Origin of the sequence: Actinospineispora eucalypti (genome assembly GCF_039543365.1) — a bacterium.
In the GTDB taxonomy this organism is placed as follows: domain Bacteria; phylum Actinomycetota; class Actinomycetes; order Mycobacteriales; family Pseudonocardiaceae; genus Pseudonocardia; species Pseudonocardia eucalypti.
Genome location: NZ_BAABJP010000015.1, coordinates 395461 through 451859 on the forward strand (window position 1 = coordinate 395461; position 56399 = coordinate 451859).

The 56399-nt window shown below is 72.0% G+C and carries 53 protein-coding genes (2 of these 53 only partly in view); 28 read left to right on the forward strand and 25 right to left on the reverse strand.

The annotated features are described in order from the left end of the window. Both ABEB12_RS17950 and ABEB12_RS17955 read left to right on the forward strand, forming a co-directional pair. Positions 1-121, forward strand: partial view of an MFS transporter gene (locus ABEB12_RS17950; protein ID WP_185059281.1) — the final stretch only. Its footprint begins 1145 nt before the window's first position; only the last 121 of its 1266 coding nucleotides appear in the window; its start codon lies beyond the left edge, outside the window; the stop codon is at positions 119-121. Next, positions 122-985 carry a fumarylacetoacetate hydrolase family protein gene (locus tag ABEB12_RS17955; protein ID WP_185059280.1) on the forward strand — a complete coding sequence of 288 codons (864 nt, stop codon included), beginning with the start codon at positions 122-124 and terminating at the stop codon, positions 983-985. 323 nt (positions 986-1308) lie between these two features. Here the strand turns inward: ABEB12_RS17955 and ABEB12_RS17960 are convergent, their stop codons facing one another. Continuing rightward, positions 1309-2445, reverse strand: a complete 1137-nt coding sequence (locus ABEB12_RS17960; protein ID WP_185059279.1) for an SRPBCC family protein — start codon at positions 2443-2445, stop codon at positions 1309-1311. A gap of 50 nt (positions 2446-2495) precedes the next feature. Next, a complete protein-coding gene (locus ABEB12_RS17965) occupies positions 2496-3104 on the reverse strand; it encodes a TetR family transcriptional regulator (RefSeq protein ID WP_185059278.1) in 609 nt (202 codons plus the stop codon). Between the two features lie 60 nt (positions 3105-3164). Here ABEB12_RS17965 and ABEB12_RS17970 point away from each other — a divergent pair, with 60 nt between their 5' ends. Beyond that, the gene (locus ABEB12_RS17970) at positions 3165-4613 is read left to right on the forward strand and encodes an AMP-binding protein (RefSeq protein ID WP_185059277.1); all 1449 of its coding nucleotides are present in this window, start codon (positions 3165-3167) and stop codon (positions 4611-4613) included. On the opposite strand, the gene ABEB12_RS17975 is transcribed toward ABEB12_RS17970, so the two are convergent. Further along, on the reverse strand, positions 4600-5145 hold the full coding sequence (locus ABEB12_RS17975; protein WP_185059276.1) for an NAD(P)H-dependent oxidoreductase: 546 nt from the start codon (positions 5143-5145) through the stop codon (positions 4600-4602). The genes ABEB12_RS17970 and ABEB12_RS17975 overlap by 14 nt on opposite strands. A 6-nt stretch (positions 5146-5151) precedes the next feature. Continuing rightward, on the reverse strand, positions 5152-5697 hold the full coding sequence (locus tag ABEB12_RS17980; protein ID WP_185059275.1) for a YceI family protein: 546 nt from the start codon (positions 5695-5697) through the stop codon (positions 5152-5154). A 143-nt stretch (positions 5698-5840) separates the two neighbouring features. On the opposite strand from ABEB12_RS17980, the gene ABEB12_RS17985 reads away from it, so the two are divergent. Further along, positions 5841-6452 carry a TetR family transcriptional regulator gene (locus tag ABEB12_RS17985; protein ID WP_185059274.1) on the forward strand — a complete coding sequence of 204 codons (612 nt, stop codon included), beginning with the start codon at positions 5841-5843 and terminating at the stop codon, positions 6450-6452. Here the strand turns inward: ABEB12_RS17985 and ABEB12_RS17990 are convergent. The 3 genes from ABEB12_RS17990 to ABEB12_RS18000 form a co-directional block, all read right to left on the reverse strand. Further along, complete coding sequence (locus tag ABEB12_RS17990; protein WP_185059273.1) at positions 6431-6610, reverse strand: hypothetical protein; 180 nt, start codon at positions 6608-6610, stop codon at positions 6431-6433. The two genes, ABEB12_RS17985 and ABEB12_RS17990, sit on opposite strands and share 22 nt — an antisense overlap. A 171-nt stretch (positions 6611-6781) precedes the next feature. Further along, positions 6782-8188, reverse strand: a complete 1407-nt coding sequence (locus tag ABEB12_RS17995) for an amino acid permease (RefSeq protein ID WP_185059272.1) — start codon at positions 8186-8188, stop codon at positions 6782-6784. A gap of 130 nt (positions 8189-8318) precedes the next feature. Continuing rightward, a complete protein-coding gene (locus tag ABEB12_RS18000; RefSeq protein WP_185059271.1) occupies positions 8319-10274 on the reverse strand; it encodes a primary-amine oxidase in 1956 nt (651 codons plus the stop codon). Positions 10275-10491: 217 nt separating this feature from the next. Between ABEB12_RS18000 and ABEB12_RS18005 the strand changes: the two genes are divergently transcribed. Beyond that, positions 10492-11955 (forward strand): APC family permease, encoded by a 1464-nt coding sequence (locus ABEB12_RS18005; protein WP_345702908.1) that lies wholly within the window; start codon positions 10492-10494, stop codon positions 11953-11955. Next, the gene (locus tag ABEB12_RS18010) at positions 11952-12698 is read left to right on the forward strand and encodes an IclR family transcriptional regulator domain-containing protein (protein ID WP_185059270.1); all 747 of its coding nucleotides are present in this window, start codon (positions 11952-11954) and stop codon (positions 12696-12698) included. The genes ABEB12_RS18005 and ABEB12_RS18010 overlap by 4 nt, the downstream gene beginning before the upstream one ends. Before the next feature lie 95 nt (positions 12699-12793). Here ABEB12_RS18010 and ABEB12_RS18015 read toward each other — a convergent pair whose 3' ends face one another. Then, complete coding sequence (locus tag ABEB12_RS18015; protein WP_185059269.1) at positions 12794-14353, reverse strand: FAD-dependent monooxygenase; 1560 nt, start codon at positions 14351-14353, stop codon at positions 12794-12796. Positions 14354-14387: 34 nt separating this feature from the next. Continuing rightward, complete coding sequence (locus tag ABEB12_RS18020; protein WP_185059268.1) at positions 14388-15302, reverse strand: oxidoreductase; 915 nt, start codon at positions 15300-15302, stop codon at positions 14388-14390. 131 nt (positions 15303-15433) lie between these two features. Between ABEB12_RS18020 and ABEB12_RS18025 the strand changes: the two genes are divergently transcribed. After that, the gene (locus ABEB12_RS18025; RefSeq protein WP_185059267.1) at positions 15434-15982 is read left to right on the forward strand and encodes an SbtR family transcriptional regulator; all 549 of its coding nucleotides are present in this window, start codon (positions 15434-15436) and stop codon (positions 15980-15982) included. Between the two features lie 45 nt (positions 15983-16027). On the opposite strand, the gene ABEB12_RS18030 is transcribed toward ABEB12_RS18025, so the two are convergent. The 5 genes from ABEB12_RS18030 to ABEB12_RS18050 are packed head-to-tail and all read right to left on the reverse strand — an operon-like array spanning position 16028 to position 21388. Beyond that, entirely contained in the window at positions 16028-16825 is a 798-nt protein-coding gene (locus ABEB12_RS18030) for an ABC transporter permease subunit (RefSeq protein WP_185059266.1), read from the reverse strand. Beyond that, the gene (locus tag ABEB12_RS18035; RefSeq protein ID WP_345702909.1) at positions 16822-17685 is read right to left on the reverse strand and encodes an ABC transporter permease; all 864 of its coding nucleotides are present in this window, start codon (positions 17683-17685) and stop codon (positions 16822-16824) included. The genes ABEB12_RS18030 and ABEB12_RS18035 overlap by 4 nt, the downstream gene beginning before the upstream one ends. Further along, complete coding sequence (locus ABEB12_RS18040) at positions 17682-18875, reverse strand: extracellular solute-binding protein (RefSeq protein ID WP_185059264.1); 1194 nt, start codon at positions 18873-18875, stop codon at positions 17682-17684. Before ABEB12_RS18040 ends, ABEB12_RS18035 begins: the two co-directional genes overlap by 4 nt. 21 nt (positions 18876-18896) lie before the next feature. Then, positions 18897-19967 (reverse strand): ATP-binding cassette domain-containing protein, encoded by a 1071-nt coding sequence (locus ABEB12_RS18045; protein WP_185059263.1) that lies wholly within the window; start codon positions 19965-19967, stop codon positions 18897-18899. Then, entirely contained in the window at positions 19967-21388 is a 1422-nt protein-coding gene (locus ABEB12_RS18050) for an aminobutyraldehyde dehydrogenase (RefSeq protein ID WP_185059262.1), read from the reverse strand. The genes ABEB12_RS18045 and ABEB12_RS18050 overlap by 1 nt, the downstream gene beginning before the upstream one ends. A 95-nt stretch (positions 21389-21483) precedes the next feature. Between ABEB12_RS18050 and ABEB12_RS18055 the strand changes: the two genes are divergently transcribed. From ABEB12_RS18055 to ABEB12_RS18065, 3 genes are read left to right on the forward strand one after another with little or no spacing between them, the layout of a single operon-like run. Continuing rightward, on the forward strand, positions 21484-22236 hold the full coding sequence (locus ABEB12_RS18055) for an FCD domain-containing protein (RefSeq protein WP_185059261.1): 753 nt from the start codon (positions 21484-21486) through the stop codon (positions 22234-22236). Positions 22237-22260: 24 nt separating this feature from the next. After that, positions 22261-22989: a PDC sensor domain-containing protein gene (locus ABEB12_RS18060; RefSeq protein ID WP_185059260.1), complete on the forward strand. Its 729-nt coding sequence runs from the start codon at positions 22261-22263 to the stop codon at positions 22987-22989. Between the two features lie 40 nt (positions 22990-23029). Further along, positions 23030-23296: a GlsB/YeaQ/YmgE family stress response membrane protein gene (locus ABEB12_RS18065; RefSeq protein ID WP_185059259.1), complete on the forward strand. Its 267-nt coding sequence runs from the start codon at positions 23030-23032 to the stop codon at positions 23294-23296. An 82-nt stretch (positions 23297-23378) separates the two neighbouring features. On the opposite strand, the gene ABEB12_RS18070 is transcribed toward ABEB12_RS18065, so the two are convergent. Continuing rightward, the gene (locus ABEB12_RS18070) at positions 23379-24614 is read right to left on the reverse strand and encodes a helix-turn-helix domain-containing protein (protein WP_185059258.1); all 1236 of its coding nucleotides are present in this window, start codon (positions 24612-24614) and stop codon (positions 23379-23381) included. 74 nt (positions 24615-24688) lie between these two features. On the opposite strand from ABEB12_RS18070, the gene ABEB12_RS18075 reads away from it, so the two are divergent. The 4 genes from ABEB12_RS18075 to ABEB12_RS18090 all read left to right on the forward strand — a co-directional run bounded on the left by ABEB12_RS18075 (position 24689) and on the right by ABEB12_RS18090 (position 29933). After that, positions 24689-25264, forward strand: a complete 576-nt coding sequence (locus ABEB12_RS18075; RefSeq protein WP_185059257.1) for an urease subunit gamma — start codon at positions 24689-24691, stop codon at positions 25262-25264. Continuing rightward, complete coding sequence (locus tag ABEB12_RS18080; protein WP_185059256.1) at positions 25261-26925, forward strand: urease subunit alpha; 1665 nt, start codon at positions 25261-25263, stop codon at positions 26923-26925. The genes ABEB12_RS18075 and ABEB12_RS18080 overlap by 4 nt, the downstream gene beginning before the upstream one ends. 87 nt (positions 26926-27012) lie before the next feature. Further along, complete coding sequence (locus ABEB12_RS18085; RefSeq protein WP_185059255.1) at positions 27013-28632, forward strand: amidohydrolase family protein; 1620 nt, start codon at positions 27013-27015, stop codon at positions 28630-28632. Then, the gene (locus ABEB12_RS18090) at positions 28629-29933 is read left to right on the forward strand and encodes an MFS transporter (protein WP_185059254.1); all 1305 of its coding nucleotides are present in this window, start codon (positions 28629-28631) and stop codon (positions 29931-29933) included. Before ABEB12_RS18085 ends, ABEB12_RS18090 begins: the two co-directional genes overlap by 4 nt. Positions 29934-29939: 6 nt before the next feature. Here the strand turns inward: ABEB12_RS18090 and ABEB12_RS18095 are convergent, their stop codons facing one another. Beyond that, the gene (locus ABEB12_RS18095) at positions 29940-30515 is read right to left on the reverse strand and encodes a TMEM165/GDT1 family protein (protein ID WP_185059253.1); all 576 of its coding nucleotides are present in this window, start codon (positions 30513-30515) and stop codon (positions 29940-29942) included. A 47-nt stretch (positions 30516-30562) separates the two neighbouring features. After that, positions 30563-31162, reverse strand: a complete 600-nt coding sequence (locus tag ABEB12_RS18100; protein WP_185059252.1) for a TetR family transcriptional regulator — start codon at positions 31160-31162, stop codon at positions 30563-30565. Positions 31163-31228: 66 nt separating this feature from the next. On the opposite strand from ABEB12_RS18100, the gene ABEB12_RS18105 reads away from it, so the two are divergent. Further along, positions 31229-32413, forward strand: coding sequence for a thiolase C-terminal domain-containing protein (locus tag ABEB12_RS18105; protein ID WP_185059251.1), 1185 nt, complete (start codon positions 31229-31231; stop codon positions 32411-32413). Positions 32414-32415: 2 nt separating this feature from the next. Continuing rightward, the gene (locus tag ABEB12_RS18110) at positions 32416-33561 is read left to right on the forward strand and encodes an acyl-CoA dehydrogenase family protein (RefSeq protein ID WP_185059250.1); all 1146 of its coding nucleotides are present in this window, start codon (positions 32416-32418) and stop codon (positions 33559-33561) included. A gap of 243 nt (positions 33562-33804) precedes the next feature. On the opposite strand, the gene ABEB12_RS18115 is transcribed toward ABEB12_RS18110, so the two are convergent. Beyond that, a complete protein-coding gene (locus tag ABEB12_RS18115) occupies positions 33805-35160 on the reverse strand; it encodes an SLC13 family permease (RefSeq protein WP_185059249.1) in 1356 nt (451 codons plus the stop codon). 123 nt (positions 35161-35283) lie between these two features. Here ABEB12_RS18115 and ABEB12_RS18120 point away from each other — a divergent pair, with 123 nt between their 5' ends. Together ABEB12_RS18120 and ABEB12_RS18125 are read left to right on the forward strand one after the other, a co-directional pair. After that, on the forward strand, positions 35284-36447 hold the full coding sequence (locus ABEB12_RS18120; protein ID WP_185059248.1) for an aminotransferase class V-fold PLP-dependent enzyme: 1164 nt from the start codon (positions 35284-35286) through the stop codon (positions 36445-36447). Continuing rightward, positions 36444-39389 carry an FAD-binding and (Fe-S)-binding domain-containing protein gene (locus ABEB12_RS18125; protein WP_345702910.1) on the forward strand — a complete coding sequence of 982 codons (2946 nt, stop codon included), beginning with the start codon at positions 36444-36446 and terminating at the stop codon, positions 39387-39389. The genes ABEB12_RS18120 and ABEB12_RS18125 overlap by 4 nt, the downstream gene beginning before the upstream one ends. Before the next feature lie 135 nt (positions 39390-39524). Here the strand turns inward: ABEB12_RS18125 and ABEB12_RS18130 are convergent, their stop codons facing one another. Beyond that, entirely contained in the window at positions 39525-40460 is a 936-nt protein-coding gene (locus ABEB12_RS18130) for a LysR substrate-binding domain-containing protein (RefSeq protein ID WP_185059247.1), read from the reverse strand. A 92-nt stretch (positions 40461-40552) separates the two neighbouring features. Between ABEB12_RS18130 and ABEB12_RS18135 the strand changes: the two genes are divergently transcribed. The 6 genes from ABEB12_RS18135 (at position 40553) to ABEB12_RS18160 (ending at position 47352) form a co-directional block, all read left to right on the forward strand. After that, positions 40553-41650 (forward strand): iron-containing alcohol dehydrogenase, encoded by a 1098-nt coding sequence (locus tag ABEB12_RS18135; RefSeq protein WP_185059246.1) that lies wholly within the window; start codon positions 40553-40555, stop codon positions 41648-41650. After that, positions 41647-42504 (forward strand): dioxygenase family protein, encoded by an 858-nt coding sequence (locus tag ABEB12_RS18140; protein ID WP_185059245.1) that lies wholly within the window; start codon positions 41647-41649, stop codon positions 42502-42504. The genes ABEB12_RS18135 and ABEB12_RS18140 overlap by 4 nt, the downstream gene beginning before the upstream one ends. Next, on the forward strand, positions 42504-44273 hold the full coding sequence (locus ABEB12_RS18145; protein ID WP_221497561.1) for an FAD-dependent monooxygenase: 1770 nt from the start codon (positions 42504-42506) through the stop codon (positions 44271-44273). Before ABEB12_RS18140 ends, ABEB12_RS18145 begins: the two co-directional genes overlap by 1 nt. 61 nt (positions 44274-44334) lie before the next feature. Beyond that, positions 44335-45171 carry a mycofactocin-coupled SDR family oxidoreductase gene (locus ABEB12_RS18150; RefSeq protein ID WP_185059243.1) on the forward strand — a complete coding sequence of 279 codons (837 nt, stop codon included), beginning with the start codon at positions 44335-44337 and terminating at the stop codon, positions 45169-45171. 1 nt (position 45172) lies between these two features. Then, positions 45173-46810: an FAD-dependent oxidoreductase gene (locus ABEB12_RS18155; protein WP_185059242.1), complete on the forward strand. Its 1638-nt coding sequence runs from the start codon at positions 45173-45175 to the stop codon at positions 46808-46810. 77 nt (positions 46811-46887) lie between these two features. After that, positions 46888-47352, forward strand: a complete 465-nt coding sequence (locus ABEB12_RS18160; protein ID WP_185059241.1) for a nuclear transport factor 2 family protein — start codon at positions 46888-46890, stop codon at positions 47350-47352. 358 nt (positions 47353-47710) lie between these two features. On the opposite strand, the gene ABEB12_RS18165 is transcribed toward ABEB12_RS18160, so the two are convergent. From ABEB12_RS18165 to ABEB12_RS18185, 5 genes are read right to left on the reverse strand one after another with little or no spacing between them, the layout of a single operon-like run. Next, entirely contained in the window at positions 47711-48169 is a 459-nt protein-coding gene (locus ABEB12_RS18165) for an SRPBCC family protein (RefSeq protein ID WP_185059240.1), read from the reverse strand. Continuing rightward, on the reverse strand, positions 48166-48948 hold the full coding sequence (locus ABEB12_RS18170) for an SDR family oxidoreductase (RefSeq protein ID WP_185059239.1): 783 nt from the start codon (positions 48946-48948) through the stop codon (positions 48166-48168). Before ABEB12_RS18170 ends, ABEB12_RS18165 begins: the two co-directional genes overlap by 4 nt. Further along, positions 48945-50084, reverse strand: a complete 1140-nt coding sequence (locus ABEB12_RS18175; RefSeq protein ID WP_185059238.1) for a sulfotransferase — start codon at positions 50082-50084, stop codon at positions 48945-48947. Before ABEB12_RS18175 ends, ABEB12_RS18170 begins: the two co-directional genes overlap by 4 nt. Further along, positions 50081-51172 carry a DUF1214 domain-containing protein gene (locus tag ABEB12_RS18180; protein WP_185059237.1) on the reverse strand — a complete coding sequence of 364 codons (1092 nt, stop codon included), beginning with the start codon at positions 51170-51172 and terminating at the stop codon, positions 50081-50083. Before ABEB12_RS18180 ends, ABEB12_RS18175 begins: the two co-directional genes overlap by 4 nt. A 48-nt stretch (positions 51173-51220) precedes the next feature. After that, positions 51221-52165, reverse strand: a complete 945-nt coding sequence (locus ABEB12_RS18185) for an SIS domain-containing protein (RefSeq protein ID WP_185059236.1) — start codon at positions 52163-52165, stop codon at positions 51221-51223. Between the two features lie 205 nt (positions 52166-52370). Here ABEB12_RS18185 and ABEB12_RS18190 point away from each other — a divergent pair, with 205 nt between their 5' ends. The 3 genes from ABEB12_RS18190 to ABEB12_RS18200 are packed head-to-tail and all read left to right on the forward strand — an operon-like array spanning position 52371 to position 54258. Next, the gene (locus ABEB12_RS18190) at positions 52371-53675 is read left to right on the forward strand and encodes an MFS transporter (RefSeq protein WP_345702911.1); all 1305 of its coding nucleotides are present in this window, start codon (positions 52371-52373) and stop codon (positions 53673-53675) included. A gap of 44 nt (positions 53676-53719) precedes the next feature. Then, positions 53720-53962 carry a hypothetical protein gene (locus ABEB12_RS18195; protein ID WP_185059234.1) on the forward strand — a complete coding sequence of 81 codons (243 nt, stop codon included), beginning with the start codon at positions 53720-53722 and terminating at the stop codon, positions 53960-53962. Next, on the forward strand, positions 53959-54258 hold the full coding sequence (locus tag ABEB12_RS18200) for a ribbon-helix-helix protein, CopG family (protein ID WP_185059233.1): 300 nt from the start codon (positions 53959-53961) through the stop codon (positions 54256-54258). The genes ABEB12_RS18195 and ABEB12_RS18200 overlap by 4 nt, the downstream gene beginning before the upstream one ends. Before the next feature lie 35 nt (positions 54259-54293). Here ABEB12_RS18200 and ABEB12_RS18205 read toward each other — a convergent pair whose 3' ends face one another. After that, complete coding sequence (locus ABEB12_RS18205; RefSeq protein WP_185059232.1) at positions 54294-55511, reverse strand: helix-turn-helix domain-containing protein; 1218 nt, start codon at positions 55509-55511, stop codon at positions 54294-54296. A 103-nt stretch (positions 55512-55614) separates the two neighbouring features. On the opposite strand from ABEB12_RS18205, the gene ABEB12_RS18210 reads away from it, so the two are divergent. Next, a protein-coding gene (locus tag ABEB12_RS18210) for a hydantoinase/oxoprolinase family protein (protein WP_185059231.1) crosses the window boundary here: on the forward strand, positions 55615-56399 show its beginning. Its footprint extends 1288 nt past the window's final position; 785 of the gene's 2073 nt are visible here — the first part of the coding sequence; the start codon lies at positions 55615-55617; its stop codon lies beyond the right edge, outside the window.

Below are 56399 nucleotides of genomic sequence, written 5' to 3' on the forward strand. Positions count from 1 at the left end.
CATGGGGTTCACCGAGGAGGCCACCGGCAGCGGCGCGGGCGGGTTGTACCTGATCGCGGCCGTGGTACTGCTGGGCGGCCTGTTTGCGGCTACGTTCCGTTGGGTCGGGAGGAGAACCTAGATGCAGGTGGTGCGGTACGCCGACGCCGGCGGCGAGGTGCACATCGGGGTCCTGGACGGGGACGAACTGCGTGCGGTGCCGGGGGTCGGCCGGCTGAGTGAGCTGCTCGGCCAGGACCTGGCCGACATCGAGCACGCGCTGCGCAATGCCGCGCACCGGCCGGCCACCCACGCGCGCGCCGAGGTCACCCCGCTGCCCCCGATCGACGGGCGGACCGAGTTGTGGGCGGCCGGAGTGACCTACCGGCGGTCCCGCGAGGCGCGGGTCGAGGAGAGCACCGAGAAGACGGTGTACGAGAAGGTGTACGAGGCGCAGAGGCCGGAGCTGTTCTTCAAGGCGCCGGCCTGGCGGGTGGTCACCGACGGCGAGCCGATCACGGTGCGCGCCGACTCGGCGCTGAACGTGCCGGAGCCGGAGCTGGCCGTGGTGGCCAACGCCGCCGGGCATCCGGTCGGCTACCTGGTGGCCAACGACGTCAGCTCCCGGTCCATCGAGGGGGAGAACCCGCTGTACCTGCCCCAGGCCAAGATCTACGCCGGCAGCGCGGCGCTGTCCTGGGGCATCCGGCCGTTCTTCGAGCTGCCCGAGGTGTCCGAGAAGTCCGCGCTCGCCATCGAGATGACCATGACCAGGGCCGGCGAGACGGTGTTCGCCGGCACCACCAGCACCACCGAGCTGCGCCGCTCCCCCGCCGAGCTGCTGGACTGGCTGTACCGCGGCCTGCCCTTCCCCGAGGGCGCGGTGCTGTGCACCGGCACCGGGATCGTGCCCGGCATGGACGTCACGCTCCGCCCCGGCGACCAGGTGCGCATCACCATCGAGGAGGTCGGAACCCTGGTCAACCCGGTACGGCTGTCCGGTTGACCGGGTTCGTTGCGGTTTGTGGGTAGTGCCGGTTCAAAGACGGCTTGGACGGCGCGGCCGGTCGTCTCCCGCGGCTGGGTGCGGCCCGTTGCGTTGGTTGGTGGCCCGGTTCACCGCTGGGGACGTCATCTGACTCCGACGATGACCGTCTGCAACCATTCGCGGGTCGTCGACCGGAATGCCCGCATGGCGGTCCGAGCCGTTCATGGTCAAGTCACCCTGAGAGACCTTACTCACCAGTAGAACGTCTCTAGTGGTGAGTTGACCACGAAACTCCTCACGGGCTACCCCGTCCAAGCCATCCTTAAAACCGGCACCGCGCCTCAGCCCAAGATCGAGCCCAGCTGGCGGTGGTAGTGGGTGAGGGCGCCCTCGAAGCGGCCGAAGACGAAGTGCTCGTTGGCCCGGCTGGCCAGGCCGCGCTGGATGGCCCGGACCATCTCGCGGTCCTCCGCGACGCCCTCGTCGGCGAAGTCCAGGCCCTGCTTCAGCGCGGCCTGGCCCTCGGCGTCATCGCCGGCCACCCGGGTGAGCGTGTAGGTGATCGTGCGGGTGCGGTCCACGGCCAGCGGCTCGTGCACGATCACCGCCAGGTTCAGCGGGAACGTCGCCACCACCACGTTCGGGAACAGGTGGTAGACGAAGGTGAGCATGCCGTCCAGCGACCGGTCCTCCGCCGCCACCTCGCGCAGTTTGTTGATCCGCCGGTAGGGGAAGGCCACCCGGCTGTTGCGGCCGAACCGCTCGATCACGTTCAGGTTGTCGAACTGGATCGGGTAGAAGGTCTGCCGGTGGGTGGCGCGCAGGTGGTAGCCCTCGAGGAAGCCGTCCATCACGATCTTCCAGTTGGCCGGGATGTCGATCTGCGTGGTGCCGTGCAGGTGGGCGTCCGGCGGGATCAGCCCGGCCAGCTCGTCCAGCGCGTCGTTGTGGTGCGCGGGTTCGTCCTGGGTGAGGAACACCAGGCCGTGGCGTTCCTCGGTGCGCACCGGGACCAGCCCGTGCTCCGCCGGGTCCAGGTCCGGGAAGCCGTAGCCGTCCGGGACGTGGCGCAGCGCGCCGTCCAGCCCGTAGGTCCAGCCGTGGTAGCGGCAGACGAACGCGGTGCGCCCGCAACCGGCGCCGTCGGCGAGCGGCACGCCCCGGTGCCGGCAGGCGTTGCGGAAGGCCCGCACCACTCCGTCCCGGCCCCGGGCCACCAGGATCGGCGTGCCGGCCACGTCCCTTGCCAGGTAGTCGCCCGGCGCGGAGACCGCGGCGGACGGGCAGACCGGGGTCGGGCAGCGGCGGAAGACCTCGGCCAGCTCCCGCTCGAAGCGCTCCGTGGAGCGGTAGTTGGCCACCGGCTCGCGCCAGGTGTGCTCGCTCAGGTCGGTGGTGTGGTGGTCGATGTGGTCCAGGATGCGCTGCGCCACGGCTTGCTCGTCGGCCAGCGTCCTTGCGGGCGTAACGGCGGTCATAGCGACGACTGTGCCGCAGAAAAGAATTGAAGTCAATTCACTTCTGCGGATCAGGGCGCGATGTTCACCGAGGCGGCGACCTGTCGCCACAGCACGTCGACCACCAGCTCAGGCGGCGGCGGCTTCTCGCGGCGGACGGCCTCCACCATCACCCGCTGGATGGCGCCGAACATCGCCGCGCCGGCCAGCATCGGGTCCACCTCCGCCGGCAGCTCCCCCTTGGCCTGCGCGCGCCGGATGCTGCGCGCGGCCAGCTCGACCACCGAGGAGATCCGGGCGGCCTCGGTGCGCGCCACCTCCGCCTCCCGGCCCAGCCGCCCGTACAGCACGGCGGTGAACGGGTCCGCGTAGTGGAAGGCCACTCCGCGCTCCAGGCGCACCCGCTCGTGGGTCGCCCAGTCCCCCTCGTCGTCCATGTTCTCGTCCAGCACCTCGGCGTGGTACCGGTCGAAGTAGTCGTTGACCAGTGCGCTCACCAGGCCGGCCTTGGAACCGAAGTAGCGGTGCACCAGGCTGGGCGCCACCCCGGCCGCCTTCGCCACGGTGGCCAGCTCGAGGTGCCCGTCCCCGGCGATCGCCTCGGCCCGCGCGCAGTCCAGCAGCCGGGCGCGGGTGGCCCGGCCCTTCGCGGTCAGCTCGCCCTCGGCCAGCACGGACATGCGACGACGTTACCCCGGGACCCGGTTGCCGCCGGAGTGACCGGCCCGCAGACTGACCCCATGGTCCGGCACTATTTCGATCTGTTGCGGCACTACGCCGACGCCGAGCCGGACCGCCCGGCAGTCACCTGCGCCGGCGTCACCCTCACCCGCGCCGAACTGGTCCGCAAGGCCCGCGCGCTGGGTGCCCGGTACGCCGAGCTGGGCGTGGGCCGGGGTGACACCGTGGCCGTCTGCCTGCCCAACTCGGTGGAGTTCCCGGTGGCCGCGCTGGCGGCGTGGCTGCTCGGCGCCACGCCGGTTCCGCTGTCGGTGAAGCTGGCCCCGGCGGAGCGGCGGGGCATCCTGGAGCTGGCCGCGCCGGCCGCAACGGTCGGCCTTCAGCCGGAGGACGCGCCGGGAATCCCCGGCGTTGATGTATCCGAGCTACCCGGACTGGACGGCGGCGCCGACATCGAGCCGGTGGTCGCGCCCACCTGGAAGATCATCCCCAGCGGGGGGAGCACCGGGCGGCCCAAGCTGATCGCCGCCGACGGGGAGGCGGACGCGGACCGCCTGATCGGCTTCGGCGGGCTGCTGCGCATCCCCGTGGACGAAACGGTGCTCCTGCCCGCGCCGCTGTCCCACAACGCGCCGTTCATCATGACGCTGGCCGGCCTGGTGAACGGCAACCACGTGGTCCTCACGCCCCGCTTCGACCCGGCGGAGACGCTGCGCCTGATCGCCGAGCACCGGGCCACCTTCGTCTACCTGGTGCCCACCATGATGCAGCGCATCTGGCGGCTGCCCGCAGAGGTGCGCGACGCCGCCGACGTCTCTTCGGTGCGCACGATGTACCACATGGCCGCGCCCTGCCCGGCCTGGCTGAAGCACGCCTGGATCGACTGGCTCGGCCCGGAGAAGGTCATGGAGCTGTACGCCGGCACCGAGCTGCAGGCGGTCACGGTGATCGACGGCGTCGAGTGGTTGGCCCACCCCGGCTCGGTGGGCCGCCCGGTGCTCGGCGAGATCGAGTGCCGGGACCCGGACGGCCGGCCGTGCCGGCCCGGCGAGGTCGGCGAGCTGTGGATGCGCCGGGGCACCGGCGAGTCCAACCCGTACCGGTACATCGGCGCGCGGCCCCGCTCGGCCGGGGAGGGCTGGGAGTCGCTCGGCGACCTCGGCTACCTGGACGAGGACGGCTACGTCTTCCTCACCGACCGGGACACGGACATGATCCTGGTGGGCGGGGCGAACATCTTCCCCGCCGAGATCGAGGCCGCGCTCGACCGGCACCCCTCGGTACTGACCAGCTGCGTGATCGGGCTGCCGCACGAGGACCTGGGCAACGCGATCCACGCCATCATCCAGCCGCGCGAACCGGTGGGCGATGCCGAGCTGCTCGCCCACCTGGCTCCGCTGCTTTCCCGCAACAAGCTCCCGCGCACCTTCGAGCGGGTCGATCATCCGCTGCGCGACGACGCCGGCAAGGTTCGCCGCACAGCCCTGCGCAGCGCTAGGGTGCGGTAGGCGCGCGGACCGCGTCCACCAGCTTGCTGACCAGCGCGGACAGCGCGGCCTCGCCATCGGTGTCGGACAGTCCGCCGTCGGCCCCGAAGGCCTGGTCGGCCTGGCCGACCGGCAGCTCCTCGTCCAACACGGCCGCACCCATCAGGCCGAGCACCTTGCGCAGCTCGGCCTGCGACCAGATCGCCCCGTACAGCCCGACCGAGGCGCCGATCACGGCGGTCGGCCGGCCCTTGAAGGAGTTGTCCGGAAACGGCCGGGACGCCCAGTCCAGCGCGTTCTTCAGCTGCCCCGGAATGGAGCCGTTGTACTCCGGCGTGGCGATCAGGACCGCGTCGGACGCGCTCACCCGGTTGCGCAGGTCGGCCACCACCTCGGGCGCATCCACTGCGTCTTCCCTGTAGGGCGGGATGTCCGCGAGGCGGTCGTACACCTCGAACTCGACGCCCTCCGGCAACAGCTTGCCGGCCAGCTCCAGCAGCTGCCGGTTGTACGAACCGGCGCGCAGGCTGCCACTGATACCCAGGACCCGCATCGGCTACTACGCCTCCTTGACGAATTCGACGTTCGCGGTCAGCTTGACCGTGTTGGCCAGCGCGTCCCCGCCCTTGGGCAGCTGGGCGGCGAAGCTGAAGTCCCAGTCCCGGCGGTCCACCACGGCCTCGAACTCGACGCCGAAGCGGGACTGCCCACCCAGCGCCTCGACCACCGGGGTGTAGGTGCCGGTGGCGGTGAACGGCTTGGTGATCCCCTTGATGGTCAGCTCACCGGCCACCTCGGCGGTGCCGTCCTCGCGCAGCTTGATGTCGTTGGACCGGAAGGTCAGCTCCGGGTGGTTGGGGGCGTCGAAGAAGTCGGCGCCGTTCAGCACGTGCGCACGGAAGTCCGGCTGCTTGATGGTCAGCGACTCCACGCGGACCGAACCGTCCAGGCGAATGCCCTGCTCGTCGGCCACCACCTTGCCGCTCACGTCCTCGAACGAGGCGCGGAACGCGGAGACGCCCATGTGCTTGACGCCGAACTGGAACAGCGAGTGGATCGGGTCGATGGCGAACGTGCCGACCAGTGGCTGCGTGCTCGTGGTCATCGTGCACCTGCTCTCTCTGAGTTGAAACGGAACTTTCTCCGCTTCTGCTACCATAAACGGAGAATTCTCCGCCTGCAACCGAGGGGGCGGGAAGTTTGTTCCCGAGGCTCTAAGGTTCACGTCACAGGGGAAAGGATGCGCTGATGGCGGCCAACGACCTGGGCCTGCCGGTGCTGGGGCAGCCGCCCGCCGAGCGGGCCGACGCGGCACGCAGCCGGCGGATGGTGCTCGCGGCGGCCCGGGACATGGTCGCGGAGGGCGGCACCTGCGCGCTGAGCATGGACGCGGTGGCCGCGCGCGCCGGGGTCGGGGTCGGAACCGTGTACCGCCGGTTCGGCGACCGGGCCGGACTGGCCTTCGCGCTGCTGGACAGCGAGGAGCAGCGGTTCCAGAACGCGTTCATCCACGGCCCGCCACCACTCGGGCCGGGGGCACCGCCGGTGGCCCGGCTGCGCGCGTTCCTGGACGCCTACGTGGACCGCCTGGAGCTGGAGGTGGACATCCACGCCCTGGCCGAGACCCGCGCCCCGACCGCCCGCTACAGCAGCGGCGCCTACCAGACCGCCCGGGCGCACCTGGTTTCCCTGCTCAACGAGCTGCGACCGACCGGCCTGGACGCGGACTTCATCGCGGAGACCCTGCTGGCCCTGCTCGGCGCCGGGTTCTACATCCACCAGCGCCGCGAGCGCGGCCTGGCCCCGGACACCCTCAAGTCCCACTACAGCGAGGTCCTCTACCGCCTCATCGCCCCGTAGCCGAGCTGGCGGATGCATTCGCCGTGCTTACGCCGGTCGATGCGGAAGCTTCGATGGCCGACATCCGCGAGGCGGACAAGTTCTTCGGTCCGGACGAGCTGGCCGATCCGTTCGAGGAGCACGCACGCCAATACGTCGCGGGCCGGGTGAGTGATCAACAGGACATGGTGGTCGTCCGGGAGCGCTCGGAGCGACCCTCATGTCCTGTTGACCATGAAAGCGGTGATCATCAACGGGTGATCGTCGTGCGTGGCGACAGCGGTCATCCTCGGCGAAACGCGACGGCCCCATGCCCGAGTAGCGGCAGACCGCCGACGCCGCGCCGGCCGTCAGACCTCGTCGAAGACGGTGCCCATGTGGGACCAGGCCGTGGGGCGGGTGTGCCGCAGCCAGGCGGCCACGGCCAGACCGACGACCACCAGTGCCCCGCACACCCAGGGCACCATGGCGATCACGCCGGGGATCTCCGCGCCGGGCGCGGCCGGCACGAACGAGTAGTAGATCGCGCCGAACACCGCCAGCCCGCCCACCGCCGCGGCCAGCGCGCCGACCCGTTGGAACCCGGCGTCACCGGTGCGCCGCCCCTGGGCGAACCCGGCCACCCCGAGCAGCAGGTACACGAACATCACCAGCGGCGTGCCCAACCCGGCCAGCACGGTGAACACGAACACCCCGCCGGTCATCTCGTTGTCCTGCCCGCCGGCGATCGCCACCTGGGTGTCGTGCCCGGTGAGCGCGAGCACCAGCCCGGCCAGCAGCACCCACACGATGATGTCCAGCCCGATCGCCCGCCACGGGGTGTGCCACCTCGGGTGCAGCACGCCCAGCCAGGCCGGCAGCGCCCGCTCCCGCCCCATGGCGAACAGCACCCGGGACACCGCCAGGTGCACCCCCAGCGCGCAGAACAGGCTGGCCAGCGCCGCACAGGCCAGCACCACGGCCGCCAGTACCTGGTTGGGCGCCACGGCGGCCAGCCCGGCCACCGAGGCCGGCCACGCGGTCGCCGCCTCGCGCACGCCGAACCCGACGGCGGTGGCGTAGGTGATCACCAGGTAGAACAGCCCGGCCACCACGATCGACCCGATCACCGCGCGCGGGATCACCCGCCGCGAGTCGCGGGTCTCCTCGGCCAGCACCGCGCTCGCCTCGGCCCCGGTGAAGGACAGCATGCCGAAGCTGAGCCCGAACAGGATGCCGGTCCACGGCACCCCGGCGGCCGACGGCCAGAACGCCGCCGGGTCCACCGGCCGGGCCGCGCCACCGATCACCACCAGCGCCACCACCAGCAGCGCCAGCATGCTGAGCACCAGGAACACCAGCTGGGTCCGGGTCGACGCCTGCACGTCGAACAGGCTCATCACGGTGATCAGCACCAGCCCGCCGAGCGAGAACCAGGCCCAGGACACGTGCACCCCGGCCAGCGCCACCAGGTTGGCGGCGAAGAAGCCGAACCCGCAGAGCACCGCGCCGCCCAGCACCAGGAACGCCGCCGCGTAGCACCAGCCGCCGAGGAAACCGGTCATCCGGTTGGCCCCCCGGGTGATGTAGGTGTACATCGACCCGGCCGAGGACAGTGACCGCGCGAACCGGGCCACGGTGCCGCCCACGCAGAGCATGGCCAGCGTGCCCAGCAGGTAGGCCAGCGGGGTCGCGCCGCCCGCCTTGGTCGAGGCCAGGTAGGTGAGGAAGGCGCCGGACATGGCCGGCGCGATCACCGAGAGGCTCTGCGCGATCACATCGGGCAGGCCCAGTCGCTTACGGAACCCTGAGTTGCCGGCCGATGCCGGCGCTGTCTCATCGGCGCCGGCCGATGCCGGCGCGGGGGCTGTCCCAGCCGCGCCGGCATCGGCTACTGGCAGGTCGGCTTCAGCCGACATGGCCGTTGCCCTGGCCGTTTGACGCACAGTGTGCTCCGCCGGTCGGGGGTACGTCCAGTGCCGGGTTCCGGTCGAAGAAGCCGGACGGTTTGAGCGTGAAACCGGTGTAGTCGACCGGCATCACGGGCCAGTCCTCCGGGCGCGGGAAGTGCGTGGTCCCGAAGCTGTGCCAGACCACGATGTCCTCGCCGTCCACCGGCCGGTCGGCGGCGGTCCATTCGGGCAGCCCGGAGCCGCCCGGGTTCTGGTTCACGAAGTCGCCGGCCGGATAGCGCTGCGCCGGGTCGTAGCGGGTCACCCACAGGTGCTTGGTGGCGAACGCCGCGCGGGCCCGGATGGAGGACGCCTGGTCGGCCAGCATCGCCGGCTGCCCCTCCGGCCGCAGCACGTAACCGGTGGGCTGGCCCAGCCGGTTCCGGTTCTCCGTGCTGACGATGTGCCAGGCCCTGGCCCGGGAGTTGTCGGCCAGCCGCTGCGCGCCCGCCTCACTGGTGAGCCGGGTGCGGCCCTGGCGGAAGGCGTTGCCGTACGGGTTGCCCGGCCCCATCGGCACCGGCACCGCCTCCACCTCGTCCACCGCGTTGGCCGCGCCGTCGATCATGGTGTCCAGCCGGGCGGCGAAAAGGTGCTGGTGGTAGGGCGCGCCCAGGCCGGGGGCGATCTCCGTGGCGTACTCGCTGTCCGGGCCGTAGGCCGAGGTGAACACGATGCCGGTGGCCTTGGCCTCGAACTGGATGGTGCCGTCCAGGTAGAGGTACCAGTAGAAGCCGTAGTCGTAGTTCCCGATCGGGGTGAAGTAGGAGAACACCATCCGCCGCTGCCGCCGGGTCTCCGCCGCCCCGGTGAACATCTCGGAGTGCTTCCACACCACGCCGTGGTCCTCTTCGTGCAGGCAGATGGCGTTGTTGATGGTCCGGGGCTGGCCAAGGTCGTCGGCGATGACCGCGTCCAGGTAGGTGATGTCGCCGAGGCAGTCGCAGCCGCGCTCCAGCGAGTTGGCGTAGCGGGCGAACATGTACTCGCCGCAGTCGAAGTAGTTCTGCCAGAACCGCACCGGTGACGGGTCGGCGTAGGGCACCACCATCTCCGCGATGGACGCCCGGTACAGGATCGGCCGACCGTCGTAGGACAGCTGGTGCAGCGTCAGGCCCTCGCGCTCGTTGAAGCCCAGCCGCACGTCCCAATTCTGCCAGCGCACCCGGTTGCCCTCGACGGTGAACGAGACGCCTTCGGGCTGGGTGATCTCGATCGGCTTCAGCCCGGTCCGCTGGGGCCCCACCTGCGCCGGGTCGTCGAAGTTCCCCGCCTCTTGCGGCACCGGAATGACCGCCTCGTCGATCACCCGGTCCACCGAGCGCGCGGTCAGGTCCACGTAGGCGACCAGGCCGTCCACCGGGTGCGCCCACGGACTGTCCTTCTCGTGGTCCTGCATGAACGCGAAGGAGCGCACGATCCGCCGGCCGACCTCGTCCGGGTAGTCGTAGACGCCGGCCGACAGCGGCACCGCCCGGGCGTTCGCCGGGTCCAGACCGCGCTTGCGCAGCGCGGCCTTCCACTCCTCGCTGGCGTTCAGGATGTCCTCGATCAGCTCGAACTCGGCGTCGATGATCGGCGGCTGGCCCTTGGACGTGTCCACTTCGACGCTGCTGACCAGCGTAGATGTGCTAGCGGCGACCACGTTGTCGGTGGACCGGCCGGTGGCCAGGTCCAGCAGCACGGCGCGGAACCGGCGGTCGACGGGTGCGCCGTCGCGGTGCGCGAGCACCTCCGGCTTGGCCGGCTCCTCGGGGGCGAAGAAGGCGAAGCGCACGTGCTCGGTCAGCAGTCCCTCGGACGCCAGTACCTCGCGGACCCGGTGCACCTCCTCCTCGGTGGTCATCTCCAGCGGGTGGTCCGGGGTCCTGGTGGGCGGGTTGGCGGTCCGGGTGGGCTCGGTGACGGTCACAGATGCACTCCTCCTGCGTCGGAGTGCCCGTGAGTGGCGAGTGTGGCTATAGCAATACTCGCCACTCACGGGCACGGCGTGCCGTGCAGGCACGGTCCGCTGCCGGCGGCGCGTCGGCAATACTGGTTCCCCGGTTCCGGGAACCGGAGAATGTGCCCTGTCTCACAACCCGGGACTCCCGGTTGCCGGACGGACCGAGCGAAGCGAGGTTGCCGACGTGGCCTACTCGACACGCGTCGCCGACCAGATGCTCGGGCACTCCCCGGTCGCCGGGCTGGACCGGCGGAACCTGGCACCGGTCCAGGTGTTCGCCCAGTCGGTCGGCGGGGCCGGGCCGGCGGCCGCGATGGCGGTCACCCCGGTGATCGTGGCCGCCACCGCCGGCACCGCGACCATCTGGTCGTTCGCCGTGGCCACCGGGCTGGCGCTGCTGGTGGCCAGCTGCATCGGCCAGTTCACCCGCCGGATGGCCGCCGCCGGGTCGCTGTACAGCCTGACCGCGAAGGGCCTCGGCCCGAGTGGTGCGTTCCTCTGCGGCGCGGCGCTGCTGGTCGGCTACGGCATGCTCACCGTTTCCGCGATCGCCGGGGCGACCGCCCGGGTCGGCGCGCTGCTGGCCCGGTTCGGCTGGGCGGGCGCCGAGTCACCGGTGGCGCTGGGCGGGCTGGCGCTCCTGCTGGCGACGCTGGTTGCCGCGCTGGTGGTGCGCGGGGCCCGGCTGTCCGCCTGGGTGGTGCTCGGCGTGGAGGCGGTGTCCATCGGGCTGATGCTGGTGGTGTTCGGCACGCTGCTCACCCAGCACGGGTTCACCCTGGACTGGCGGCAGCTGCTGCCCACCCGGTTCGACGTCTCGTTCGGCTCGGTGGCGGCCGGGGTGCTGCCCGCGCTGGCCGCGTTCATCGGGTTCGAGGCGGCCGCCGCGATGGGTGTGGAGGCCCGCCGGCCGTTCCGCACCGTGCCCCGCGCGGTACGCCGCACCGCCGCGCTGATCGGCCTGCTCACCCTGCTCGCCGCGTACACCCAGGTGGCGGCGTTCGCCCAGGTCCCGGGCGGGCTGGCCGCGCAGCCGGAGCCGGTGCCCGCGCTGGCCGCCGGCTACCGGATGCCCTGGCTGTCCGCGCTGCTGGACGCCGGCCTGGCCACCTCGTTCCTGGCCTGCTCGATGGCCACCATCACCGCCATGGTGCGGCTGCTGTTCACCACCGGCCGGGAGGGCGTGCTGCCGGCGCGGCTGGGGCGCACGCACGGCCGGTTCCGCACGCCGCACGTCGCGGTGGCGGTGTGCGTGCCGCCGCTGGCGTTGGCGGCGGCCGGGCTGCTCGCCGCCGGTGTGCCGGCCAACCAGGTGCTCACCGGACCGCTCACAGCGGCAGCGCTCGGCTACCTGCTCGCCTACCTGGTGGTCTGCCTGGCCGCACCGGTGTTCCTGCACAAGATCGGCGAGCTGACCGCGCCGCCGGTGGTGGCCACCTCGGTGATCGTGCCGGTGCTGCTGGGCGTGCTGGTGGCCTACGCGCTGTGGATGCCCCTGGCCCCGGCACCGCTGATCGCGGTCGGCGTGCTGGCGCTGGCCGGCGCGCGGTACTGGTGGCTGCGCCGGCGCCGCCCGGCCCGGCTGGCCGCGATCGGCGCGTACGACCACCCGTCCACCGGAGACCTCCTCGGCGGTGTGCCCCGTTGAGTGCCCCCGACCCGGTCCCCGGCCGCCAGCCGAGGGCGATCCGCAACGCCTTCGAGGTGCTGGCGGAGGTGGTCGCGGCCGGGCCGGGGGTCACCGCGCGGGAGATCTCGGCGGCGCTGCGGCTGCCCCGGGCGACCACGTACCGGTTGCTGAACCTGCTGGTCGCGGAGGAGTACCTGGTCCGGTTGCCGGACCTGAGCGGGTTCGCCCTCGGCGCGCGGGCCGGCCGGCTGGCCGTGCCGGTGGTGCCGGCGCCCAGTACGGCGGCCCGGGCGGTGGTCGGCCACCTGCGCGCGCGGGTGCGCTGGGGTGCGCACCTGGCGTCGTTCGCCGGCGGCCAGGTCACCGTGATCGACCCCGACCCGGACCACCCGCCGGGTGACCCCGCGCTGCTGGCCCGCCACCCGCACGCCTCCGCGCTGGGCAAGCTGCTGCTCGCCCAGACCCCCGACCGCCGTTTCCGCGCCGGCGAGCTGCAACGGCTGACCGAGCACACGCTGACCGACCCGGGCGAGCTGGCCGCGGAACTGAAGGAGGTCGCGCGCACCGACCTAGCCCGGCAGTGCGGCGAGCTGCACCTCGGCCGGGGCTGCCTGGCCGTCCCGGTGCGCGCCCCCGGGGACGGCGCGCTGGTCGCCGGCCTGGCGCTGAGCGGCCCGGCCGACCGGGTCGCCGACCCCAACGACGACCTGGTGGAGCTCCTGCGCGCGCACACCGAACGCCTCGCTCCGTTGCTCGCCTGATCTCCCCTTGGCTCTGCGCACAAATTCGCAACACCCGCCACCCGCCACTCCACCCGCAGCCCGGCGCGCATGGTCAAGTAGCAGCCAGAGACGTTCTACCGGCCAGTAAGGTCTGCTACGGCTACCTGATCACCAGCACCTGACGTGACGACCGAGATGGCCGACCGGAGGGCGTCGCCGGCCGGAGCGTCCGGCCAGCGGGCGGCGACGTATCCGTCCGGGCGGACCAGCACCGCGCCTCCCGGCCCGAGCTCGTAATGAGAGGCCTGCTCGACGGTGAGCTCCGTGACCCGCAGCGGCGCCGCTCCGCCCACGCGCCCGCGCCAGCAGTCAAGGTCGGCGGTGAGCAGGGTGAACCACTCGCCCAGGATGTCCAGGGTGGAGCGGCCCTCGGCCAGCCACTGGTGCGGCAGGCGGTGGCCGGGCCGGGCGGTGGGCAGGTAGTCCGTCACCGGATCGGCCGCCGAAGGCGCGACACTGCCGTCCGGCAACACCGCGTCCGACTCGTAGGCAGCACCCAGCACCAGGCCGAGTTGGGCGAAGTAGCGACGGGTCCAGGGCACCTCGACCGGCGCTTCCGGCCGCTCGACGCGCTGCTGTTGCACGCGCCGCACGAGCTGAGAGTTGGCCACCGCCAGTTCCAGGGTCTCCCTCGCGACCGGAAGCCGTTCCGCCTGGTAACTGTCCAGCAGGCCCGGCCCGGCCCAACCGTGCAGCACGCCGGCCAGCTTCCAGCAGAGGTTGTGCACGTCGGCCAGGCCGACGTTCATGCCCAGGCCGCCGATCGGCGGGATGGCGTGCACGGCGTCGCCGGCCAGCAGCACGCGACCGGCCGCGAAGCGCGAAGCCACGAACGCGTTCATCACCCAGTGCTGGACGCGCAGCACGTCGATCGGCAGCTCGATGCCCGGACCGAGCGCTCGGGTCACCAGCTCGCGCCAGTCGGCGTGCCGGGGTTCCGCCGGAGTCGGGCCGAACCAGGCCCAGCCGCCCTCCGGGTAGATCGGCGTGAACGATCCGTGCGTGGTGAAGTAGGCGCCACCCGGCTCATTTTCGAAGCGGAGATCGGCGTTGAACACGACGGTGGTGAAGCTGCCCACCGCGCCCGGCCCGAGGGTGTCGATGCCCAGCCATTCCCGGACGGTGGAGTTGGCCCCGTCGGCGGCGATCACGTAGCGGGCCCGGACCTTGCGTTCGGTGCCGTCGTCGACCAGCGAGGCCACCACGTGGTCGGTCTCCTCGGCCAGGTCGACCAGCTCGGCGCCGAACCGCACCCGGGTGTCCGCCGCGCCGAGCAGGATCGGTTCCAGCCGGTCCTGCGAGGTGACCGCGCCGAGGGCCGGGCTCTCGGGAACCGGCGCGTGCACCCCGAGCATCGGTGCGCTGGCGAAGTCCTCGGCGCCCAGGGTCTCCCGGAACCGGACCCGCGCGTACTCCGGCGCGAACGCCGCCGCGGCGACCCGGCCGGCGATGCCCAGCTGCCGGAAAATCTCCATCGAGCGGACGTTGAGCAGCCTGGACCGGGGGAACGGCGACAGCTCGCGGTACTTCTCCACCAGCAGCGAGCGCACCCCCCAGCGGCCCAGCAGCGCCCGGGCGGTGAGCCCGACCGGGCCACCCCCGACGATCAGTACCGGCACCTCGGTATCGGACACCGTGCCAGTCTGCGCCGCGGGCGATACCACTGGCTTACAGGTAGCTGACCCCGGTCAGCTCCTCGGAGACCGTCCACAGCCGGCGGGCCACCTCGACGTCGTGCGACCGTGCACTGGACTTCACCAGCTTCGGGTAACCGCGGGTCTCGCCGAGGCCGTCCGGGCCGTAGTACTCGCCGCCTCGCACCCCGGGGTCGGTGGCCGCGCGCAAGCTGGGCAGTGCGCCCATCGCCGCGCTCTGGGTGAACAGCGGGCCCAGCACGTTGGCCAGCACGACCAGGGGCCGTGGCGAGTTGCGGGCCAGCTCGGTGTTGGAGGCCCCGGGGTGCGCGGCCACCGCGATGGCGTCATCGCCACGCGCGGCCAGGCGCCGCTGCAGCTCGTAGGTGAACAGCAGGTTGGACAGCTTGGCCTGGCCGTAGGCGGTCACCCGGCCGTAGTCCCGGTCCAGCTGCAGATCGTTGAAGTGGATGCTGGCGCGGATGCGGTGCCCGATGCTGCTGACCGTGACGACCCGGGAGCCCGGCGCGGCCAGCACCCGGTCCAGCAGGAGCCCGGTCAGGGCGAAGTGGCCCAGGTGGTTGGTGCCGAACTGCAGCTCGAAGCCGTCGGCGGTCTTCGACTTGGGCGTGTACATCACGCCGGCGTTGTTGATCAACAGGTCGATCCGCTCGTACCGGCTGTTGAGCTCGCCGGCGGCGGCGCGGACCGAGGCCAGCGAGCTGAGGTCCAACTCCTGCACGGTGACGTCGGCCCCGGGGGCGGCGGCGGTGATCCGGGCGGCGGCGTCCTTGCCCTTGTCCAGGTTGCGCACCGCGAGCACCACGCTCGCGCCGTGCGTGGCCAGCGCCCTGGCGGTCTCCAAGCCGAGCCCGGTGTTGGCGCCGGTGACCACGGCGACCCGGCCGCGCTGGTCCGGTATGTCGGCCTCGGTCCACTTGTTGCTCATTGCGGGTGCTCCTCGGATAGAATCGGGGCGTGCGTTCCGGTTAGAACTATACGGAACGCGCGCCCCGCTTAGTCCGAGTGCGCCCGCAAGTGTGATGGAGTCGTTGTTTGAGCCAGGCCAAACCCAGACCGATGCGCGCCGACGCGGCCCGCAACCGGGCCAAGGTGCTCGATGTGGCGTACCGGACGTTCGCCGAGGAGGGCCTGGCGGTGCCGATCGACGAGATCGCCCGGCGCGCCGGGGTGGGCGCCGGCACGCTCTACCGGCACTTCCCCACCAAGGAGGCGCTGTTCCGGGCCATCGTGGTGGACCGGCTGCGGCAGCTCACCGATCACGCCGACGAGCTGACCGCCACGCGGGAGCCCGGCGAGGCGCTGCGCGGCTTCCTCGCCGTGATGGTCGAGGCGTCGGCCACCGACCAGGGCCTGGTGGAGGCCATGGCCGGGGTGGGCTTCGACGTGGCCACGGCCGACCCGGACGCCGAGGAGGCGTTCATGTCGGTGCTGGCGAAGCTGCTGGACGGCGCGCAGCGGGCCGGCGCGGTGCGTTCCGACATCGGCCCCCGGGACCTGAAGGTGCTCATGGTCGGCGCGCAGGCCATGCAGGCCTACGCCAAGGACGAGGCCCGCACCGACCGCGTGGTCGGCGTCCTCTGGGACGGCATCACCAGAACCGACTGAATCACCCTGCTGAAGTGACTGAATCACCCTGCTGAAGTGACTGAATCAGCGTGCTGAAGTGACTGAATCGGAGGAGAGGCGGTGGGCCAGGTAGACGGGGAGCGTGGAGATCACGATCAGGACCGCGGCGACCACGTTCACTATGGGGGCCTGGTTGGGGCGGAACAGGTTGTTCAGGATCCAGATGGGGAGGGTCTCCAGGCCCGGGCCGAGGGTGAACGTGGTCACGATGATTTCGTCGAAGGACAGGGCGAAGGCCAGTAGGCCGCCGGCCAGCAGCGCCGAGCGGAGCATGGGGAAGGTGACCAGCCGGAACGTCGTCCACCCGGAAGCCCCCAGGTCCTCCGACGCCTCGCGCAGGTCGGTGCCCAGCCGGCGCAACCGGGCCAGCACGTTGTTGAACACCACCACGATGCAGAACGTGGCGTGCGCGACGATCGCCGTGAACAGGCCCAGGCCCACCCCCAACACCGTGCGGAAGGCGTTGTTCAGCGCGATGCCGGTGACGATGCCGGGCAGGGCAATGGGCAGCACCAGCAGCAGGGACACCGCGTCCCGGCCGAAGAACCGGTACCGGGCCAGCGCGAACGCCGCCATGGTGCCCAGGACCAGCGCGATCGCGGTGGCCGCCAGGCCGGCCCGCACGCTGGTCCACAGCGCGGCCCGCACCCCGGCGTTGCCCGCGGCGCGCGCCCACCAGTCCAGGGTCAGCCCGGAAGGCGGCCAGCCGAACGTGGTGTCGGCGTTGAACGAGTTCAGCAGCACCAGCAACAGCGGGAAGTAGATCACCGCCAGCCCGCCGGCCAGCGCCGCGAGCAGCAACCACCGCGCCGGCCGGCTCACAGCTGCTCCAGCGCGCCGACGCGCCGCGCGGCGGCCAGATAGGCCAACATGATCACCACCGGGACCAGGGCCACGGTGGCCGCGAACGGCAGGTTGTTGGCCGCGCCGATGTTGCTGAACACCACGTTGCCCAGCATCTGGCTGGTGCCCCCGACGATCTGCACGGTGATGTAGTCGCCCAGGGACAGGGAGAAGGTGAAGATCGACCCGGCCACCACCGCCGGCAGGGTGAGCGGCAGGATCACCGACCGGAACGCCCGCGCCGGCCGGGCGCCCAGGTCGGCCGCCGCGTCCAGCAGGGACGAAGGCAGCCGGTCCAGGCCGGCGTAGACGGGTAGGATCATGTACGGCAGCCACAGGTAGGCCAGCGTGATCACCACCGCGGGCAGCCCGTAGCCCGGGGTGTCCAGCCCGAGGGGAGCGAGCAGCCAGTGCAGGACCCCCTCCCCGGACAGCATGGCCCGCCAGGCGTAGGCCTTGACCAGGTAGGACGCCCACAGCGGGGTGAGCACGGCGATCACCAGCCACGGCCGCGCCCTCGGCGGCACCACCCGGGCCATGGCGTAGGCCATGGGGAACGCGATCACCGCGTCGACCACCGTGACCAGGGCCGCGATGCCCATCGTGCGCAGCGTGACGGCCCGGTAGACCGCGTCGGTGAACAGGGTGTGGAAGTTGCCCAGCGACCACTCCCGGACCACCTGCCCGGTGAACCCGTCGGTCGACCAGAACGCGGTGACGAACAGCGCGGCGAGCGCCCCCAGGTAGGCCAGCCCCAGCCAGAGCAGCGGCGCGGACAACAGCAGGCCGAGCCGCAGCCGGGGCCGCCGGTACAGGAAGGCGCTCGCCGCGAGCGTCACCCCTTGATCTCCGTCCACGCCCTGGTCCACTCGGCGTAGTCGGCACACTTCACGTCGGTGCGGCCGTCCAGGCACTGGGCGATCGGCGTGGTCCAGTAGTGGATCTTCGAGGCGTACTCGGCGTCACCGGCGTGGAAGGTCGCGCAGTGGTTGGGGTCCTTGGTCGCCCCACAGGCCTTGGCGTTCGACGGCGACTCGCCGAAGTACTCCGCGACCTGCGCGTTCGCCGCCGGGCTGATGATGTAGTCCAGCCACTTGTAGGCGCAGGTCTTGTGCGGCGAGCGGGCGGACACCATCCACGTGTCCGACCAGCCGGTGGCCCCCTCGGAGGGCACGGCGGCCTGCACCGGGGCACCGGCGGAGGTCATCGTGTTCACCGTGACCTGCCAGGACGTGCCGAGCACCGCGTCCGAGTTCTTGAACGCCTGGCTCTGCTTCAGGTAGTCCGACCAGTACTCGCCGACCAGCGGGCGCTGCTGCTTGAGCAGGTCCACCGAGGCCCGGAACTGCTTCTCGTCCAGCGCGTAGGGGTCCTTGATGCCCAGTTCCGGCCGGTGGACCATCAGGTACAGGGCGGCGTCGGCGATGTAGATCGGCGAGTCGTAGGCCGACACCTTGCCCTTGTACGGCGAGTTCGGGTCGAACATCACCGACCACGAGGTGGGCGCCGGGTTGACCCGGTCGGTGCGCCAGGTGAGCAGGTTGGCCCCCCAGCCGTGGGGCACGCCGTAGGCCACCCCGTGCACGCTGTTCCACGGGCGGTTGCGCAGGAAGTCGAAGACGTCCGCGTAGTTGGGCACCAGCGCGGTGTTCACCGGCTCCACGTCCCCGCCGGCGACCAGCCGCAGCGACGCGTCCCCGGACGCCGACACCACGTCGTACTGGCCGGTCTTCATCAGGCTGACCGCCTCGTCCGAGGTGCCGAACACCTTCACGTTGGCCTTGCACCCGGTCTGCCGCTCGAACGGGCCGACCCAGTTCACGCTGGGGTCGGTGGAGCCGTTCTCCGCATAGCCGGGCCAGGCCAGGATGTTCACCTCGCCCTCCGGCTGGCCCAGCTGTTGCAAGGCGGGCAGCGACGGGGGGGTGAAGCCCTGGCCCGAGGCCGGGGCACCGCCGGAAGGTGTGCCGGAGGTGCCGCAGGCGGCCAGCAACAGCCCGGCCGCGATCAGGCCGACGATTTTCCGCATGGCTGGTTTCCCTTCTCCGCGCTAGGTCGCTTCCGGCACCCGGAAGCCGTGCTCCTTGCGCCAGGTCAGCCGGACCCGGCCGGCCGCCCGGAAACCCTGGTCGGTGTGGTTGGGCACCAGCACGGCCAGCTGTCCGCCGGCGTCCAGCGCCACCTCGTAGCGCACCGTCGCGCCGGCATACACCGAGTTGGCCACGGTGCCGGTGGCGGCGATCTCCCCGTCCGGCGCCTCTCGCCCCAGATCGCCGTCCAGCCGGATCTTCTCCGGCCGGATGCTGAACACCCCGGGCCGGCCCAGCACCGCCTCGGCCGCCCGCCCGGACAGCAGGTTGGAGGTGCCGACGAAGCCGGCGACGAACGCGCTGCGCGGCCGCTCGTAGACCTCGCGGGGCGTGCCGACCTGCTCGATCCGGCCGGCGTTGAACACCGCGATCCGGTCGCTCATGGTGAGCGCCTCGTCCTGGTCGTGGGTGACGAACACGAAGGTGATGCCCACGTCCCGCTGGATCTGCTTCAGCTCGGTCTGCATGTCCAGCCGCAGCTTCAGGTCCAGCGCGCCGAGCGGCTCGTCCAGCAGCAGCACCTTCGGCCGGTTGACCAGCGCGCGGGCCAGCGCCACCCGCTGCCGCTGCCCGCCGGACAGCTGCGCCGGCGAGCGGCCCGCGTAGCCGGCTAGGCGCACGGTGTCCAGCGCCTCCAGCGCGCGCTCCCGGCGCCGCGCCTTGGGCACCCGCTTCACCCGCAGCCCGTACTCCACGTTCTGGCCCGCGGTCATGTGCGGGAACAGTGCGTAGTCCTGGAACACCGTGTTCACGTCCCGCCGGAACGGCGGCAGGTGGGTGACGTCCGCGCCGGCCAGCTCGACCGTGCCGGCGGTGGGCAGCTCGAAGCCGGCGATCGTGCGCAGCACCGTGGTCTTGCCCGAGCCGGAAGGGCCGAGCATGGCGAAGAACTCGCCGGCGCCGATGTCCAGGTCCACCCCGTCCACCGCGCGCACCGGGCCGAACTCCTTGCGCAGCCCGCGCAGCCGGATCGCCGGCTCTCCTGTGGCGGGCGGCGCCTCGGTCGGCAGCGGGGTGGCCTGGTTGGGCATCAGTGGGCGCTCATCACGTGCTTGACGCGGGTGTAGTCCTCCAGGCCGTACATGGACAGGTCCTTGCCGTAGCCGGAGTGCTTGAACCCGCCGTGCGGCATCTCGGCCACCAGCGGGATGTGGGTGTTGATCCACACGCAGCCGAAGTCCAGCTTGGCCGCGCAGCGCATCGCCCGGGCGTGGTCGCGGGTCCACACCGAGGAGGCCAGGCCGTACGGCACGCCGTTCGCCGCCTCCAGGGCCTGTTCCTCGGCGTCGAACCGCTGCACGGTGATCACCGGGCCGAACACCTCGTTCTGGATGATCTCGTCGTCCTGGCGCACGCCGCCGACCACCGTCGGCGCGTAGAAGTAGCCCCGGTCGCCGACCCGGGCGCCGCCGGCCAGCAGGTCGGCGTGGTCGGGCAGCCGGTCCACGAACCCGCTCACCCGGGCCAGCTGGTTGGCGTTGTTCAGCGGCCCGTAGAGCACGTCCTCGTCGTCCGGCGGGCCGGTGCGGGTGGCCCGGGCCTGCTCGCCCAGCGCGGCGGCGAACTCCTCGTGCGCCCCGCCGGCGACCAGCACCCGGGTGGCCGCCGTGCAGTCCTGGCCGCCGTTGAAGTAGCCGGCGGTGGCGATCGCCTCGGCCGCCGCGCCCAGGTCGGCGTCCGGGAAGACGATCACCGGTGCCTTCCCGCCCAGCTCCAGGTGCACCCGCTTCACGTCGGCCGCCGCCGCGCCGGCCACCTCCACGCCGGCTCGCACCGACCCGGTGATGGACACCATGGCCGGGATCTCGTGCGCGACCAGTGCGCGCCCGGTGTCCCGGTCCCCGCAGACCACGTTCAGCACCCCCGGCGCCAGGAACTCGGCGCAGATCTCGGCCAGCAGCAGGGTGGAGGCCGGCGTGGTGTCCGACGGCTTGAGCACGATGGTGTTCCCGGCAGCCAGCGCGGGCGCGATCTTCCAGATCGCCATGAGCAGCGGGTAGTTCCACGGCGTGACCTGGGCACACACCCCCACCGGCTCGCGCCGCACGAACGAGGTGTGCCCGGCCAGGTACTCGCCGGCCGCGCGGCCCTCCAGCACCCGGGCGGCACCGGCGAAGAAGCGCAGCGCGTCCAGCACCATCGGCATCTCCTCGGCCGCGGTGAGCGCCAGCGGCTTGCCGGTGTCCGCCGACTCCACCCGGACCAGCTCCTCGGCCCGCGCCTCCACCGCGTCGGCGATGCGCAGCAGGGCCAGCTGGCGTTCCGCCGGGGTGGTCTCCCTCTGCTTGACGAAGGCCGCCCGCGCCGCGCGCAGCGCGCGGTCCACGTCCTCCGGCCCGCCCACCGGCGCGGTGGCGTACGGCTGGCCGGTCACCGGGTCGACGATGTCCGCCCGCTCCCCGGACTTGGACTCCACGTGTTCGCCGTCGACGAAGTGGTTGAACTCCCGCACGTCCTTACCCCTTACTGCCGGTGTGACCCCGGACACCTCAGGTCGTTAAACATATAAGACCAGATGTCATATGACAATGGCGCTAGACTCCGGGCATGACCCAGCGGATCTCGCACGGCGCCCGCTCCGCGCTGTTCGCCCCGCTGGACCAGACCCGGCGGGCCGAGACGGTGACCCGGCGGCTGGCCGACGCGATCACCCTCGGCCTGCTGCACGACGACGAGCAGCTGCCCAGCGAGACCGAGCTGGCCGGCCGGTTCGGCGTGGCCACGGTGACCGTGCGGGAGGCGCTGGTCGCGCTGCGCCAGCTGGGCCTGGTGGAGACCCGGAGGGGCCGGGGCGGCGGCAGTTTCGTGCGCGCCCCCCTCGCGCAGGGCGCCGCGCCCTACCGGGACCGGGTGCGCGCACTGTCCCTGGCCGAGCTGCGCGACATCGGCGACCACTACACCGCGGTGGCCGGCACCGCCGCCAAGCTGGCCGCCGAGCGCGCCTCCGGCGAGGACCTGGAGCGCCTGGAGCTGGCCTGCCGCCCAGGCCTGGCACACGGGCTGGGCGCGGCGGCCCGCGCCGAGCGGCACTTCCACCTGGAGGTGGCCGCGGCCGGCCAGTCCACCCGGCTGACCAAGGAGGAGGCGGCGCTGCAGGGCGAGCAGGGCGGCCTGCTCTGGCTGCCGCTGGACGCCTCACCGGAGCACGCGGACCGGTCCCACGCCGAGCACCTCGAGATCATCGCCGCCATCGCGGCCGGCGACGGCGAGCGGGCCCGGCGGCTCACCGAGCGGCACATCCTGGACGCCGTCGACCGGTTGGCCGAGTTGCACCTGTCGCTAATAGACCACCAGCTCTAGGCTGGTTTCTCCGAGGTGAGCAGCATGGACGCAACCGATGTCGTCGACCAGGTGGCGGGCATCGTCGAAGACGTCTTCGACCGGCTCAAGCCACTGCTCGGCGCCGCCGAGGAACTGCTCGCCGAGTCCGCCACCAGCGCCGACCTGCACCGGCTGCGCCCCGAGGTGCTCGGCACGCTGGGTGGCCTGGTGGTCGGCGCCGGCTTCATCGCCGCCCCGCGCGCACTGGCCGACCAGGAGTTCGGCTTCGAGTGGTGGACCACCGCGATCGAGGGCCGGCCCAGCCAGCTGTTCATCAGCCTGGACCCGGCCAGCGACCACTTCCTGGACTACACCCGGCAGTCCTGGTTCACCGTCCCCCGGGACACCGGGCACCGGCACATCACCGGCCCGTACGTGGACTACCTGTGCACCGACGAGTACACGCTCACCTTCACCGTCCCGGTGCGCGGCCGGCGGTCGTTCGACGGGGTGGTCGGGGCGGACGTGTTCGTGGCCGAGTTCGAGCGGGTGGTGGCGCCGGGACTGCGGGCGCTGGTCACCGGCTCCGGCTCCGGCTCCGGACGGGCCGCGCTGGTCAACGCCCAGGGCCGGGTGATCGTTTCCGCGTCGGCCCGGCAGCCCACCGGCTCCCTGGTCCGCGAGCCGGACATCCCGGCCTGGTGGAGCTCCGGCCGGGAGTCACTGGCCCGCCCGGACGCCATGATCCGCCGCTGCGGCGAGGCGCCCATCGCATTGCTGATCACCGCGTAGGCTGGAATTCCCCCTCACGTGGAACGAAAGTGGTGACCGCATGTTCTGGACCATTGTCGGTTGGATCGTCCTGGGTCTGGTGGCCGGTTTCATCGCGCGCGCGGTGGTGCCGGGCAAGGACGACATCGGCATCCTCCGCACGATCGTGCTGGGCGTCGTCGGCTCGGTGGTCGGCGGCTTCCTGTTCGGCCTGTTCACCGCCGGCCTGCGCGGCTTCCACCCCGCCGGCTTCATCGGCTCCATCATCGGCGCGATCATCGTCCTGGTCATCTACAACAAGGTGACCGGCCGCAAGACCCGTCGTTGAGTTCGGCTCGCACACACGTTCTGGCGCTGGCACACGAGCCGCGGTACGTGTGCCAGCGCCGAACGGTGGGTGCCGGCCAGCCCTACGGCTGGGACGCGGCGCGGAGGGCCAGGAGGATGGTGGCCGCCTCCGCCGGCACCGTGGGGTCGTGCGCGGTTAGGTCGGCGAAGCGGCGGAGGCGGTTCAGGACGGTGTTGCGGTGGCAGTACATGCGGGTGGCGACCTCGCCGATTACGCCGCGGGCGGCGTAGTGGCGGACGGTCTCCAGTAGGCGGGCGCGCTCGCTGTCGGAGATTTCGGCGAGGCCCCCGAGGACCGAGTCGACCAGGTCGCCCCGGGCATCCGCCAACCGGGCGGCGGCCAGCGGGACCCAGCTGTCCGCCAGCTCCACCGGGCCGTCCAGCCCGACCCGGCCGTCCAGTCCGGGGCGGCCGTCGCGTCCGGGCTCGCCGCCGGCCGCCGCGCCGGGGTCCGGTTCCGGGTCGCCGAACAGGTCGACGATCTCGCAGGCCAGCCGGGCGCAGCGGGGCAGCGCGGCCAACCCCCGGGCGATCGGGCCGACGCCGCACGGCACACCGGCCAGCGCGGCCCGCACCGGCGCACCCACTCCGCCCTCCCAGCGGGCCAGCAGCACGCTGTGCGGTCCGGTGGACTGGACGTGCACCGGGCGGCCGTCCGCGCCCAGCCGGTCCGCCGCCTGGCGCAGCCGCCGGCCGCCCTCCCCCGGGTCGTTGCGCGCGGCCGCGACCAGCAGGCTGTCCCGGGTGTCCACGCCCAGTGCGACGGCCACCGTGGCGATCTGCTCCGGCGACGGATCGGCGCTGCTCAGCAGCGCGGCGACCAGCATGGTCCGCTCGCCCTGCCGTTCCCGGGCCAGCAGCGCCGCCTCGGCCTGGTATGCCAGCTGGATCTGCGTGGTGTACTCCTCCACCGCCTGCCACACGCTCTCCACCCGGGCCACCAGCAGTGGCTCGTCCGCCGGCGCGGCGCGCTCCCGCAGGGCCGCCCACAGCACCCGGAAGTCCAGCCGCACGGCGGTGAGCAGGTCGTTCAGCGGCACACCCCGGCGCGCCCGGTCCCGGCCGATGGCCGGCCCGATGCCGTCCAGCCAGTCCGGCACCGGGCGACCGGCCAGCCGGCGCAGCAGGTACTGGAAGGTGAGGTCGGCGTCGGCGACCAGGCGCTCGGTGGGCACCACGCCCCGGCGGTACGGGCCGATCGCCCGCACCCGGGCGGTGAACTCGGCGACCAGCACGTCCGCGTCGTCGCGCAGCCGGCCGACCAGGGCCAACCACCTGTCCGAGTTATCACTGGGCATATGCACAATCTATAACGCGCATCTCGTGGGCCGACGGCCTTGAATCCGGCGCACATCCCGCGAATGCTGTGCCGATGCACCTGACGCCACGCGAGCGGGAGCGCCTGCTGCTGCACAGCGGAGCCGATCTGGCCCGGCGCCGGCTGGCCCGGGGCGCACGGCTGGGCGCGCCGGAGGCGATCGCGCTGGTCTGCGACGAGATCTGCGAGCTGGCCTGGGACGACCGGCCCTACGACGAGATCGTGGACCGCGCCCGGCGGCTGGTGAAGCCCGAGCAGCTCATCGACGGCGTGCCGGAGGCGGTGCCGTCGTTGCAGGTGGAGGCGCTGTTCCCGTACGGCAGCGTCCTGGTGCACGTGACCGCCCCGTTCGGCACCACCCGCCCGGACGGCCCCGGGGCGGTGCGGACCGATGACGGCGAGATCGAGCTGGCCCCCGGCCGGGAACGGGCCACGGCGGTGCTGCGCAACACCGGCACCCTGCCCATCTGGGTGTCCTCGCACGTCCCGCTGGACAAGCTCAACCCGGCACTGGCGGTCGAACTGGCCGAGCCGGCGCGGTTCCGGCTGGACCTGGCCGCCGGCACCGCGCTGCGCATCGAGCCGGACAGCGCGCGCCAGGTCCCGGTAGTGAGACTGGGGACCGAATGAAGCGCGCCGAGTACGCCCGGCTGTACGGACCGACCACCGGCGACCGGGTCCGGCTGGCCGACACCGACCTGTGGGTGGAGGTCGAGCACGACGACACCGAGCCGGGCGAGGAGCTGCTCGGCGGCTGCGGCAAGACGGCCCGGCACGGCGCACTGGTCAGCGCGGCCGCCGGCCGGGACTCCAAGCTGGACATGATCATCCTGGGCGTGCTCCTGCTGGACCCGGTGCTGGGCGTGCGCAAGACCAACATCGGCATCAAGGACGGCCGGGTGGTCGGCGTCGGCCGGGCCGGCAACCCCGACGTGCAGCGGGGCGTCGAGCTCGAGGTGGACGCGCACACCGCGATGATCACCGGCGAGGGGCTGATCGCCACGCCGGGCATCGTGGACTCGCACGTGCACCTTTCCAACGCGGAGCTGGCGGCCGCCGGGCTCTCCACCGGGGTGACGACGGTGGTCGGCATGGGCATCGGCGGGGTGTGGGACGTGGGCGCCAACCCCCGGTACAACCTGCACACGCTGATCGAGTCCTGGGCGCACATCCCGATCAACGCGGCGTTCCTGGCCCGGGGCTCCACCACGTCCACCGCACTGCTGGAGACCGCCGTGGAAGCCGGCTGCGGGGGTTACAAGATCCACGAGGACTGGGGCGCCACCCCGCCGGTGATCGACACCTGCTTGGCCGTCGCCGAGCAGGCCGACCTGCCGGTGGCGCTGCACACCGACACGCTGAACGAGTCCGGCTACCTGGCCGACACCCTGGACGCGGTGGGCGGGCGGACGGTGCACGCGTACCACGTGGAGGGCGGCGGCGGGCACCCCGACCTGCTCGGCATCGTCTCCCGGCCGAACGTGCTCACCAGCTCGACCACCCCGACGCTGCCGCTCACCCCCGCCACCATCGCCGAGCTGCACCCGATGACCCTCACCGTGCACCGGGGGCACGCCCACGTGCCCAGCGACGCGGGCATCGCGGCCAGCCGGATCCGCGAGCACGCCATCTCGGCGGAGAACCGGCTGCACGACCAGGGCGCGATCAGCATCATCAACTCCGACTCACTGGGCATGGGCCGGATGGCCGAGACCGCCCGCCGCGCCTGGCAGCTGGCGCACGTGCAGGCCGGACTGGCCGGCGAGGTCGGCCCGGACTTCGCCAACAACGCCCGCGTGCTGCGCTACCTGGCCAAGCTCACCCACAACCCGGCGGTGGCCCACGGCCTGGCGTCCCACGTCGGCTCCATAACACCGGGCAAGCTGGCCGACATCGTGCTCTGGCAACCGGCCTGGTTCGGGGCGCAGCCCGAGCTGGTGATCAAGTCCGGCTTCGTGGCCTGGGGCAACGCCGGCTCGGGGTCCGGCTCCACCCGGCTCACCCAGCCGCGCCGGATGCTGCCGTTCTACGGCGGGCTGGGCGGTGCCCCGGCCCGGCTGTCCCACGTGTTCGTCTCGGCCCACGCCGAGCGCGCCGGCCTCCCGGCCGGCCGCAACTACTCACCCATCGCCGACGCCCGCGGCCTGACCTGCGCGGACATGCTGCACAACACCGCCACACCCCACGTCGAGCTGGCCGGCGAGCCGACCCCGGTCCGCGTGGACGGCCAGGAGATCCCCCTCCACCACGCCCACAATCTCCCCCTCACCCGCCTCCACCACCTGGGGTAACCACCACGCCGATTCAGTCACTTGAGCACGTTGATTCAGTCACTTGAGCACGTTGATTCAGTCACTTCAGCAGTCGGGAGGTCCGGGATGAAAGTCGATCTCGTCATCCGTAACGCGGCTGTGCACACCATGGACGACGCGCACCCGCGCGCCCACACCCTGGCCGTGCACCACGGCCGGGTGTTCGCCCTGGACCCCGACCGCCTGCACGGGGAACGGGAGATCGACGCCCAGGGCGCCACCCTGGTGCCCGGGTTCGGCGACGCCCATAACCACATGGCCTGGTACGGGCAGAGCCTGGACGAGGTGGACCTGACCGGGCTTTCCGACCTGGACACGCTGTACGCCCGGGTGGCCGAGCGCGCGGCCCGGCTCGGGCCGGACGAGTTCGTGATCGGCGCCGGCTACGACCACTCCGCGATCGGCGGCCACCCGCACCGGACCCAGCTGGACCGGGCCGCCGGGGGCCGCCCGGTGGTGCTCAAGCACCGCTCCGGGCACGTCACCACGGTGAACTCCCCGGTCCTCGACCGGCTGGGCGTCCTGAACGGCTCGGCCGAGGTGCCGAAGGGCGGCGTGGTCGTCCGGGACGAGACCGGCGACCCCACCGGCACCCTGGAGGAGCAGGCGCAGAACCTGGTCAACACGCTGCTCGTGCCCTTCCCCACCGAGGACCTGGCCCGGGCCATCGGCAAGGCGTCGGCGGTGTACGCCGCGCAGGGCCTCACCCACGTCACCGAGTGCGGCATCGGCGCCGGCTGGGTCGGCCGCTCGCCGCTGGAGCTGGCCGCCTACCAGCGGGCGCGGGCGTCGGGCGGGCTCAACGTGCGGGTGCAGCTGATGCCCACCATGGACGCGCTGCACCCCGTGCGCGGGCATGCCACGGAAGGGGAGCCGTTCGGCCTGGACCTGGGCGTGTGCACCGGGTTCGGCGACGACCGGGTGCGGATCGGCCCGGTGAAGATCTTCCTGGACGGCTCGCTGGTGGCCCGCACGGCGGCCATGCTGGCGCCGTTCTGCGACCGGCACTCGCACGGTTACCTGCAGGACGACGCCGACGTGCTGCGGGAACGCATCGTCGCCGCGCACGCCACCGGCTGGCGGGTGGCCGCGCACGCCATCGGCGACCGGGCGGTGGATCTCGCGCTGGACATCTTCGACCAGGCCCACCGGGCGCACCCCGGGCCCGACAAACGGCACCGGATCGAGCACGCGGCGGTCACCTCGCCGGACCAGATCGCCCGGATGGCCGCGCTGGGCGTGACGCCCGTGCCGCAGGCCCGGTTCCTGTACGAGATCGGCGACACCATGGCCGAGGCGGTCGGCCCGTCCCGGGCGGATCAGCTCTACCGGCACGCCAGCTTCCTGCGCGCCGGGCTGCGGGTGCCGGGCAGCTCGGACCGCCCGGTGGCCGCCGGGGCGCCCCTGCTCGGCATGCAGTCCATGGTGCTCCGCCGCACGTCGAGCGGGGCGGTGCTCGGCCCGGACGAACGGGTGGACGCGGCCACCGCGCTGCGCGCGTACACCCTGGACGCGGCCTGGATCGCCGGCGAGGAAGGGGTGCGCGGAAGCCTCACCCCGGGCAAGCTGGCCGACTTCGTCCTGCTCGGTGATGACCCCACCGCCGTACCGCCCGACCGCATCGGCGCCATCGACGTGCTCGCCACCTACCTCGGCGGGCAGCGCACCCACGGGAGCGAGCTATGACCACGAACGAGTCCGTCACCGTCACCGATGCCGACGCCCGCAAGGTCGCGTTCGGCGCATTCGTCGGCACCGCACTGGAGTGGTACGACTTCTTCCTCTTCAGTGCTGCCGTCTCGCTGGTGTTCAACACCCAGTTCTTCACCAGCAAGGACATCGTGGTGGCCACCGCCGCCGCGTTCGCCACGTTCGCGGTCGGGTTCGCCGCCCGGCCGCTCGGCGCGGTGATCTTCGGCCACCTGGGCGACCGGATCGGCCGGCGCCGCTGCCTGATCATCACGGTGACGATGATCGGCCTGGTCACCGGGTTGATCGGCCTGCTGCCCAGCTACTTCTCCATCGGGGTGGCGGCGCCGATCCTGCTCACCCTGCTGCGGCTGTTGCAGGGCATCGCGGTGGGCGGCGAGTGGGGCGGCGCGGTGACCCTCGCCGTGGAGCACGCGCCGATCGAGCGGCGGGGCCGGTACGCGGCCATGCCGCAGATCGGTTCGCCGATCGGCACCCTGCTCTCCTCCGGGGCGTTCCTCGCGGTCGGCTACCTGCCCAAGGAGAGCTTCGACTCGTGGGGTTGGCGGCTGCCGTTCCTGGCCGCGTTCCCGCTGCTCTACATCGCGCTCTGGCTGCGCCGCCGGGTCGAGGAGTCGCCGTTGTTCGAGCGGCTGCTCGAGGAGGACGAGCTGGCCAGCGCGCCGGTCCGCGAGGTCGTCACCAAGGCCTGGCTGCAGCTGCTGGTCGGTGCGGGCGCGGCGTTCCTGGGCATCGGCGGCTTCTACCTGTGCACCGCGTTCGTGATCTCCTACGTGAAGAACACGCTCAAGCTGCCCCAGACCCTGGCGCTGAACGCGACGCTGGTCGCGGCGGCCGTGGAGATCCTCATCCTGGTGATCTTCGGCCGGGTGGCCGAGCGGGTCGGCGCGGCCAGGGTCACGCTGGTCGGCGGGCTGGCCTCGGCGCTCGTCGCGTTCCCGGCGTTCTGGCTGATCGACACCAAGAACTCGGCCCTGCTGGTGCTCGGCGTGACCGCCGCGGTGGCCTGCCTGTCGATCCCGTACGCGGTTTCCGGGGCGCTGCTCGCCGAGCTGTTCCCGGCCAAGCTGCGCTACAGCGGCATCGCGCTGTCCTCCAACTCGGCCGGCGTCGTGAGCGGTTTCGTGCCGCTGCTGGCCACCGTGCTTCTGGCCGCCAGCGGTGGCCAGTCCTGGTCGGCGGCGGTCCTGCTCATCGGGATCGCCCTGATCACGGCGTTCTCCGGGGCGATAGCGCCCCGGGTGTCGCTCAGCGAGGACCGGGCCGTGGTGCGCTGAGCGCGGTCAGCCCCGGATGGCGTCGACCGCGCTGAGCACGGCGAGGACGACCAGGATGGCCGCCGTCGCCCGAGTGATCCAGCGCACCGGCACCACCCGGGCCACGCGGTTGCCCCCGAACACCGCGATCGCGGAGACCGCCCACAGCGCGAGCAGGGCACCGATGCCGACGGCGAGCGGGCTTTCGTAGCGCGCGGCCATGGTGGCGGTGATGATCTGCGTCGGGTCGGCGAACTCGGAGAGCACGGTGACCCCGAAGCTGGTCGCCACCACGCTCCAGATCGTGGCCGGCGTGTCCCCGATGTCCGGCTCGTCGTCATCGTCGTCCCCGCGCAGCAGCAGCACCGCGCCGACCAGGAAGACCACCGCGAGGATCGCTTCCAACGGCCGGGTGGGCAGCAGCGCGACCAGGCTCCCGGCCGCGACCGCGACGACCACGTGCACGGCCATGCCGGCGAAGACGCCGATCAGCACCCAACGGGCCGGGAAGCGGGTGCTGAGAACCAGCGTCACCAGACCGCTGGTGTCGACCAGCTCGGCGAGAAAGACGACCGCGAAGGTGATGGCCGCTGCCGTGAGCACGCAGAGACGATGTCCTAAGGACGGGTGGACCGCAACCGCGAGCCGGTTCAGCCGCCGCGGAGCCTGATCTCCACCTCGGGCGCGGGACCGGTGGAACCGGTCAGGTGGGTCCACAGGCGCCCGACGATCGGTTCGAGCAGGCGGGGTCCCAGCTCGCGCAGGACGATGGCCAGCGCCTGGACCTGCTCGGGGGCCTCGCTGGTGGCCACGCCGGCGCCCCGCAGGTCGCGGACCTGGGCGAGGGTGAAGTCGGCCAGCAGGTCGAGCAGCTCGGTGTCCAGCTGGGCCGGGTCGACCAGTGCCCGGCGCAGGTAGGGCAGGTACGAGGGGTGCGCGGCGTACATCCGCGCCACGCTGGCGTCCCGGGCCCGGCCGATCTCGGCCGCGCCGCCCTCCTTCGGCACGTCGTCCAGCGCCTGGCGCAGCAGCTCCAGCATGTGCTGCTGGACCGCGCGGCGCAGGCCGTCCTTGTTGCTGAAGTGGTGCACCACCAGGCCGTGCGTCACCCCGGCGGCCTGGGCCACCTCGCGCAGGGTCGTGTTGGCGTCGCCCTGGGCGGCGTGCAGGGCGAAGGCGGCGTTGCGGATGCGCGCCTTGGCGGTGAGGTCACCATCCACCGCCCAGCGGCTCGTGGTGTCGCTGACCATGCCGTAACCCTACTCGCGCACCCAGTGTATTGACCAGATGGATAGTCATTCGTACAGTTGGTCAGCATGAGCCAACGAGCGGTGGTCGCGGGCGTCGGCATGGTGCCGTTCGCCACGCCGAGCAGGAGCGAGACCTACGACGTGCTGGCCGAGGGCGCGGTCCGGGCGGCACTGGGGGACGCCGGGATCACGCTCGACCAGGTGCGGCAGGCCTACGCCGGCTACGTGTACGGCGACTCGACCTGCGGCCAGAACGGGCTCTACCGGGTCGGCATGACCGGTGTGCCGGTGATCAACGTGAACAACAACTGCTCCACCGGCTCCTCGGCGCTGTACCTGGCCCGGCAGGCGGTGGCGTCGGGGGCGGTGGACTGCGCGCTGGCGTTCGGGTTCGAGCAGATGCAGCGCGGCGCCCTCAGGGCGCACTGGGAGGACCGGCCGAGCGCGTTCACCCGCTTCGAAGAGGTGTCCACGGCGGCCGACGGAGACGCCGGCGCCGTGCCGATGGCGCCGCGCTACTTCGGCGGGGCCGGCGCGGCCTACTGCGAGCGCCACGGGATGGACCCGAAGGTGTTCGCCCAGATCGCGGTCAAGGCCCGCAAGCATGCCGCGAACAACCCGTACGCGGTGTTCACCGACCCGGTGACCGTGGAGGACGTGCTCGACTCGCCGCGCATCTACGGGCCGCTGACCCGCCTGCAGTGCTGCCCGCCGACCTGCGGCTCGGCGGCCGCGGTGGTGGTGAGCGAGGAGTTCGCCCGCAAGCACGGCCTGCGCGCCGACGTGGCGATCGCCGCGCAGGAGCTGACCACCGACACCCCGGAAAGCTTCGACGGCGACCTGATCAACCTGGTCGGCTACGAGATGACCAGGGCCGCCGCCCGTCGCGTCTACGAGTCGGCCGGGGTGTCCCCGGAGGACATCCGCGTGGTGGAGCTGCACGACTGCTTCACCGTGAACGAGCTGCTCTGCTACGAGGCGTTGGAGCTGACGCCCGAGGGCACCTCGGAGAAGTTCATCACCGACGGGGACAACACCTACGGCGGCCGGGTGGTGACCAACCCGTCCGGCGGGCTGCTCTCCAAGGGCCACCCACTCGGCGCGACCGGGCTGGCGCAGTGCGCGGAGCTGGTCTGGCAGCTGCGCGGGGAGGCCGGCCCGCGCCAGGTCGAGGACATCAACGTCGCGTTGCAGCACAACATCGGCCTCGGCGGTGCCGCCGTGGTCACGCTCTACGAGAAGGTCCGCTGAGCATGAGCTACCGATCCCCCTGGCTGACCGAGGAGCTCGACCAGCTGCGCGACCTCACGCGCACCTTCCTGGCCAAGGAGTCCGCTCCGCACCACGAGCGCTGGGCCGAGCAGGGCGCGGTCGACCGGGAGTTCTGGAACCGGGCCGGTGAGCTGGGCCTGCTGTGCATCAGCTGCCCCGAGGAGTACGGCGGCGGGGGCGGCAGCTTCGCGCACGAGGCGGTGGTCCTGGAGGAGCAGGCCCGCATCGCCGACGACTGCTGGGCCTACCCGGTGCACAGCACGATCGTCGCCCACTACGTCAACGCCTACGCCGACCAGGAGCAGAAGCGGCGCTGGCTGCCCAAGCTGGCCAGCGGCGAGTACGTCGGCGCCATCGCGATGACCGAACCGGGCACCGGCAGCGACCTGCAGAGCATCCGCACCACCGCCCGCCGCGACGGCGAGGACTACGTGGTCAACGGGTCCAAGACGTTCATCACCAACGGCACCCACTGCGACCTGCTGATCATCGTCGCGCGCACCGGGGACGCCCCCGGTGGCAAGGGGATCTCGCTGCTCGTCGCGGAGACCCGCGACCTGCCCGGATTCCAGCGCGGCCGGGTGCTGCGGAAGATCGGCGGCAAGGGCATGGACACCCGCGAGCTGGCGTTCACCGACATGCGGGTGCCGGTGGCCAACCTGCTCGGCGACCGGGAGGGCCAGGGCTTCGCGCAGCTCATGACCCAGTTGCCGCAGGAGCGGCTGGCCATCGCGGTCGGCGCGGTGGCCTCGGCCGAGCACGCGGTGGACCTCGCGGTCGCCTACGCCAAGGAGCGCACCGCGTTCGGGGAGAACCTGCTCGGCTTCCAGAACACCCGGTTCGTGCTGGCCGAGTGCCGCACCGAGGCGTTCGCGCTGCGCACGTTCGTCGACCACTGCATCGGCGCGCACGTTCGGGGCGAGCTGGACGCGGCCACCGCCTCGATGGCCAAGTACCTGGCCACCGACAAGCAGGTGGAGATCACCAGCCGCTGCCTGCAGATCTTCGGCGGCTACGGCTACATGCTCGAGTACCCCATCGCCCGCATGTACGCGGCCGCCCGGGTCCAGCAGATCTACGGCGGCACCAACGAGATCATGAAAGAACTCATCGCCCGCACCCTCTGACCGGCGCAGTACCCCGCGCTTCGGCCACGCACGGTGACGGTCGGGCAGGCGTCCCGTGGCGCTATCCCTGCCACGCTGCGCAACCGAGCGCGGCCCGGGGCGCGAACCGAACGCCACCGGCGGCACCCGAGCCGCGGAAGACCACCCAACCGGCGCCGTCCAAGCGATCTCTTGAACCGGCACCGCGCACAACCGTCAACGAGACGCGGATGCCGCTGAGACGCCGCCACTCCCCGGCGGGCCTCACAACCAGCCGGGGACCACGAAGACCAGCCAGGTGATCACCGGGCCGACCGCGACCATGGAGAAGCCCCAGGCCATCAGCCGGCGGTAGACGTAGTCGCGCTTCTCCTCCGGCGAGGACGCCACGACCAGCGCGCCGGAGGTGGAGAACGGGCTGGAGTCCACGACGGAGGCGGAGATGGCCAGCGCGGTGATCAGGCCGACCGCGCCGATGTGGCCGGCCATCAGGAACGGCACGGCCAGCGGGATCAGCGCGCCGAGGATGCCGGTGGTGGACGCGAACGCGGACACCGCCCCGCCGATGTAGCAGATCACCAGCGCGGCCAGCAGCGGGACGCCGATCAGCGCCACCTGCTGGCCGAGGAACTTGATGGTGCCGATCTCCTGCATCAGGTTGACGTAGGTGACGATGCCGCAGACCAGCAGCACGGTCGGCCAGGCCACCTGGGCCACCGCGCCCTTGTAGGTCTGGGGCGCGAGCAGGGACAGCACCACGGCGGCGGTGATCGCCAGCAGCCCGATGTCCAGGCCGAAGGCCAGCGCGCCGACCGCCAGCGCGGCCAGCACCAACAGGGTGAGCGCCCGGTTCAGGTTGAGCGTGCCGACGTCTCCAGCCGCGTCGTCGAAGGACGCCCCGGTGGCCCCGGTGGTCTGCGGCCGCGCACTGCCCGGCCCGCCGCCCGGCGCGACCCCGTCCTCCGCCGCTCCCACCGCGGCGGGTTCCGGAGTGGCCTGGCGGCCGAGCAGCTCCCGCCCGCCGAACAGGAAGAACACCACGCCGTTGAGCAGCACGTTGAAGATCAGGCTGCCCAGGAACAGGGTGAGCGGGCTGCCCGGCAGGCCGCTCTTGGCCACCACGCCGTTGGTGATCACGCCGAAGATGGACAGCGGGGAGAACCCGCCGGCGCTGGCACCGTTGATCACCGAAAGACCCATCAGGACCGGGTTGATCCGGTGCCGCAGCGCGAAGCTCAGCGCCACCGGCGCGATGATCGCCACCGCCGCCGGGACCACCGCGCCCACCGAGGTCAGCACCCCGGTGATGGCGAACATGATCCACGGGATGAGTGCGATCCGCCCGCGCACGCCGCGCACCGCGACGTGCACCAGCCAGTCCACCGTGCCGTTCGCCCTGGCGATGGCGAACAGGAACGTGACGCCGACCAGCACCACGAACAGGCTGCCGGGGAACTCCGCGAATATCTTGTCGGCGATGTCGTCCGGGGCGCCGTCCAGCACGAACGAGCCGACGACGAAGGCGGCGACCAGGCAGATCGCGCCGAGGTTGATCGGTAGCAGGGTGGCTAGGGCGAAAGCGGCGACCAGTAGCAGGATCGCGATCACATGGACGGACACGGCGACTTCCTCCCGGCGGACGTTGGCGGGGGTGCGCTTCAGCAGTAAATTTCCGTATTGCGGAATCTGACTTTCATGTGAGTAGTATGCTACTGAAATCCCCTCTCCGGTCAAGGAGGACTTGTGGCGGCTACCGGCGGGCGACACTTCCTACAGATTCCCGGCCCGACCAACGTGCCCGACCGGGTGCTGCGGGCGATGGCCGCACCCACCATCGACCATCGAGGGCCGGAGTTCGCCGAACTGGTCCGCGAGCTGCTGCCCGCGTTGGGACCGGTGTTCGGCACCACCCGTCCGGTGGTGGTCTACCCGTCATCCGGCACCGGGGCGTGGGAGGCGGCGCTGGTCAACACGCTGTCCCCGGGTGACCGGGTGCTGGCCAGCGAGACCGGCCACTTCGCCACGCTGTGGACCGAGCTGGCCGGCCGGCTGGGCCTGGACGTGGACATGATCCCCGGCGACTGGCGGCACGGCGCCGACCCGGCCGCCATCTCCGAACGCCTGCGCGCCGACACCGGCCACGCGATCAAGGCGGTCTGCGTGGTGCACAACGAGACCTCCACCGGCGTGACCAGCCGCATCCCCGAGTTGCGCGCCGCTCTGGATTCGGCCGCGCACCCGGCGCTGCTCCTGGTGGACACCATCTCCTCGCTGGCCTCCATCGACTACCGGCACGACGAGTGGGGCGTCGACGTCACCGTCGCCGGTTCGCAGAAGGGGCTGATGCTGCCGCCGGGGCTGGGCTTCACCGCGGTCAGCGACAAGGCGCTGCACGCGCACCGGGAGACCGCCGGCCTGCCCCGGGCCTACTGGGACTGGACCCCGATCCTGGCCGCCAACGGAGGCGGCTACTACCCCTACACGCCGGCCACCAACCTGCTCTACGGGCTGCGCGAGGCGCTGGCCATGCTGGCCGAGGAGGGCCTGTCGGCGGTGTTCGCCCGCCACCAGCGGCACGCGGCGGCCACCCGGGCCGCCGTTCGGTCGTGGGGGCTGGAGGTGCTCTGCGCCGACGAGCGGGAGCACTCCGGTTCGCTCACCGCCGTGCTGCTGCCCGAGGGGCAGGACGCGGACGCGGTGCGCCGGGTGATCCTGGACCGGTTCGACATGTCGCTGGGCACCGGGCTGGGCCGGCTGGCCGGCAAGGTGTTCCGCATCGGGCACCTCGGCCACTTCAACGACCTGAGCCTGGCCGGCACGCTGGCCGGGGTGCAGATGGGCCTGCAGCTGGCCGGGGTGCCGATCAAGCCGGGCGGGGTGGAAGCCGCGCTGGAGCTGCTGAAGTGACCTCCTTGCAGACGGCGCTGGCCCGCGAACTGGCCGGTGAGGTGGCCTTCGACGAGTACACCCGCCACCTCTACGCCCGCGACGCCAGCATGTACTCGATCACCCCGCGCGGCGTGGTCGCGCCGAGGGACGCCGACGACGTGGTCGCCGCCGTCACGCTGGCCGCCGAGCACGGCGTCCCGGTGCTCCCCCGGGGCGCCGGCACCAGCCTGGCCGGGCAGACGGTGGGCGACGCGCTGGTGCTGGACTTCTCCCGCCACATGGCCGAGATCGTCGACCTGGACCCGGAGACCCGGACCGCGCGGGTGCAGCCCGGCGTGGTGCAGGACCAGCTGAACCGAGCGGCCGCTCGGTACAGCCTGATGTTCGGCCCCGACACCTCCACCTCCAACCGGGCCACGCTGGGCGGGATGATCGGCAACAACTCGGCCGGCAGCGGTTCGGTGCGCTACGGCATGACCATCGACCACGTTCAGGCGCTGGACGTGGTGCTCTCGGACGCCACCCGCGCGCGGTTCGGCCCGGTGTCTCCGGCCGAAGTGGCGGCGCGGGCCGCCGGTTCCACCCGCGAGGCGATGATCTACCGCGAGCTGCCCGCGCTGGTGGCCGCGCACGCCGAAGTGATCGACACCGACTTCCCCGGCTTCTGGCGGCGCGCCGGGGGTTACCGCCTGGACCGGCTCGCTCGGCCGGACACGCCGTTCGACCTGGCCAAGTTCGTGGTCGGCGCGGAAGGCACGCTGGTCGTGGTCACCGAGGCGACCGTCGGCCTGGTGCCCAAGCCGCCGCACACGGTGATCGCGGTGGGGCACTTCCGCTCCACCCAGGCGGCGATCTCCGCCACCGGGGACGCGCTGGCCTGCGACCCGGCCGCCGTCGAGCTGATGGACCGGACCATCCTGGACCTGTCCCGGCAGAAGATCGAGTACGCCGCGCTGGGCGAGATCCTGCACGACGACCCGGACGCCCTGCTGTTCGTCTCGTTCAGCGGCGACGACCGGTCCGCGCTGCTGCGCCAGCTGGACGAGCTCACCGAGCTGTGGGCCGAGCACGGGCACGGGTACCACACCCTGCGCGCGGAGACCCCGACCCAGCAGTCGGCGCTGCTGAAGGTGCGCAAGTCAGGGCTGGGCCTGCTGATGGCGGCGAGCACCGGCAGCAACCGGCCGCTGGCCTTCGTGGAGGACACCGCCGTGCCGCCGGCCCGGCTGGCCGAGTACACCGCGCGGTTCGCCGAGGTGCTGGACCGGCACGGCATGCGCGCCGGGTTCTACGGCCACTGCTCGGTCGGCTGCCTGCACATCCGGCCGTTCGTGGACCTTTCTCGGCCGGACGAGGTGGCCCGGATGCGGTCGGTGGCGGAGGAGATCCGGGACCTGGTGGTGGAGTTCGGCGGCGCCAACTCCTCCGAGCACGGCGACGGGCTGGCCCGCAGCGAGTTCAACCGGCGGCTGTTCGGCGACCGCTTGTACGAGGCGATGCGGCAGGTCAAACGGATCTTCGACCCGGACAACCTGATGAACCCGGGCAAGATCGTGGACGCGCCGGCGATGACCGAGAACCTGCGGGACGCGCTGTTGCGGGAGGCGAAACCACTGCCCACCGCGCTGGACCTGACCGTGCTGGCCGGAGGCTCCGACGGCATGCGGGGCGCGGCCGACCGGTGCATGAACATCGGCCTCTGCCGCAAGACCGACGCCGGCGTGATGTGCCCGTCCTACCAGGCCACCCTGCGCGAACAGGATTCCACCCGAGGCCGGGCCAACGCCCTGGTCAAGGCCCTCTCCTCGCCAGACCCGCTGGCCGGGCTGGCCGACGAACGCCTGCACGAGGTCCTGGATCTGTGCCTGATGTGCAAGGCCTGCAAGAGCGAATGCCCCCTGTCCGTGGACATGGCCACCCTCAAAGCCGAAACCCTCCACCAGACCCACCAAACCCGGGGCGTCCCCCTACGCTCCCGCCTCTTCGCCGCCATCCGCACCCTCAACCGCTGGGGCTCGGCCGTCCCCACCCTGGCCAACCTCCCGGCCCGCCTGCCGGCGGCCCGCCGCCTCCTGGGCCTGGCCCCGGACCGCCCCCTCCCCACGTTCACCCGGCGGACGCTCCCCCGCTGGCACCACACCCGCCCCCAACCCGGCGAGTCGGCACTTCCATCAGCGCGAGTCGGCGTTTCCAGCACACCGAGCCGGCGCTCCCGGCCCACCGAACCGCCCGCCCCGCGCGGCACACTCACCTGGCTGGCCGACTCCTTCACCTCCTACACCGAGCCGGCGGTGGGCATAGCCGCGATCGAGCTGCTGGAGCGGGCCGGCTGGCGGGTGAACCTGGCCGACACCGGCTGCTGCGGGCGAGCCGCGTTCTCCAAGGGCCTGCTGGACAAGGCGCGCAAGCAGGCCACCGGACTGGTCGAAGCCCTGCGCCGCACCCAGGGACCGATCGTCGGCGCGGAGCCGTCCTGCCTGCTCACCCTGCGCGACGAACACCGCGCGCTGCTCGGCGCCGACCACCCGGGAGTCGCTGAGGTGGCCGGACGGGCGGTCCTGGTGGAGGAGCTGCTGGTGGAGGCGATCGACGACGGATCGCTGCGGTTGCGCGAGGACGCCTGGCCGGCCGGCGCGCGGATCCTGTTCCACGGGCACTGCCACCAGAAGGCCGAGGTCGGCACGGCGGCCACGGTGGCGCTGCTGCGCCGCATCCCGGGCGCCGAGGTGGTCGAGCTGGACGCCGGCTGCTGCGGCATGGCCGGCTCGTTCGGCTTCGAGGCCGAGCACTACGAGACCTCGATGCGGATCGGCGAGAACCGCCTGTTCCCCGCCGTGCGCGCCGAACCTCCGGACACCCTGGTCGCCGCCACCGGCGTCTCCTGCCGGCAACAGATCGATCACGGCACCACCCGCCGCGCCCACCACCCGGTAGAACTCATCCGCGCCGCCCTCCCCTAACCCCATATCGCTACCCCACGCACCTCATGTCGCGGTCTTCACCAGCGCATGTCGCGGATTCCGCCTGGGTGAAACCCGCGACACGCACTGGGCAAACCCGCGATATGCACTGGGCAAACCCGCGATATGGGTGGGTTAGCGGGGGCGGGCGTGGGCGGGGCCCAGGACGTCGGGTTCGGGGGTGGCCAGGGCCAGGCGGAGGAACTGTTGGACCTGGGGTGAGGGGCGGTCGGCGCGGCGGCGGAGGACCGCGGTTTCGACCACCGGGACGTGCCGGGAGAGCGGGCGCACCACGACCTCGGCCGAGGCCACCCCGGTCACCGACGCCGGCAGCACCGAGACGCCGAGGCCGGCGGCGACCAGCGCGACCACCGTGGACACCAGCTCCACCGACTGCACCGACGGCTCGAACCCGGACAGCCGGCAGGCGTTCAGCAGGTGCGGGCGCAGTCCGCCCCAGGTGGCCGGGGCCGGGCTGAGGAACACCTGGTCGGCCAGTGCGGCCAGGTCCACCAGGTCGCCGACCGAGGAGGCCAGTGCGGCGGGCAGGACGGCGGCCAGTGGTTCGCGGTGCACCACCGCCACGTCCAGGTCGGCGCCGTGCCCCGCGCCCACCCCGGGTGGCGGCAGGTACACCATGCCCAGGTCGGCCCGCCGCGCCCGCACGTGCTCGACCACGCCGTCCGCCCGGTCCTCCAGGAAGTGGATCGCCACGTCGGGCCGGTCGGCGTGGTAGCGGCGCAGCAGCGGGGCGAGCACCGCGCCGGCGGTGGCGGACACGAACGCCACGGTCAGCCGGCCCACCCGGCCCTCGCCCAGCCGGCGCACCGAGTCGGTCGCCGCGTCCATCCCGGCCAGCAGCCGGCGGGCGTGTTCCAGCAGGTGGGTGCCGGCCTCGGTGAGGTCCACCCCGCGCCGGTGCCGGACCAGCAGGGTCACCCCGAGCTCGTGCTCCAACCGGGCGAGCTGGGCGGACAGCGGCGGCTGCGTGAGGTGCAGCCGGGCGGCCGCCCGGGTCACCGAGCGCTCCTCGGCGACCACCACGAAGTAGCGGAGCTGTCGCAGATCCATGGTCAAGAGTATGGCTGGTAGTCGAAACAAGTATTGGACATATGCCAGGCCGGCAACGAGTGTGAAGGCCGACACAGCCGTCGGAGGACCCCGTGCTCGAGTTCCAGTACCAGGCGCTACCCGGCCGGGTGGTGTTCGGCGCGGGCGCCGCCCGCCGCGAGCTGGCCGGCGAGTTGGACCGCCTCGCCGCCAAGCGGGTGCTGCTGGTGACCGGCGGTTCGGCCGAGGAGACGGCCCGCGCGCTGGCCGACCCGCTGGGCGAGCGGGTGGTCACGGTGTTCGCCGGGGTCCGTCCGCACGTGCCGCTGCGGGTGGCCGAGGCGGCCCGCGCGCTCGCCGCCTCGGTCGAGGCGGACGCCCTGCTGGCCGTCGGCGGCGGCTCGGCGGTGGGCACCGCCAAGGCGATCGCGCTCACCACCGGCCTGGCGATCCTGGCCGTGCCGACCACCTACGCCGGCTCGGAGATGACCTCGGTCTGGGGGCTGACCGAGAACAACCGGAAGACCACCGGCACCGACCCCCGGGTCCTGCCGGCCACCGTCATCTACGACCCCGAGCTGACCGTCGGGCTGCCGGCCAGAACCTCGACCGCCAGCGGGCTGAACGCCATGGCGCACTGTGTGGAGGCGTTCTGGGCGCCGGACCGCAACCCGGTCTCCACGCTGGCCGCGCGGGAAGGCATCCGCGCGCTGGCCGAGGCGCTGCCCCGGGTGCGCCACGACCCGGACGCCCGCGAAGGCCTGCTCTACGGCGCCTACCTGGCCGGATCGGCGTTCGCGGTGGCCGGGTCCGGGCTGCACCACAAGATCTGCCACGTGCTCGGCGGGGCGTACGACCTGCCGCACGCGCTCACCCATGCGGTGGTGCTGCCGCACGTGCTGGCGTTCAACGCGCCGTGTGCGCCGGAGGCCGCGGCGGCGATCGCCGAGTCCCTCGACGGCGGCCACAACGGCGACAACGGCAACGGCGGCGACCCGGTGGCCCGGCTGCGGGCGCTCAACACCGAGCTGGGCGTTCCGTGCGGGCTGCGCGCCCTGGGCCTGCGCGCGGACCAGGTGTTCGAGGCGGCCGAGCTGGTCGCGCCACTGGTACCAGAAGACAATCCGCGCCCGGTCGACCTGGCCGCGCTGCGCGGCCTCATCCACGCTGCCTGGGCGGGCACCCGGGCGGAAGCAGGAGGCGGGAAATGAGCGAGCAGTACCCGGTCACCGAGCAGGTGGTGGCCAGCTTCGCCAACAGCAAGTCGGACCGGTACCGCGAGGTGATGCAGAGCCTGGTCCGGCACCTGCACGCCTTCGCCGCCGACGTCCGGCTGAGCCAGGACGAGTGGGACACCGCGATCGACTTCCTGACCAGGGTCGGGCACATCACCGACGACCGACGGCAGGAGTTCATCCTGCTCTCCGACGTGCTCGGGCTGTCCATGCTCACCGTGGCGATCAACGCGGACACCGAGGGGGCCACCGAGTCGACCGTGCTCGGGCCGTTCTTCGTGGCGGACGCGCCGGAGATCGAGCTGGGCGGCGACCTGGCCCAGGGCGCCAAGGGCACGCCCTGCTACGTCTCCGGCGTAGTCCGATCCGCCGACGGGACGACCCTGCCCGGCGCGCGGATCGACGCCTGGGAGGCGGACGAGGACGGCTTCTACGACGTGCAGTACACCGGCGACCGCACCGCCGGGCGGGGATGGCTGCGCGCCGGTCCACAGGGCGAGTACCGCTTCTGGTCGGTGCTGCCCTCGCCGTACCCGATCCCGCACGACGGCCCGGTCGGCGAGCTGCTGACCGCCGGGCAACGCGGGCCGATGCGGCCGGCGCACCTGCACTTCAAGGTGGCCGCGCCGGGTTACCGGCCGCTGGTCACCCACGTGTTCGTCAAGGGCGACCCGTACCTGGGCGAGGACGCGGTGTTCGGTGTGCGGGACGGCCTGATCGCGGACTTCGCCGCGCACGACGGGGGCACCGCACCGGACGGCACCGAACGCGCCGGGCGCTGGGCGCAACTCACGTTCGACCTCGTCCTCGCGCCGGAGGAGGGTAAGTGATGACCGACCTGGACACCGATGTGCTGGTGATCGGCAGCGGCCCGGCCGGCGCCGGCGCCGCGCTGGCGCTGGCCACCCTCGGGGTCGACCACCTGGTGATCACCAAGTACCGGTGGACGGCGAACACTCCGCGCGCCCACATCACCAACCAGCGCACCGTGGAGATCTTCCGCGACCTGGGCATCGAGGACGACGTGCTGGCCCAGGGCACCGAGCACAAGCTGATGGGCGACACGGTGTTCTGCACCAGCCTGGCCGGCGAGGAGATCGGCCGGGTGCGCACCTGGGGCACCCACCCGGCTCGGGAGGCCGACTACACGCTGGCCAGCCCGTCGCCCAACTGCGACATCCCGCAGACCCTGCTGGAGCCGATCCTGATCGGGCACGCCGCCTCCCGGGGCAGCCGGATCCGGTTCGACACCGAGTACCTCGGGCTCACCCAGGACGAGGACGGCGTGACCGTGCACGTCCGGGACCGGATGAGCGACAAGGAGTTCAACATCCGGGCCCGGTACGTGCTCGGCGCGGACGGTGGCCGGTCCCAGGTGGCCGAGGACATCGGGCTGCCGTTCGACGGCCAGATGGACATCGCCGGCAGCATGAACATCGTGTTCCACGCCGACCTCTCGGCCTACGTGGAGCACCGGCCCAGCGTGCTGTACTGGGTGCTCCAGCCGGGCGCGGACATCGGCGGCATCGGGTTGGGCCTGGTGCGCATGGTGCGGCCGTGGAACGAGTGGCTGATCGTCTGGGGCTACGACATCAACCAGCCGCCGCCGGACGTGGACGACGAGATGGCCACCAAGATCGTGCACGAGCTGGTCGGCGACGACACCATCCCGGTGACCATCCGGTCCACGTCGCTGTGGGGCAACAACAAGAGCTACGCCACCCGGTACCGGGCCGGCCGGGTGTTCTGCCTGGGTGACGCGGTGCACCGGCACCCGCCGTCCAACGGGCTGGGCTCCAACACGTCCATCCAGGATGCCTACAACCTGGCCTGGAAGCTGGCCTACGTGCTGCGCGGGCAGGCCGGGGAGGCGCTGCTGGACACCTACGACGCCGAGCGCGCGCCCATCGGCAAGCAGATCGTGCTGCGCGCGAACAAGTCCATCGAGGAGTTCGGGCCGATCTTCGCCGCGCTGGGCCTGACCGGCACCAGCGACCCGGAGGAGATGACCCGCCGGATCGCCGCCCGGGCGGACAACACCCCGGAGGCGGCGGCCAAACGGGAGGCCCTGCGCTCGGCGCTGGAGCTGAAGGACTACGAGTTCAACGCGCACGGCGTGGAGCTCGGCCACCGGTACGCCTCGGACGCCGTGGTCGGCGACGGCACGCCGGAGCCGGGGTTCACCCGCGACCCCGAGCTGTACTACCACCCGACCACCTGGCCCGGCGCCCGGCTGCCGCACGTCTGGCTGGCCGACCGGGCCGGGCACAAGCGCAGCACCCACGACCTCACCGGCAAGGGGCGGTTCGCGCTGCTCACCGGCATTGCCGGGGAATCGTGGGCGGACGCCGCGGCGGCCGTCGCGGAGAAGCTGGGCATCGAGATCGACGCCCACGTGATCGGGCCGGGCCGGGAGCACATCGACGTCTACGAGGACTGGGCCCGGGTCCGCGAGGTGGGCGAGGACGGCTGTGTGCTGGTGCGGCCGGACGCGCACGTGGCCTGGCGCTCGGCCGGGCTGCCCGACGACCCGTCGGCCGAGCTGCTGCGAGTTCTGGCTCGGGTGCTGGCGCACCCGAGCCTCGTGAGCGAGAAGTAGCGCCATAGCGCACATCGCCACTCACGAGCCCGACGACGAAGGAGGAGGGCAATTGGGACGCATGGAAGGCAGAGTCGCCTTCATCACCGGGGCGGCGAGGGGCCAGGGCCGGGCGCACGCGCTGCGCCTGGCCGCCGAGGGGGCGGACATCATCGCCACCGACCTGGCCGGCCCGGTGGACACCGTCGACTACCCGCCGGCCACGCGAGAAGACCTGGCCGAGACGGTGCGCGGGGTGGAGGAGCTGGACCGGCGGATCGTGTCGTTCACCGCCGACGTGCGGGACTTCGGGTCGCTCAAGGACGGCCTGGACGACGCGGTCGCCCAGCTGGGCGGGCTGGACGTGCTGGTGGCCAACGCCGGGATCATCAACGACGTGCGGCCCAGCTGGGAGCTGGACGAGGCCAACTGGCAGACGATGATCGACATCAACCTGAGCGGGGTCTGGCACGCCACCAAGGCGGCCGTGCCACACCTGATCTCCCGTGGGCCCGGCGGATCGGTGATCCTGATCAGCTCGACCGCCGGGCTGCGCGGGATCCCCAACATCGCGCACTACAACGCGGCCAAGCACGGCGTGCTCGGGCTGGCCCGCACGCTGGCCAACGAGCTGTCCCCCCACCGCATCCGGGTCAACTCGGTGCACCCGACCAACGTACGCACCACGATGATCGACAACCCGTTCACCGCGAAGATCTACCGCCCGGACCTGGAGAACCCCACCTTCGACGACTCGCTCGCCGCCCTCGCCGACATCAACATGTGGGACGTCCCGTACCTGGACGTGGACGACGTGGCCAACGCGGTGCTGTTCCTGGCCTGCGAGGAGTCCCGGTACATCACCGGCATCGCGCTGCCGGTGGACCTGGGCATGAGCATGAAGTACTCGGGAGCCTGACATGGACAACACCGACATGATCGCCGCACGCGGGTCCGCGCAGCCGGCCGCGACCGGAGAGTTCGAGACCGAGGTCGACGTGATCGTCGTCGGCGGTGGCGGTGCCGGACTGCCCACCGCGCTGTTCAGCCGCTGGCGGGGCAACGAGGTGCTGGTCCTGGAGAAGGCGCCGGAGCTGGGCGGCACCGCGAAGAAGGCCGCGTTCTGGTACTGGGTGCCGAACAACCGGCCGATGCGCGAGTCCGGACTGACCGACGAGCGCGACGACTTCCTGCGCTATGTGGCCCGGCTGTCCCGCCCCACCCGGTACGACCCGGCGAGTCCCACCCTGGGACTGACCGAGTGGGAGTACGCGATGGCCGGCGCCATCCACGACAGCGCCAGCGAGGCCACCGAACTGCTGGCCGAACGCGGCGCGCTGCCCTACCGGCACTGCCCGGCGGTGCCCGACTACTGGTCGGAGATCCCGGAGGACAAGGCGCCGTACGGCCGGGTGCTGGTGCCGGTGGACGCGTGCGAGTCCATGTCCGACGGCGGGGTGAACGCGATCCGCACGCTCTCGGCCGCCGCCGAGCGGGACGGCGTGCGGGTGCGTACCGGCCACCGGGTGCAACGCGTGGTACGCGACAACACCGGCCGGGTGGTCGGCGTGGAGGCGTCCACCCCGGACGGGGTCACCCACCGGTTCGGCGCGCGCAAGGGCGTGGTGTTCGCCAGCGGCGGGTTCACCCACGACGACGAACTGCGCGGCAACTTCCTCGGCGTGCCGGCCTACCGGGGCTGCGCGGCGGCCACCAACGAGGGCGACTTCGTGCGCATCGCCGGGGCGCTGGGCGCGCAGCTGCGCAACATGAACTACGCGTGGATGTGCCCGGTGCCGCTGGAGCGCTCCGGCCGGGCCGACCTGGTCGGCATGTTCTCCGTGGCCGGCGACTCCATGCTGTTCGTGGACAAGACCGGCCGGCGGGTGGTGAACGAGAAGCTCACCTACAACGAGCTGGCGCAGAAGTTCTTCGAGTGGGACGGCACGGCCGGCGAGTACCCGTACCTGGTGCTGGTGCAGATCTGGGACCAGCGCAGCCAGGAGCACAGCGCGTCGGACGAGTACGGCCGGCTGATCGTGCCGCCCGGCGCGGACGACTCGCACGTGATCCGGGGCGAGACGCTGGACGAGCTGGCCGGGGAGATCGGCAAGCGGCTGGCGTCGGTGGCCCACAAGACCGGCGGCGCCCAGCTGGCCGACGACTTCGCGGCCAACCTGCCGGCCACCGTGGCCCGGTACAACGAGCTGGCCCGCGCCGGCCGGGACACCGACTTCCACCGGGGCGAGAAACCGATCCAGCTGATCTTCAACGGCCCGGTGCGCGAGGAACCCGGCCGGGAGAACCCGACGCTGTGGCCGCTTGCCGATCAAGGTCCGTACTACGCTGCCCTGGTCACCGGCGGCACCCTGGACACCAAGGGCGGGCCGAGGACGGACACCGAGGGCCGGGTGCTGGACGACCTCGGCCAGCCGATCCCCGGCCTGTTCGGGGTGGGCAACTGCGTGGCCTCGGCCTCGGCGCAGGCCTACTGGGCCGGCGGCGCCACCCTCGGCCCGATCATCGCCTTCGCCCACCGCACCGCGAATGCGCTCTAGCGAGCGCCCGTGAGTGATTTGTGTGGTTATAGCCACACAAATCACTCACGAGGCCCAACGACGAAGGAGGAGGCCACATGGCCGTCAGCAGGCAGACGATGACCGACGAGCAGCGCAAGTCGGTGGCAGTGGAGTACCTGAAGGCGTTCGACAACGGCGGCGTCACCAGCACCGGCGGGTCGATCCTGGAGCTGTTCGCCACGGACGCGCAGGTGTACTTCCCGAAGTGGGGAATCGCGGAGGGGCGTGAGGAGATCGGCAAGATGTTCGGCGAGGTCGGCGGCACGATCAAGTCGATCAAGCACGACTACTCGAGCTTCAACTGGGTCTTCTCCGGCGGGGACACGGTCGTCGCCGAGGGCACCAGCTACGGCGAGCACCAGGACGGGCCGTGGCGGGCCGGCGTGCCGGAGTGGGGCGCCGGCCGGTGGTGCGACGTGTTCGAGATCCGCGACTTCCTGATCCAGCGCTGCTTCATCTACCTGGATCCCGACTACGCCGGCAAGGACACCGCCCGCTACCCCTGGCTAGGCGCGCGCTGAGTAGAGCGCGAAAGGCTCGGCTGCGTGTGCGGTGCCGGTTCAGAGAGGGCTTGGACGGCACGGCCAGGACGGTCTGCCGCGGCTTGCCACGGCCCGTTGCGTCAGACCGCCCGTAGTTCGCGGGCCGGGCAGGCCAACTTTCATGGTCAGGTAGCACTGAGAGCCGTTCTACCGACAAGTAGCGTCTCTGAGCGCTACTTGATCATGTACGGACCCAGTCGGCGGCGCCGGCCGACGCGACGGGCGACACCCGGCCGCCGACGCGACGGCGCCTCCCGAGCCCGGCGGAAACCTGGGCCGCGCCGTCCGGGCTGTCTTTGAACCCAGGCCAGCTGGGGCGCGAGTGGCGGACGAGACCTCAGGGACGCTCGGCCCAGAGTTTCTCGGCGCGCGCCTTGAGTGCGTGCGCCACCGAGTCGAATCCGGCCTTCACCCAGGCGCCGGAGTGCTCGACCACCACGTCCGCGTGCTCGCCGGAGAACGCGTCCGTGGTGTAGTACGTGCACCGGTCGGGGCCGAGCGAGGTGATCCACTGGTCACGCTGCGCGAACAGGCCGGGGATCTCCGTCGCGGTGTCGTACCGGAGATGCGTCGGCGCGTCGACCACCCGCAGGTACTCCCGGTTCACGAAGGTGCCGGGCGAGCCGTCCGCGTTGGGCAGGTGGAGGTCGATGGGGTCGCCGATGGCCAGCGTGGTGTCCACCCGGATCGTGTACGGGTTCCACTCCGGGTAGCGCGGGTAGTCCACCAACACCCGCCAGACGTGCTCCGCCGGCGCACCGATCTCCACGGTCACCGACTCGATCACGTGGGTCATAGCGGCAGGAACTCCCCTCCGTTGACGTCCAGCGTGGCGCCGGTGACCTCGGACGCGTACCGGGAGAGCAGGAACAGGATCGCCCCCGCGCAGTCCCCGTCCGGCGGCACCCGGCGCAGCGCGATCTGCGACGCGATCTCGTCGTACACGTCCTTCTCCGTCACCCCGCGCTGCTCGGCGGTCATCTTCAGGTAGAACCGCACGCCGGGGCCGTCCAGCCAGCCGAGCACCGCCTGGTTCACCCGGATGCCGTGCTCGCCCAGCTCCACCGCCAGGTACCGGGTGGCGGCGCCCATCGCCGCCTTGGCCACCGCGTAGCCGCCCTCGCCCCGGTGCGGCTTGCGGGCGGCCATGCTGCCCACGTTCACCACCGTGCCCCGGCCGGCGGCCTTCATCGACGGCACGACTTCCCTGGTCACCGCCAGCGTGCCGTGCAGGATGATGTCCAGCGAGCGGCGTAGCGCCTTGTCCGGGGTGTCCAGCAGGTCGTAGAACCCGGGGTGCCCGTACGCGGAGTTGACCAGCCCGGTGATCGGGCCGAACTCGGAAACCGCCGTTTCCACCAGGCGCTGCACGTCCTCCGGTTTGCGCACGTCACACGGCACGCCGATGGCCTGGCCACCGGCCTCGGCGACCTCCTTCGCGACCTGGTTCATCACGTCGGTGGAACGCGCGGCCATCACCACCTTCGCCCCCTCGGCCGCCGCCCGGGTGGCCAGCTTGGCGCCCAGCCCGGCGCCGACGCCGGTGATCACCACCACCTCGTCGGAAAGGATCACAGGTACACCTCCGTGTAGAACGCGAAGTCCCGTTCCAGCTGTTCGGCGGACAGCCCGAAGTCCTCCGCCGTGTAGCTGTGCTTGTGCCCGCCCTGCCGCTCGGCCCGGTTGCGCGCCAGGTACTCGGTGAACGCCGCATCGTCGGCCGCATCGGGGGTGAGGCCGAGCGCGCCGAGCACCCGGCGGGCCTGCCCCGCCGGGTCGTCCAGCATGTCGGAGAACCGCACGTCGCAGAACCGCTCCGGCCGTTCCCGCCGCGCCGAGGCGAACTCGCGCAGCGTGGTGGCGAACCGGGCACTCCAGTAGCGGCCAAGGGCCGGCCGGTCCACCGACTCGCTGTGCTGGGCGCACATGGTGGCCACCATCGACGCGTACGAGGGCACCGCGCTGACCGGCGAGCGGTGCGTCATCACGATCACCGCGTCGGGGAAGGTGTCCAGCACGGTGTCCACCGCGGTCAGGTGGTGCGGCGACTTGAGCACCCACCGCCGGCCCTGGCGCGAGGGGTCCTGCCAGCGCAGCACCTGGAGCCATTCGCGCAGCTCACGATAGGCGGGCACCTGGTCGGCGGCCCGCAGCCAGTCGCCGTAGCCGGGCACCCAGTAGAAGCTGTCGAAGCTCATCGAGACGAACGAGCGGTCCACCAGGATGACGTCTTCCTCGGGGCCGTCCCATTCGATGGTGTGGATGTCCGCGAACTCCGGCGACAGCTCCAGGAACATCTTCGAGCGGGCCTGCGCGCGGCGTTTCCGCTCGCCGGCGTCCGGCCCCTCCCCGGGGAACGGGATCGGGTAGCCGGTCTCCCAGGACAGCGTGGAGGTCAGCCGCGGCGAGGCGGCGAGCAACCGGTGCAGCAGGGTCGACCCGGTGCGGGGCAGCCCGCAGATCTCGGCGGCCACGTCCACCTCGACCTCGGCGATCTCCGGGTGCTCGCGTTGCAGGGCGCGCAGCCGCAGCCGGTCCACCAGCAGCGCGGTGAGCCGGCGGCGGGTCAGCTCGGCGCCGAACTCGGACAGCTTCGCCTCGGTGTTCAGCGAGTCCACCAGCACCTTCAGCGGCTCGCGGAACCAGTCGTCGCCGAACTCGGTCAGCCCGGTCTTGTCCTGGGCGGCTCTGACCAGGTCGTCGGTGTTCATGCCAGCTCCTCCAGCGGGACGACCTTGCAGGTGGGTACGGGGTGGTGCGTGGCGCCCAGCCAGCGCAGCAGCGCGGTGCCGGACTCGTGCCCGCAGGTGTCGATCCAGTTGTTCGCCGCGCCACCCGGGTCGCGTGCGGCGACGACGATGCGCAGCCGGCCGTCCGGTTGCAGGTGGGCGGTGTGCTTGTTGACCGTGATCCGCCGCCCGTGGTCCAGCGACTCCATCCACCAGTTGTTCAGCTGGAAGTTCCAGTACGGGCAGTCCGGCACCTCGGTCTCGATCACCCAGGCCTCGCCGGACTTCAGCGCCCAGTAGCCGTGCAGGTAGAAGATCTCCGGGTCCCCGCCGGCGCGTTGGAACATGTTCTGGCCGAAGTCGGGCAGTTCGTTCGGGCGCTCCCGGAAGGTCTGCGCCCAGTGCGCGAAGGTGGCCGCCGTGCCGTGCACGGACAGCGCGGCCCGGCGCAGCGCGGTTTCCAGTGCGGCCGGGTCCAGCGGCGGCGCCACGCCGGGCGGGTCCAGCCGCTCGATGTGCCACTCGCCGGGGGCTTCCGCCGCCCGGTCCAGGTAGGTCTGCCGGACCACCAGGCCGGTGGAGTCCGGCGCCAGGGGCAGCCAGTTCTTCGCGCCGGCCGGCCGGGTCGCGGCGGCGGTGATCTCGATCGTGCCGTCCGGGCCGGCCACCAGGTCGGCGTCGGTGAGCTCCCCGGTGGACGCCATCGTGCCGTCCTTGGCGTACCGGTTGGCCTTCGAGCCGATGCTGAAGTAGGCGATGGTGCCGCGCCGGCCGGTGATCCGGTACTCCCGGTCGCCCCGGATGTTCGCGGACAGGTACACGTTGTCCGGGTTGTCCGCGCCGATCTTGACCAGGTCCAGCTCGTGGAACCGGGGCCGGTCCGGGTCGGCGTTGTCCACGCAGGAGTAGAGCATCTCCCTGGTCAGCCGGGTGAGGTAGCGGAACCCCTCCGCCCGGTCCAGCGGGGTGTCCGGCGCGGTATCGGCCAGGATCACCTCGCCGGCCCGCTCCAGCGCCCGGCAGAACTCCGTCCAGGCCTGTCCGCTGCTCACCGCGTCGGCGTCGGTCACCGAGAAAGTAGAACAGGTTCTACCTTCTCGGCGCAAGCTACCCGACCGTCACAGGGGCACGTCGTTCCACGGCTCGCGGCCCGGCACGTCCCGGCCGAAGGAGTCCGGGTTGGTGCCCAGCGCCACCGCCGCGTCCAGCGCGATCCGCTGCACCGCCACGGTCAGCGGGAACACGGACAGCGGCTCGCCGTGGGTGTCGGCGATGACCTCGGTGACCGCCGTGCCGGCCCGGCGCGCGGCGTCGGCGATGGCCCGGATGCGCTCGGACATCGGCCCGCCGCCGTCCAGGCAGACCAGGTGGTCGGCCGCGCCCAGGGCCACCGAAGGACCGTGCCGGAACTGCTCCACGGACAGCCCCTCGCTGGCCACGTAGGCCGCTTCGCGGATCTTCAGCGCACCCTCGGCGGCGGTCCACTGGTTCACCCCGGCGCCGATGAGCTCGATCAGCCGCCGCGGCGGCTCAACGCCCGATGGCTTCTCCACGGCGGCGGCGACCAGCTTGGGGATCTCCGCGAGGTCGCCGAGGTCGGCGCCGAGCGCGGTGGCCAGCTGGGCCAGTCGGAGCAGCGCGGCGGTGTGGCTGGTGGTGTAGGCGGCGGAGGTCTCCCTGGGCACGGTGCGCAGGTCGGCGTCGGTCTCCGTGCCGCCGATGCGCACCAGGTCCAGCCCGCCGTCCCGCGCGCCGGCCGCCACCTCGGTGGTGAACCGCTTGCCGCCGGTGTGCGACATGGCCAGCAGCACCTGGATGCCGTCGAGCAGGGACGGCTCGCCGGCCACGTCGGCGGACTGCGCGGCGGCGGCATCGAGGCCCGCGCGGCGCAGGAACCAGGCGCCCTGCTCGGCGGCGTGCCAGCTGGTGCCGGTGCCGACCACCAGCACCCGCCGGCCGGCCAGCCGCTCGGCAACCGTCGCCACCGGGCCGGGCTCGGCGATCAGATTGGCCAGCGCGTCGGCCTGCCCGCGCATGGTGGCCCACATCTTCGAATCGGACATGGAGCCGACGCTAGAACGGGCGGACCGGCGGCGCCCAGATCCACCTAGCCGCGATCGGCGGGGCAAATTGGCCTGGAAATCGATTTCGAAGGGGGTACTGATCTAGGCCGCAGGGCCGTACCCTGCGGGGATCGCACGAAACAAGGCTTCCGCTAAGCGGAACTTGCGAGGGGATTCGACGATGCATCCTGCTGCGCCCGCACCCGTGACACCGAACAGCACGCGCAAAGTAGCGCTGGCCACCCTGGTCGGCACGTCCATCGAGTGGTACGACTTCTTCGTCTACGGCGCCGCCGCCGCGCTGGTCTTCGGCAAGCTGTTCTTCCCGACCGTCAGCCCGCTCACCGGCACGCTGCTCGCCCTGTCCACCTTCGGCGTCGGCTTCGTCGCCCGCCCGGTCGGCGGCGTGGTGTTCGCGCACTTCGGCGACAAGATCGGCCGCAAGTCGATGCTGGTGCTGTCGGTGCTGCTGATGGGCGGCGGCACCTTCGTCATCGGCCTGCTGCCCACCTACGCCACCATCGGCGCCGCCGCCCCGGTCCTGCTCGTGGTGCTGCGCTTCATCCAGGGCATCGGGCTGGGCGGCGAGTGGGGCGCGGCCGCGGTCATGGCGGTGGAACACGCCCCGCCACACCGGCGCGGGTTCTTCGGCAGCTGGCCGCAGATGGGCGTGCCGGCCGGCATGCTCACCGCCAACCTGGCCCTGCTGGCCATGTCGCGGACCATGCCGGAGGCCGACTTCCTGGCCTGGGGCTGGCGCATCCCGTTCCTGGCCTCGATCGTGCTGGTCGGGGTCGGCCTGGCCATCCGGATGCGGGTGAGCGAGTCGCCGGTGTTCCAGGCGGCCAAGGAGGCCGGCCGGATCAAGAGGCAACCGGTGCTCGAGGTGCTGCGCACCCAACCGGTGAACGTGCTGCGCGCCGCCGGCATGCGGTTCGCCGAGAACAGCAACTTCTACATCCACACCACGTTCGTGCTCACCTACGGCACCGCGATACTCGGCTTGAAGCGCGACGACCTGCTGCTCGCGGTGATCCTGGCGTCCTTCGCCGGCCTGCTCACCCTGCCGGCGTTCGGCTGGGCCTGCGACAAGTTCGGCCGCCGGCCGGTGGTGCTGTTCGGCTCGATCTTCCTGACCGTGATGAGCTGGCCGTACTTCTGGGCGCTGGACACCCGGAACCTGGCGGTGATCGTCCTGGTCACCGTGCTGTGCATCAACCTGGGCGCCAACGCGGTGTACGCGCCGCAACCGGCCTACTTCTCCGAGCTGTTCGAGCCGGAGGTGCGCTACAGCGGGGCGTCCATCGGCGCCCAGGGCGCCAGCGTGTTCGCCGGAGGCCTGGCCCCGGTGATCGCCACCGCGCTCCTGAACGCCACCGGCAGCTACAACCTGATCGCCCTCTACATGTCCGCCATGGCGCTCATCACCGTGGTAACCGCCTTCCTCTCCCCCGACCCCTACGGCGACTCCCTCCGCCACGCGAAGACGCCAGCCGGCGCTCCCGGGTAGACCGCCGAATTGTGTCAGTCAGTTTTGTCTGACACAATCACCTGGTGCGTCCGATCAAGTTCGCGCGAATCGCCCGGAAGCACAAGATCGGTCGAGCGCATGCTGTTCATGTGATCAATACTGTGTCGCCCGTTCGCCACCCCGCAACCGACGACCTGGATCCACGCATCGTGTGGGTTGGCCCAGACGATCGCGGGCTTGAGCTCGAGATCATCGCCCTGGAGCTGCCCGAAATGTTGTTGGTCATCCATGTCATGCCCACAGCCCTGAGGAGGAAGAAGCCGTGAAGGAACAGCCCTTCCACGTCCTCGACGAGGAGGCCGACCTCGAGGAGGAAGAGGTCAGGGACAGCGCCGGGCGACGGGTTGACGCGGCCTACGTCGAGCGGGCCGTTGCCGACGTGCACGCGCGCCCGGGCCGGCCGTCGCTGTCCGAGGAACCGCGGCACTCGCCACAGGTGTCGTTCCGGGTCCCCGAGCAGACCCGGCGGTTGCTGGACGAACGCGCGAACGCCGAGGGCCGCACTCCGTCGGAGATCGCCCGCGAAGCCCTCATCCAGTACCTCGAATCCACCAACTCATAACGGTCGTAGCGCCCGCGTCGCCAGATCCGACTGAATCAACCTGCTGAAGTGACTGAATCGGCGGGGTGGGGGTGGCGGGCGTGGATGGAGTCTTGGAAGGCCAGGTAGAGGTTGGCGACCGTGGCGGCGGCGGTTATGGGGGCGCCTATCAGCGCTTCTACTCGGCGGAGGCGGTAGCGGACGGTGTTGGGGTGCACGATCAGGTGCTCGGCGGCCAGCTTCACGTCCTGGTCGCAGGCCAGGTAGGTGATCACCGTCTCGGCCAGGTCGGTGGAGCCGACCAGCTCGCCGAAGTGCCGGTCGTACCGGTCGGCCAGCGCCGCGTCGTCGCGGCGGGTGAGCAGCCAGGTGGCGAAGTCCACCTCGTCCAGCCGGACCAGAGTCTGCGCCCCGCCCCGGTCCCGCCGGCGGATCACCACCCGCCACGCGGTGAGCGCCTCGCCGAAGTAGCTCTGGCTGACCGTCAGGTCGGCGAACGGCCCGCTCACCCCGACCAGGTGGGTGCGGCGCAGCGGCTCGAGCAGCGCGGCCGCCTCCGGGCCGTCCGGCAGCACCGCGACCAGCGGCGTCTCCAGCACGTCCGGGTCGTGCCCCTCGGAGAGGATCAGCCCGACCTCGGCCAGCTGCGCCTCCTCCAGCAGCATGTCGGCCGGGCCGCGCCGGCCGGACCAGCGCGCCGCGTCCACCGGGCTGGCCGTGACCACCCGCAGCGGCGCGCCCACCCGGAACCGGAACGGGCGCAGCCGGTCCCAGGTCTGCCGGACCCTGGACGCGGACACCCCGGCGTACAGCGCGGAAACCAGCCGGGCCGCCTCGGCGCGCTCCTGGCTCATGGTCAGCGCGCGAACCGCGTTCGCGGCGGAGAGCACCCGCTCGGCGGTGGCCAGCAGGCCGGGCCCCATGGTGTCCAGCAGCGTGGCGTCCCGGCAGGCCACGGCCAGCCGGAAGCCCGAGCCGCGCAGCAGGAACCGCCGGGTGACCACCGCCCACCGCCCGACCGAGAACCGCTGCGGGCCGCTGTCCCGCGCGGACAGCTCGTCCCAGATCAGCCGCAGCGGCCCCTGCCCGGTGGCCGCGATCACCCGACCGGTGGTGTCGTAGAGCACCGCGGAGCCCTTGCTGAGCGCGGCCAGCCGGCCGACCAGTGCGCTCACCGGATTCTCCGCCGCCAGCGCGGCGAGCAGGTCGTTCTGCAGCCAGACGGTCCGCCGCAGCCGCTCCACCTCGTCGGCCAGCGCGGTCGAGTTATCCATGATTGCACTCCGCGGACGAATTTGTCCGGACCAACAACTAGATCAGATCATATTTGGAAATCTCACAGTGACGTGAGCCACCGGATGGACCAAAGTGTCTGCCGTGTCTAGGCAGCGAGTTGCCGTGGACGTCGGGGGGACGTTCACCGACGTCTACATATTCGACGAGACCAGCCGGGACGTACGGGTCACCAAGGTGCCGTCCACGCCGAGCGACCCGATGCGCGCGGTGCTGGACGGGGTGGCCCGGGCCGAGCTGGACCTGCGCGACATCTCGCTGTTCTCGCACGGCACCACGGTGGCCACGAACGCGCTGATCACCCGCAACTTCCGGCCGGCCGCCATGGTCACCACCGCCGGGTTCCGGGACGTGATCGAGATCCGGGACGGCACCAAGGACGACCTGTGGGACGCCTACAAGGATGTGGCGCCGCCGTACATCCGCCGCCGGGACCGGTTCGAGGTCACCGAGCGGGTGGACTACGCCGGCCAGGTGGTCACCCCGCTGGAGGAGGACGAGGCCCGCCGGGTGGCCGCGCTGCTGCGCAAGCGGGGCGCGCAGACCGTCGCGGTGTGTTTCGTGAACTCCTACGCCAACGCAGGCCACGAGATCCGCATGCGGGAGATCCTCGAGGAGGAGCTGCCCGAGGCCACCGTGTCCACCAGTGCGGAGATCCTGCCGGAGATCTTCGAACACGACCGGTTCGCCACCACCGTGGCCAACGCGGTGCTCGCGCCGCTGGTCAGCGGGTACGTCGGCCGCCTGGCCAAGGAGCTGAAGGACGGCGGCTACGCCGGGGACCTGTTGCTGCTGCACTCCGGCGGCGGGTCCATGACGCCCAGGATGGCCGAGCGGTTCCCGGTGCGGCTGGCCGCCTCCGGCATCGC

What these genes read in the sequence shown, in the direction of transcription:
- ABEB12_RS17955 (WP_185059280.1), top strand. Translation starts at nt 122, where the DNA reads ATGCAGGTGGTGCGGTACGCCGACGCCGGCGGCGAGGTGCACATCGGG.
- ABEB12_RS17960 (WP_185059279.1), bottom strand. Translation starts at nt 2,445, where the DNA reads ATGACCGCCGTTACGCCCGCAAGGACGCTGGCCGACGAGCAAGCCGTG.
- ABEB12_RS17965 (WP_185059278.1), bottom strand. Translation starts at nt 3,104, where the DNA reads ATGTCCGTGCTGGCCGAGGGCGAGCTGACCGCGAAGGGCCGGGCCACC.
- ABEB12_RS17970 (WP_185059277.1), top strand. Translation starts at nt 3,165, where the DNA reads ATGGTCCGGCACTATTTCGATCTGTTGCGGCACTACGCCGACGCCGAG.
- ABEB12_RS17975 (WP_185059276.1), bottom strand. Translation starts at nt 5,145, where the DNA reads ATGCGGGTCCTGGGTATCAGTGGCAGCCTGCGCGCCGGTTCGTACAAC.
- ABEB12_RS17980 (WP_185059275.1), bottom strand. Translation starts at nt 5,697, where the DNA reads ATGACCACGAGCACGCAGCCACTGGTCGGCACGTTCGCCATCGACCCG.
- ABEB12_RS17985 (WP_185059274.1), top strand. Translation starts at nt 5,841, where the DNA reads ATGGCGGCCAACGACCTGGGCCTGCCGGTGCTGGGGCAGCCGCCCGCC.
- ABEB12_RS18020 (WP_185059268.1), bottom strand. Translation starts at nt 15,302, where the DNA reads ATGAGCAACAAGTGGACCGAGGCCGACATACCGGACCAGCGCGGCCGG.
- ABEB12_RS18025 (WP_185059267.1), top strand. Translation starts at nt 15,434, where the DNA reads ATGCGCGCCGACGCGGCCCGCAACCGGGCCAAGGTGCTCGATGTGGCG.
- ABEB12_RS18040 (WP_185059264.1), bottom strand. Translation starts at nt 18,875, where the DNA reads ATGCGGAAAATCGTCGGCCTGATCGCGGCCGGGCTGTTGCTGGCCGCC.
- ABEB12_RS18045 (WP_185059263.1), bottom strand. Translation starts at nt 19,967, where the DNA reads ATGCCCAACCAGGCCACCCCGCTGCCGACCGAGGCGCCGCCCGCCACA.
- ABEB12_RS18055 (WP_185059261.1), top strand. Translation starts at nt 21,484, where the DNA reads ATGACCCAGCGGATCTCGCACGGCGCCCGCTCCGCGCTGTTCGCCCCG.
- ABEB12_RS18060 (WP_185059260.1), top strand. Translation starts at nt 22,261, where the DNA reads ATGGACGCAACCGATGTCGTCGACCAGGTGGCGGGCATCGTCGAAGAC.
- ABEB12_RS18065 (WP_185059259.1), top strand. Translation starts at nt 23,030, where the DNA reads ATGTTCTGGACCATTGTCGGTTGGATCGTCCTGGGTCTGGTGGCCGGT.
- ABEB12_RS18070 (WP_185059258.1), bottom strand. Translation starts at nt 24,614, where the DNA reads ATGCCCAGTGATAACTCGGACAGGTGGTTGGCCCTGGTCGGCCGGCTG.
- ABEB12_RS18075 (WP_185059257.1), top strand. Translation starts at nt 24,689, where the DNA reads ATGCACCTGACGCCACGCGAGCGGGAGCGCCTGCTGCTGCACAGCGGA.
- ABEB12_RS18080 (WP_185059256.1), top strand. Translation starts at nt 25,261, where the DNA reads ATGAAGCGCGCCGAGTACGCCCGGCTGTACGGACCGACCACCGGCGAC.
- ABEB12_RS18085 (WP_185059255.1), top strand. Translation starts at nt 27,013, where the DNA reads ATGAAAGTCGATCTCGTCATCCGTAACGCGGCTGTGCACACCATGGAC.
- ABEB12_RS18090 (WP_185059254.1), top strand. Translation starts at nt 28,629, where the DNA reads ATGACCACGAACGAGTCCGTCACCGTCACCGATGCCGACGCCCGCAAG.
- ABEB12_RS18100 (WP_185059252.1), bottom strand. Translation starts at nt 31,162, where the DNA reads ATGGTCAGCGACACCACGAGCCGCTGGGCGGTGGATGGTGACCTCACC.
- ABEB12_RS18105 (WP_185059251.1), top strand. Translation starts at nt 31,229, where the DNA reads ATGAGCCAACGAGCGGTGGTCGCGGGCGTCGGCATGGTGCCGTTCGCC.
- ABEB12_RS18110 (WP_185059250.1), top strand. Translation starts at nt 32,416, where the DNA reads ATGAGCTACCGATCCCCCTGGCTGACCGAGGAGCTCGACCAGCTGCGC.
- ABEB12_RS18130 (WP_185059247.1), bottom strand. Translation starts at nt 40,460, where the DNA reads ATGGATCTGCGACAGCTCCGCTACTTCGTGGTGGTCGCCGAGGAGCGC.
- ABEB12_RS18140 (WP_185059245.1), top strand. Translation starts at nt 41,647, where the DNA reads ATGAGCGAGCAGTACCCGGTCACCGAGCAGGTGGTGGCCAGCTTCGCC.
- ABEB12_RS18145 (WP_221497561.1), top strand. Translation starts at nt 42,504, where the DNA reads ATGACCGACCTGGACACCGATGTGCTGGTGATCGGCAGCGGCCCGGCC.
- ABEB12_RS18150 (WP_185059243.1), top strand. Translation starts at nt 44,335, where the DNA reads ATGGAAGGCAGAGTCGCCTTCATCACCGGGGCGGCGAGGGGCCAGGGC.
- ABEB12_RS18155 (WP_185059242.1), top strand. Translation starts at nt 45,173, where the DNA reads ATGGACAACACCGACATGATCGCCGCACGCGGGTCCGCGCAGCCGGCC.
- ABEB12_RS18160 (WP_185059241.1), top strand. Translation starts at nt 46,888, where the DNA reads ATGGCCGTCAGCAGGCAGACGATGACCGACGAGCAGCGCAAGTCGGTG.
- ABEB12_RS18165 (WP_185059240.1), bottom strand. Translation starts at nt 48,169, where the DNA reads ATGACCCACGTGATCGAGTCGGTGACCGTGGAGATCGGTGCGCCGGCG.
- ABEB12_RS18175 (WP_185059238.1), bottom strand. Translation starts at nt 50,084, where the DNA reads ATGAACACCGACGACCTGGTCAGAGCCGCCCAGGACAAGACCGGGCTG.
- ABEB12_RS18185 (WP_185059236.1), bottom strand. Translation starts at nt 52,165, where the DNA reads ATGTCCGATTCGAAGATGTGGGCCACCATGCGCGGGCAGGCCGACGCG.
- ABEB12_RS18205 (WP_185059232.1), bottom strand. Translation starts at nt 55,511, where the DNA reads ATGGATAACTCGACCGCGCTGGCCGACGAGGTGGAGCGGCTGCGGCGG.